Source organism: bacterium Unc6 (genome assembly GCA_013626165.1).
Taxonomy (GTDB): Bacteria; Omnitrophota; Gorgyraeia; order Velesiimonadales; family Velesiimonadaceae; genus Velesiimonas; species Velesiimonas alkalicola.
This window is the reverse complement of the sequence record NDHX01000010.1, coordinates 1-50,015: the sequence shown is the minus strand read 5'-3', so window position 1 is coordinate 50,015 and position 50,015 is coordinate 1. Positions and strand designations below refer to the sequence as shown.

Here is a 50,015-nt window from a genome sequence, read left to right as displayed (position 1 = left end):
GTAATCACAATCGAAAACCCCCACACCAAAATTATTTTCATAATGTAAAGAGATTTTTAGGGAGTTTAATTTCAAATGCCCGCGCACCCCAGTAGTACAGCAAATCTGACTACGGGGCAGGCGGGAGGGATGGGGCAAGGGCATTTACCTTTTTTCTTTTCTAAAAATCGGCGGCTCGCCCGCGAAGCGGGCAAATGCGGGCGGGCAAAAAGGAAGGGGGTCTGAGTGTCATCCCCACCAGGAATTTTTGCCTGTGAGTCGTTGGCAAAATTGCGAAACAATTTTGCGTCAGTCGGCGTCTGGATTTTACTCAAAGAAAATTCTGACATCGTCCGCTGTTTTTCTGCATTTCACTCAATATCTTTTATCTTTTTTTCCTACCTACTACCTACTATCTCCTATTTTCTTGGTGGAGCTGAGGGGATTCGAACCCACTGACCCGCTTACGCTTCACAGGGGTTTCACCCCTTTGAATTACCCCTTGAACAATGGGGAAAGCCTTCTTTCCCCGAACCCCTTTCTGTGTCAGGGGGATACTCCAATACAATCTATTTTCTGCATTTCACTCAATATCTTTTATCTTTTTTTCCTACCTACTACCTACTATCTCCTATTTTCTTGGTGGAGCTGAGGGGATTCGAACCCCTGACCCACAGACTGCCAGCCTGTTGCTCTCCCTCACTGAGCTACAGCCCCTTTTTTAAGGCAACAGAATACAGACAACTGGTAACCGGTAACTGGAAAACCAGTCTCCGGAGCACCAGAGCACCAGTTGCCTGTCACCATTTTTTCCAGTACCTCCTACCTACTATTTACTACATACTTACTATCTTCTATCTACTATCTTTTTCAGGTAGCCTTCAATAAAAATATCTATATCTCCGTCAAGGACAGATTGTGTGTTGCCCACCTCAATATCTGTTCTATGGTCTTTTACTAATGTATATGGTTGAAGTATGTAAGAACGAATCTGGCTTCCCCATTCTATTTTTTGTTTTACGCCGTGAAGTTTTATCATCTTTTCTTCTTTCTTTTTTCTCTCTATTTCGTAAATTCTTGCCTTTAAAACTTTCATTGCACTTGCCTTGTTTTTTAATTGGGAACGTTCATTTTGGCATTGCACTATAATATTGGTTGGTATATGTGTGATACGAACAGCAGAGTCTGTTGTATTTACTCCCTGACCGCCGGGGCCGCTTGCCCTGTAGACATCTATTTTTAAGTCCGCTTCTTTTATTTCAACAGGGACATCATCTTCTATCTGAGGGATAACATCCACAGAGGCAAACGATGTGTGCCTTCTTTTATTTGAATCAAAAGGAGATATGCGAACAAGTCTATGGACACCGTTTTCGGATCTTAAATTCCCATATGCATATTCACCTGTTATAAGTATGGTTGCACTTTTTATGCCCGCTGATTCTCCTGTAAGATAGTCAAGAATCTGAGATTTGTATTGTTTGTTCTCAGCCCATCTTTTATACATACGCAATAGCATTGATACCCAATCACAGGACTCTGTTCCTCCGGCCCCTGAATGTATTGTAAGAAAGGCGTTTGAGTGGTCGTGTTCTGCGGTGAAAAGTGAGATTGTTTCAATCTTTTTTATTTTTTCTGAAATACTTTGTAGTTCTTTTCGGATCTGTTCTATTTCAGAAGTTTCGTTTTTTTCAACAATTTCAGAAAATTCTAATATATCAGAAGCCTGTTTTTGGACCTCATCCCAGGGTTGAACCTGTGTTTTTAGTATTTTTAATTCCTGGATGATTTTTGTTGCTGCCTGGCTGTCTTTCCAGAAATCCTGTTTTAAGATCTGTTCTTCTATACTTAATATGCGAGCCTGTTTAGACTCTAAGTCAAAGATACCTCCGGGCTTCTTTTATCTGTTCTAAAATTTTTTTTGCCTCTTTTGTTAATTCATCCATTTTACCTCCTCTTTTTAATTATGTAGTTTTTGTTGAAAAAGTATGGAAACTATTTATTGATGGGTTTTTCAGTAAGAACTATGTGATATATTGTAATACACAAGAGATATTCTGATGTATATATTCTGCTTTGCTTTTTTTAAGTGTTTCAAAATCATTTGAACCCGTAAGCACAGCAATTGTTTTTATACCTGCATTTTTGCCTGTCTCTATATCAATTGTCATATCACCAACATAAAGTGTGTCTTCCTTCGGGACATTGAAATATTTTATGATTTGAAGTAAGAGTTCAGGGGCTGGCTTGTGATTTTGAACATCATCCCCGCATAGCACAAGGTCAATATGCTTGTGTATGGGGAACATTTTAACCAATTTTCTTGAAAAATTTCCTGTTTTATTGCTTGCAACCGCTATTTTTACGCCCAGTTCTTTTAATCTTTTCAATGTTTCTTCCACAAAGGGAAGAACCTTTGTATGTGTGCCAAGTATTTTTGAATATTTTTCCCTGTATATCAAAACAGCATCTTTTATCATTCCCTCGGGGATAAATTTAGAAAGCATATTTTCTAATCCGAGTCCAACATCTTTTTTAACCGCATCAAGTGTCTGTTCAGGTATCTTAATCTTTAATAATGTATAGTTTAGTGCTTTTTGTATTGTTTCGTAATCATCTACAAGTGTCCCATCCAAATCAAATATAACAAGTCTTATCATTTTCTGCTTCCAGGTTTTGTCAGGGGTATGTTTTTTTTACAAAGAGGGCATTCTTCTTGTTTATACACACGGACATTTATTGTAAGAAGTTTAACAAACTTTACACCCAGAGAGTGCCCGAAGTTAGCCACACTTGCACTTCTATCAACTATTGAACCAACACCCGCAATATATGCTTTTTTTTCTTTTATAAGTTCCAATATCTTAAGTACCGAACCACCCGTTGTTATCACATCTTCTACAACAAGGACCCTGTCCAAGGGATTTATTTCAAATCCTCTTCTTAATGTCATCCTGCCGTTTTCTTTTTCTGTAAATATAGACCTGCATTTTATTGCGCGTGCAATTTCATATGCAACTAATATCCCTCCTATTGCAGGCCCTGCTACTACGGTTATGCCGTCGCTTTTAAAATTATCTGCAATTTCTTTACAAAGGATTTCAGAAACATCAGGATACTGCAACAATATCGCACACTGAAGATAGTTTGGACTGTGAAGTCCGCTTGAAAGACTAAAATGTCCTTCTAATAAGGCATTATATTTTTTAAATATATTCAGAACAGTTTCTTTATTCATATCTGTTATTTTATCAGATTTACAGGCTCAAGGCAAGTTTTTGACTTAATTGATATTTCAATATATAATAAACTTGTGGAAAAAGTGGGTGAGATTATAAAAAGACTTGAGAAAGTATATCCCGGCGCAACAACTGCACTTAAGTATTCTAATCCATTTGAGCTTCTTGTAGCAACAATTCTTTCTGCGCAGTGCACGGATGTAAGGGTAAATGATGTTGCAAAGGTGCTTTTTGAAAAATATAGAACAGTTGAAGATTATGCAAATGCAGATATAAAAGAATTTGAAAAAATTATATATTCAACAGGATTTTATAAGAACAAGGCTAAAAATATTATATCTGCTGCAAAAATGGTAAGGGATAAATTTAAAGGGAAAATACCTGATAATATGGAAGAACTTTTACTGTTGCCGGGCGTTGCAAGAAAAACAGCCAATGTTGTTTTGGGGCAGGCTTTTGGAAAAAGCCAGGGTATTATTGTAGATACACATGTGAAAAGAGTTTGTTACAGGTTGGGCTTGACCAATAATAAAGACCCTGAAAAAATAGAAAAAGATTTAATGAATATTGTTCCTAAAGAGAAATGGATAAAGATTTCATATCTAATTATAAACTTAGGAAGAAATGTTTGCGCAGCAAAAAATCCTCAACATAACAAATGTGTTCTGGATGATATGTGTATTAAAAAAGGAGAGAAAATATGAGGGAAAAGGTTGAAGAAGCACTAAAAGAGGTTCGTGAGAATCTTAAAAAAGATGGCGGGGATGTGGAACTTGTAGAGGTTACTCCAGAAGGGGTTGTTAAGGTAAGGCTAAAAGGTGCCTGCGGCTCCTGTCCTATGGCTCATATTACACTTCAAACGAGAATAGAGAAGGTGCTAAAAGAAAAAATTCCTCAAGTAAAGTCTGTTCAGGCAGTACCGTAAAACAGGTGACGGATAAAGGCCGTTATTCGTATACCGTATCCCATCAAAAATATAAAATACGGAATACGGACAACGAAATACGGACTACGGATGACGGAATACGGGTGACTGGTGACGAGGAAAACAGAACAACAAAAACTTTTTTCCCTGTCACCTCGTCGCCTGTATCCTGTTGCCTTTTAAAAAGGGGATGGCATATTGAAACAAAAAACTGATGTGGTAATAATAGGCGCCGGTCCGTCAGGACTTACAGCAGGACTTTATTGCGGAAGGTGGGGAGCAAATGTTCTTATATTAGAAAGACAGTTTCACGGTGGGCAGATTGGCAAGGCATATAGAATAGAAAATTATCCCGGTTTTCCTGAAGGTATAACAGGTTTTGAACTTGCAGAAAAGATGTTTGAGTCTGCAAAAAAGGCCGGTTGTGATATAAGATATGAAGAGGCACAAGAAATAACACAAGGCGAAGAATATGGTGTATGTACACAGGACGGCATTTATGAAACAAAAGCAATTGTTATTGCAACAGGTCTTAAACCTAAACTATTGAATGTCCCTGGAGAAGAGCGGTTTGCAGGCAGAGGGGTTTCTTATTGCGCAACCTGTGATGGCCCTTTTTTTAAGGGAAAAGATGTTGTAGTTATAGGCGGAGGTAATCGGGCACTTACAGATGCATCATATCTTTCCAGTATCAATTGCAGGGTTATGCTTATTCATAGAAGAGAACAATACCGTGCCAGTCCTGATGTTATAAAACAGTTTGAATTGTCCGGTGTAAAAACATTTCTTGGATATATTATTGAACAAATAACAGGTGAACAGAATGTTGAAGAGATTGTTATAAAATCTGCTCATGCGGGCAAGATAATGAGACTGAAAACAGATGCAGTTTTTATACACATAGGCACCGAACCACAGACGAAAAAGTTTTCCTTTCTAAAATTAGATGAAGATGGATATATTATTACAGATAAAAATTTTCAAACCTCTGCCGAAGGTATTTTTGCCTGCGGGGATGTTCGTTCTGGGAGTTTTAAACAGGCAATATCTGCCTGCGGAGAAGGTGCAGAGGCGGGGTGGAATGCTGTATCATATTATAAGGGCCAAAAAATAAAAGAATAACCGATATATGAAAAACATACCCATAATATTTAATACCGATGGATTAAGAGCAGAATATAACAAGTGGCCATTGGATAAACACACAGTGAAAAACATCGGTTTTTTCCTTTCAAGGCTGCTTGATGCAAAAAGTATTGTCTTATGCAGGGATGGAAGATGTTCAGGTCAGTCTATTTTTTCTGATCTGTGTTCAGGTATGACAAAATATGGAACAACAGTTTTAGATGCGGGTCTGCTTCCAACTCCTGCTATGTCTGTGCTTGTTAAAAAGATGAAAGCCGATGCGGGTATAAGTATCTCTGCCTCACATAATCCGTCTGAATACAACGGAATAAAAATATTCAGTTCAGATGGTATAAAGATTGCGTCTAAATATGAAAGAGAAATTGAAAGGCTTTTATTTGAAGATAGAACAGATATAACAACCAGTCCTGTTATTGAGGATGCAGGAAAGATGTGTGAAGATATTTATCTTGATTATTTAGCAGGGGTTGCCCGCTTGCCCAACGGTGGAGTCTCCGATGGTTTGAATGTCCAAGACTTAAAAATATCTGTTGATTGTGCCAATGGTGCTGCTTCTTATATTATAGAAAAATTTTTAAAACAGATAGATGCAAGTGTTATGGTGTATTCAAATGCACCCGACGGCGTAAATATAAATAAAGGGTGCGGTTCAACCTGTCCTGAAAATATATGTAATATTGTGCGAACCGATAAGGCAGATATAGGTGTTGCATTAGACGGCGATGCTGACAGGGCAATTTTTTGTGATGCAAAAGGAAATATTGTGGATGGAGATTTTGTTCTTGCAATGCTTGGGCTTGATATGTTAAAAGAAGGGATTTTATCCTGTAACACTGTTGTTGGAACTGTTATGAGTAATCTTGGATTAGAGATTGCATTAAAGGAAAACGGGGCAAGGCTGATAAGAACGGCTGTCGGGGATAAAAATGTTCTTGATGAGATGTTAAAAGGAAATTATGTTATAGGGGGCGAACAGTCCGGGCACATTATATTTTTAAGGTGCTCAACAGCAGGTGATGGGATTGTTACACTAATACAGGTTCTTAAATTTATGAATAAAACAGGAAAAACATTAGAGGATCTTTCCTCCTGTATGAAAAAATTTCCTCAGATTTTGTTAAATGCACCCGTCAAGAATAAGGTCCCGTTGGATAAGATTGAATTGTATAAGAAAGCGTTAGAAGATGCAAACAGAAGGTTGGGTAAATATGGAAGGATTGTCGTAAGATATTCGGGGACAGAACCTTTGGTAAGGGTTATGGTTGAGGGTGATTCCGATGCGAAGGTAAAAAACGTTGCTCAAAGTCTACTTGATGCCGTTTTGGACGGATTAAATCTAAAAAAAATATGAAAAAAGAACTGATATGGATTATAGATTTTGGCTCACAGTATGTTCAACTTATTGCAAGAAGGGTTCGTGCAGAACATGTATATTGTGAAGTGGTCCCTCATATAGTAAAGATTAAAGATATAAAACAGGCAGGCGTGTCCGGGATTATACTTTCGGGCGGACCTGCAAGTGTTTATGAAAAAAATGCTCCTATGTGTGGTAGGGAGTTATTTGAAATTGGGATTCCTGTTCTTGGTATATGTTATGGTATGCAGGTTATGGCACATCTTTTGGGCGGTCTTGTCCACAAAGCAAAAACAAGGGAATATGGTTATGCGGAATTAGAGATTATGAGCAAAAATGATTTTTTTGTTTCTATTCCAAAAAAAAGTCCTGTTTGGACAAGTCATTGTGATTTTGTGTCAAAGATTCCTCCGGGCTTTGTGGTGTTAGCAACAACCAACAGTACTAAATTTGCAGCAATGGCGAATATAAAAAGAGAACTTTTCGCAGTTCAGTTTCATCCTGAGGTTGTCCACACTGCTTTTGGAACAAGGATGATAGCAAATTTTCTTAAAAGGGTTTGTAAGTGCAAAGGTTTATGGACTATGCGTTCTTTTATAGATGAGTCTGTGAAAAGGATAAAAAGTCAGGCAGGACAGGGGAAGGTTGTCCTTGGCTTAAGCGGTGGAGTGGATTCGTCTGTTGCTGCTGTTCTTATACACCAGGCCATAGGCAACCAACTTAAGTGTATATTTGTTGACAATGGACTTCTCAGGCAGGGTGAGGCTGAAAGAGTGAAAGAAACATTTGGAAGGCATTTTCATATAGACCTTGTGTCTGTTGATGCAAGAAAGAGGTTTCTTAAAAAATTAGAGGGTGTAGCAGACCCTGAAAAAAAAAGAAAGATAATAGGAGCAGAGTTTATAAAAGTGTTTGAGTCTGCGGCAAAAAAAATAAAGTCTGTCCAATTTCTTGCACAGGGAACTCTCTATCCCGATGTCATTGAATCCCGCTCTGTATATGGAGGACCCTCAAGCATAATAAAGAGTCATCACAATGTAGGGGGGCTTCCCAAAAAAATGAAACTAAAACTTATAGAGCCGTTAAGGTTTCTTTTTAAGGATGAGGTTCGTCAGGTTGGGCGAGAATTAAATATATCAGAAGAAATAATATTCAGGCATCCGTTCCCTGGCCCTGGATTTTCTGTTCGTATAATAGGAAGTATTACGGAAGAAAGATTAAGGATTCTTCGTCAGGCAGATGCTGTTGTTGAAGAAGAAATAAGGCTTGCCGGTCTGTACAGATGGTTATGGCAGGCATTTGCTGTTCTTCTTCCTGTAAAAAGTGTTGGAATAATGGGGGACAAAAGAACATACCAGAATGCGGTTGTTATCCGTGCGGTTACCAGCCAGGATGGGATGACAGCAGATTGGGCAAGAATTCCCAGCAAGACGCTTACAAAGATATCAAACAGGATAATAAATGAGATTCAGGGTATAAACAGGGTTGTTTTTGATATAAGTTCAAAACCTCCTTCAACAATTGAGTGGGAATAAGGTGATAAGATTTCAGTTGTAGCATTTTCTGATAAGTAGCGGTGTATATTATTTTAAAAAAACATTAAATATCAAGTCTCCGTTCCTCAGTTTCCATGAGGGCAAATGCTAAAAATAGTGGGCTGCAAGTAGTAAAAAACTGCTAACTGCCTGCTTTAATTTTTTAAATTTTCTATATACTACACCTGAAAAAAAACTGAAAAATAAAAGGAATAAAAAATGTTAGACATCAAATATATCAGAGAAAACATTGAAAAGGTAGAGTGGGTAATAAGAGCACGTTCTGGTTATGCAGTAGATATTGATAAACTTATTTGTTTAGATGAGGAAAGAAGACGGCTTCTAATAGAGGCTGACGCTTTAAAGCATAAAAAGAATACTGCAAGCGAGGAAATTGCACTACTAAAAAAACAGGGGAAGGATACGCATCTGATAATAGAGGAAATGCGTTTTGTTTCAAATAAGATACAACAGATTGATTGTGTCATAAAAGAAAAAGAGGAACAGATTAACAAGATACTTTGGATAATTCCCAATATTTTGCATAATAGTGTTCCGGTTGGTCCTGCTTCTGAAAATAGAATTATACGGCAATGGGGAAAATTCAGGAAATTTAACTTTCAGCCTAAAAATCATATGCAGATAGCAGAAGAACTTGATATACTTGATATGCAGAGGGCGGCAAAAATTACAGGTCATGCGTTTCCACTGTTCAAAGGCGATGGTTCAAAACTTGTAAGAGCACTTATAGGTTTTATGCTTGATACACATACAAAGGAGCATAATTTTAAGGAGGTTTGGCCGCCGCTTCTTGTCAACAGGGCCTCAATGACAGCTACTGGTCAACTTCCAAAATTAGAAGAAGATATGTACAGGCTTAAAGATGATGACCTTTTTCTTATTCCCACAGCAGAGGTTCCACTTACAAATATATATTCAAATGAGGCTATACCCGAGGAAAACCTTCCCCTTTATATAACCGCATATACGCCCTGTTTCAGGAGAGAGGCCGGAACATATGGTAGAGAAACAAAGGGCTTAACAAGGGTTCACCAGTTTGATAAGGTTGAACTTGTGAAGATTGTAAAACCCGAAAACTCATATGATGAACTGGAAACGCTTTTGGGATGTGCAGAAAAGATACTTCAGATGTTAAATATTCCCTACAGGGTTATGTTGTTATCAGCACAGGGGACAAGTTTTGCCGCAAGCAAGTGTTATGATATAGAAGGCTGGGCCCATGTTGCAAATACATATCTAGAGGTTTCTTCCTGTTCAAACTTTGAGGATTTTCAAGCCCGAAGGGCAAATATAAGGTATAAAAATCGTACCACAGGCAAAAGCGGGCTGGTTCATACACTGAACGGTTCCGGTGTTGCTCTTGCAAGAACAATTATCTGCATACTTGAAAATTATCAGCAAAAAAATGGGAGTGTGCAAGTTCCGAATGCTTTGATAAAATACATGGATGGGCAGGATGTCATCAGAAAAAAATAAAAAAGAACCACCAAAAAAACATTCTAAAACAAAAGGTTCGTTTTTTAGCGGGATTATAAAATTTATTATTACAATTTTTCTTATCCCCCTTGTAGTGGCATCAACTCTTTCTTTTTACGATTATATAAGGGATGTCCAAATATCAGGAGATGAACCGTTCTTTTTCCTTTTAGGGTGTCTTGCATATCTTATCTTTCATACCATTATCTATAAACCGACATTTTTGTATGTATTTACACACGAGGTGCTTCATGCAATACCCACCTGGCTTACAGGGGGAAGGGTTAAAAGGTTTAGAATCCTGCCAAAAGGAGGCTCTGTTGAAACCACGAAGTCTAACATCCTGATACTGCTTTTCCCGTATATAATTCCGATTCTTACACTTATTTTTGTACTTGCCTATTATGTTGCTGGAATATTCTGGAAAGAAATTTCTGATCATTTTAATTTTTTTATTTTTGCAATAGGCGCCTCACTTACATTTCATATTGTTAATACATCCGAGGCATTGAAAATAGAACAGCCTGATATTGAACAGGTGGGTTATTTACTTTCAATGCAGATTATATATATTTTTAATCTTTTGCTCATCTCCTGCATATTTAGTCTTATATCCCCTGAATTTTTATTCCTGGATTTTTTAAAGAATTTGTTTGAAAAAGTAAAAGAGATTTACATCTTTTTATATACAAGGCTGTTTTTTGTTTGAATAGGAGGGACAATGGACATTATAACAGAACGGGCTTCAAAAATAAGGCTTCTGATAACAGATGTGGACGGTGTTCTTACAGATGGCAGGATTGTATATGATAATTTCGGAGATGAATTAAAGAATTTTAGCGCACAGGATGGGTTTGGTCTTCTTCTTTTGAAAAAGGCAAATATACCTGTTATCTGGTTCAGTGTAAGGAAAAGTAGAGCAGTTTCAAGGAGAGCAAATGAACTTGCCTGTGTAAAGGTATATAATGTAAAAAAAGATAAAAATTGCTATTTTGATAAAGTGATCAGGAAATGGAAGGTATCAGAACAAGAGATTGCATATATCGGAGATGATATGGATGATATAGGTCCTATCAGGAGGGCCGGTTTATCTGTAAGTGTTAACAGCGCGCAGGAAGAATTAAAAAAACTATCTCATATTGTTACAACATCAAGGGGCGGACAGGGTGCTGTTAGAGAAGTATGTAATATTATTTTAAAGGCACAGAATAAATTTGATCAGACAATGTGGTCACAGATTATATCCAGAAGATGGTTTGGCGTAGGGACATAAATATAGTAGGTAGCAGGTAGGAGTCAAGGGGACAGGTGATGAGGCGATGGATAAAAGCCGTCGTTCGTATATCGTATTTTGTATACTGTAAAAAAACGGACGACGGAATACGGCCTACAGAATACGACCTTCGATGAACAGAGAACGGTCCACAGTAAATGTTAACATAGAGAAATTGAGGAATATATGTACAGAAAAATTATGATTTTTATATTTATTACTACGGTTTGTTCTGGTTGTAAAGTTCAGGAAAAGAAGGTACAAGAAAATGTTCTACCTCCTGTTGAACAGCAGGTTTCAGGATTTCGTGTTTCACACAGATCTGGCAGGGGACAGCAGGGTGTCAGATGGGAACTGGAGGGAAGTTCTGCAAAGTTTATTGCGGGCAATATTGTACTTCTTGATACTATCATTGCAACTGCGTATAGTGAAGAAGGTTTTGTAAAGGTTGTTGCTGATGAGGGAAAAATTGACAGGAATACAAATAATCTTGAATTAAGAAAAAATGTGAAAGCACATACATCCGACGGTGTGAATCTGTATACAGACTCTTTAAACTGGATAGAAGAAAGTAAAACTATAACAACAAAAGATGTTGTATCTGTTGAAAAGGAAAACATTAAGGCAATTGGAAAAGGAGCAATTGCTGAGGTGAGCCTAAAACAGGTACAGTTAAAAGAAGATGTCAAACTTGAAGTAAAATCAGGCGCCCAAGAAGAACAGGGACAGCCTGCACTTCAACCTACCATTATCACCTGCACAGGACCTCTTGATGTGGATTTTCAAAAGTCCATAGCCGTATTTAATGAAAATGTGCATGTGATAGATCACAGAGGAGAGCTTTTTGCTGACACTGTTGAAGTATTTTTTGACCCACAGAATAGGAAAATATTGAAGATAATTGCAAAAGGCAATGTGAGGTTAAAAGAAGGTGAAAATGAACTTTTTGGCGATAAGGGTATTTATGATACAGATACAGGTAAGATTACAATTACAGGTGAAAAACAAAGACCAAAACTAATATTTTATCCAGGGGAATAATTCAGGTCAGCAGAGGATCTGCTACACTGATCAATCGTAGAACATAGCTGACAGGAGACCGGTGACAGGTGACTGGTAGCTGATGACGAATGCCAAATGTTAAAATCTAAATGACAAAAAGTATGACCTGTTGATATCTATTTGATATTTGAACTTTGGAATTTGTCATTTATTTGTCATTTGACATTTGTTATTTGACATTTATTTGTAATTCGCATCTTGGTGTTTGAAATTTTTACAACATATGAGTTTGCTTGAAATTAAAAATCTAATTAAGCAATATAGCGGAAGAAAGGTTGTCAACGGAGTTTCTATAAGCGTGGACAGGGGAGAGATTGTAGGACTTTTAGGACCAAATGGTGCAGGCAAAACAACAATATTTTATATCACGGTCGGAAGTGTCAAAGGGGACTCAGGCAGTGTTATATTTAATAAGGAGGATATAACAAGTTTCTCTGTTTCTCATAGGGCAAGGATTGGACTTGGGTATCTTTCTCAGGAACCATCTATATTTCAGAGACTTACAGTTGAAGAAAATATTATGGCAATACTTGAAACACTTAATATTTCTTTAAAAGAGAGGAAAAAAAAGATGGGGATACTTCTTGAACAATTAAAGATATCTCATCTTGCAAAAAATAAAGCATATACACTTTCAGGAGGAGAAAGAAGAAGGCTTGAGATTACAAGGGCATTATGTCTACAACCATTATGTCTTCTTTTGGATGAACCTTTTAGCGGGGTTGATCCCATTGCGGTTTTTGATGTCCAGCAGATTATAAAACAATTAAAAAACAAAGGGCTTGGCATATTATTGACAGACCATAGTGTAAGAGAAACGCTTACAATCACCGACAGGGCATATATAATTAACAGAGGGGAGATACTTGTTTCAGGAACAGCCGAGGCGCTTATTAACGACACGAAGGCAAGGCAGATTTATTTAGGAGAGCAGTTTAGAATGTGAAAAAAGATGACAGGCGACTGGTGCTCTGGTGCTCTGGTGCTCTGGTGCCATGACATTATAGGGAGGGAGAAAATTGAATGTAAATATTACAGGAAGGCATTTTGTTGTTTCAGATGGCTTACGGCAACATATACAGGCTCGTGTGGAGAAGCTGGAACACCATTTTAACAGAATTGTTGAAGCACATGTGATTCTTTCAGTAGAAAAGTTCAGAACAACAGCTGAGGTTATATTAAGTGGCAGGCATCTTCATATTGTGTGCAAAGAGACCACAGGCCAGATGTATTCATCTATTGATAAGGTGATGCACATAATAGAAAAACGGCTTACAAGATTTAGGGATAAGGTAAGAGAACATAAAGCAAGAAGGTACTCAAAATCAACACAAAAAGGACAAAGACTGTTGAACAAGATAGTGGGCACAGGTCTTCTTATAGAAAAACAATTACCACCGTCAAATCTTATGACCATCAGCGATGCAATAATTCAAATGGAAACAGAGGCCAAAGATATACTTGCGTTTAAAAACAAAGAGGATGGGAAGATTCATATTGTCCATAAAAGAGATGATGGAACATATGGAATGTACGAAGGAAGCGTAAATTAGATATGGTAGTTAATGGAATTTATCTTGAAAGGGGAGGAATATGAGAATTATGGAATTTTTGAATACAAAAGCAATCAATCTTGATTTAAGGTCAAAAGACAAGGAGGGTGTTATAAAGGAACTTGTAGAACTTCTTGTCCGGTCGGGTGATGTTAAGCAGAAGATCGAAGACAAAATTATAAAAATACTTTTAGACAGAGAAGCACTTGGCTCAACAGGTATTGGACAGGGAGTTGCAATCCCACATGGAAAATCTGATTGTGTGGACAGGCTAACCTGTGTCCTCGGAGTCTCTAAAAAAGGTGTGGATTTTGATTCTTTAGATGGCGAACCTTCTTATATCTTTTTTCTTCTTGTCACACCCGAAGAAACACCTGGACCACATCTAAAGGCACTGGCAAGAATATCCCGTTTATTGAAAGATAAATTTATAAGAGATTCTTTACGCAATGCAAAAGATGTTCAGGAAATAATAAAACTTATTCAACAGGAAGATGATAGAAAGTGAAATTACCAAAGTTGTTATATCCCGGTTTAAAGATAAAGCGATGGGGATTTTTATGCCTTGCTGGAATACTTATTGTTATTGCAGGTTCCTGGGCATACTGGTGGGATTTTCTTTTTAAATTTACACCGGGTTGGCAGATTAGAATTCCTATAATTATTTTAGGTTCTTTGATAATAGCGTTTGGTGTAAGGGAGATGGTTCGTTCGGTTGCAGGTGTGTTTATACCCCAGAGAGAAAAGGAACTTTTTGATATTATTTATACAAAAAGACATTTAAGTAAAGGACCGAGGATTGTTGCAATAGGTGGCGGAACCGGACTTCCTGTCTTGCTTTCGGGGTTAAAAGAATATACATCAAACATTACTGCTGTTGTTACAGTTTCGGATGACGGGGGAAGCTCTGGAAGATTGAGAAAAGAATATGGGATTCTTCCTCCCGGAGATATAAGAAATTGTCTTGTTGCCCTTGCAGATACAGAGTCTCTTATGCAAGATCTTTTCCAATTTAGGTTTGAAAAAGGTTCACAATTGGGTGAACATAGTTTTGGGAATATATTTATTACTGCTATGACAAAGATAACAGGTGATTTTGGAGCTGCAATAAAAGAATCAAGTAAAGTACTTGCAGTAAGGGGCAGGGTAATACCGTCAACGCTTGACAGGGCTACACTTGTTGCACACCATATTGACGGAAGTAAAACAGTGGGAGAAGATAATCTTACCGAAAACTCTATTCCGATAAAAGAGGTACAAATTTTACCCTCCGACTGCCAGCCAGCACCTGATGTTCTGGAAGCATTATTACAGGCAGATGCGATAGTGTTTGGTCCGGGTAGTCTATACAGCAGTATCTTACCCAATCTTCTTATAAATTCTATTGTTGATACAATCTGTCAATCATTGGCTTTAAAGATATATGTATGTAATGTTATGACTGAATACAGAGAAACTGCACATTATACCGCATCAGAGCATATAAAGGCAATCATTAAGCATACAAATCCTGATATTATCCAAACAGTTATAGTAAATACGGCACACATTCCGAATATAATATTAGAAAGATATAAGAGCGAGAGGGCAGAAATGGTTATCCCCGATATAGAAAACATAAGAAAGATGGGATACAGGGTTATAGAAGAAGAGGTTATAAATATATCACCGTATTCTGATATACCGTCCCTCGGCAGCATTCGCCATAATCCGGATAAGATTGCACGGATTATAATAAGTCTTATCAAAAAAGATAAAAAATTAAAAGGATCTTATATATGAGAGAAACATATTTTATATTAGGATTTCACTGTCATCAACCAACCGGTAATTTCGGCTGGGTTATAAAAGGGGCCTTTGACAGGGCATACAAACCTCTTATTGATATTATAAAGAGACATCCTTCCGTAAAAGTAGTTTTACATTACAGCGGATGTCTTTTGGATTGGATGGAGGAAAATGAGCCGGATTTTTTAAAAGATATAGGTCTGCTTGTTGATGCAAAACAGATTGAACTAATGGGCGGGGGATATTACGAGCCGATACTGCCTATTATTCCTGAAAAGGACAGGCTCGGGCAGATAAGGATGATGGACAAATGGATAAAAGCCAGGTTTAATGTCGCCCCTAAGGGTTTCTGGCTTGCCGAGAGGGTATGGGAACCTCACTTAACAAATACGCTTCATAATGCGGGCATCGGATACACGGTTGTAGACGATTCGCATTTAAAGATTGTCGGAATAGATCCCGAAAAAAAACCGGGTTATTATATTACGGAAGATGAGGGGAAAATAATTTCGGTATTTCCCGATTCGGAAAAACTTAGATATCTAATCCCGTTTCATCCCGTTGAAGAGGCAATAGAATACATCAGAGAAAGTTCAAAATACGGCAACCTTGTCGTCATAATGGATGACGGTGAGAAGTTCGGTGTTTGGCCCGGGACACACCAGTGGGTGCATCAGAACGGTTGGCTTGAAAAATTTTTCAACGCAATCGAAAAAGAAAACAGCTGGTTAAAGCCTGCGACATTTTCCGAATATCTTGAAGAATTCCCTCCTCAGGGAAGGGTCTACATACCCTGTGCAACATACAACGAGATGCTTAAATGGTCGGGCGGATTTTTTAGGAATTATCTCGTAAAATATGAAGAATCAAACAGGATGCACAAAAGGATGTTATACATAAGCGAAAAAGCAGGTTCCAAAGGTGAGGCGATAAAAAGTTTATATAAGGCACAGTGTAACTGTGCGTACTGGCATGGCATATTCGGGGGGCTTTATCTTTCGCACCTAAGACACGGCATATATGAACAGTTGATAAAGGCGCAATGCGAGATTGATGCCGAAGAACATAAGAGTCAGGATTGGATTGAGGGTTTTAAGTGCGACATAGATAAGGACACAAACGATGAGGTCATACTAAATTCAAAATCCATCTGGCTTCTTATCAAACCTTCTTACGGCGGAAGTATTATTGAACTGGATAATAAGGATAAATGTTTTAATATAGCGAATACGTTGGCAAGATACAAAGAAGACTATCATTCAAAAATACAGGCATTAAAGCAGGATACAATCGGCAAAGAAGACAAAATATCAAGCATACATGAATCGGTGCAGGTAAAAGAACAGGGTCTTGAAAATTATCTTGTGTACGACAATTATCAGCGAGGGATATTCCAGGATCACTTTTTTTATAATACCGCAAAGGCTGAAGATTTTTCGGGCGCCAAGTATAAAGAGGTAGGTGATTTTCTCAAAAACCCTTATAGGGTTCAGTCTATAAATAAAATGAAAAAATCTGTAACGGTCTCGCTTACAAGAGACGGATTGCTAAACCTCGATACATCGAAGGATCCGTCCGCCTTTGGCGTCAAAGACCTCGCCTATATTTTGGGGCGGGAGATCTCGCCTCTGCGAGGCGGACCGTTAGGCAAGTCAGGGACTCCGCCGTTAGGCGAGCAGGTTATTGGCGTATCCATTGATAAAAGCATAACACTATTCCCGCATACAAAAGAGATACGTGCACGGTATTTAATCACAAATAAAGAAACCGCCCGAGGATTATGTTTTGGCACAAGTCTGAACCTTCTGTTAAAAGACCCTGCATTGAACGATATGGGTCAGATGTTGAGCATTGATTCAATAGATATAAAGGATGTGTGGTATAATCAACAGATAAATATATCCGTCCACAGGCGGTGCAGCCTATGGTATTATTCCATACAAACCGTTTCCGGGTCGGAGGCAGGATTTGAAAAGACATATCAGGGGATTTGCATGATGTTTTATTGGGATTTTGAAGTGGAGAAAAACAGCAGGTCTTTATTTGAAATTAAAGTGAAGATTTTATGAAAATACAAAAAAAAATAATCATACAAAATCATCAGGGTCTACATGCAAGGCCTGCAACAATATTTGTTCAGGCTGCAAAGAAATTTAAAAGTAAGATTTTGGTTTCAAATGGCAAAGACGAAGTAGATGGAAAATCTATTATTGGGATCTTGATGCTAGGAGCAGATAGGGGTTCAAAAGTTATTTTGAAGGCTGAAGGAGAAGATGCAGAAGATGCGATCCTTAAGCTTGAGGCTGTACTTATTTCGGATAAAAAAGTAAGTTTACCCCGCTGAAAAGGACGGGGCAAAGGCGGGCTTTCTAACAGAGTAAGAAGGTGTAGAATGGAAAATGTTATGTTTAAAGGTATGCCGGCATCTCCTGGCATTGCGGAGGGTAAGGTTTTTGTTGTCGGGAAAGAAAAAAAAATATCTGTTTTGCCCAAACCCATTTCTGATGCGGATATACATCTTGAAATTGCAAAATTTGAAAATGCACTTCTTAAAACAAGAGAAGAAATAGAAAATATACAGAAACATATTCAGACACAGACCGGAACTGAACATGCTGAGATATTTGAGGCCCATCTTTTGCTTCTTGAAGATAGGATGCTCATTGAAGAGGTTGTTATGCGGTTAAGAAATGAAAAGGTTTGTGTAGAATATATAGTTTCAGATATTATGGAAAAATATGCCAGGGCATTTTCGGAACTTGAAGATGAATATATGAGGGAAAGAATATCTGATATAGAAGATGTCAGTAAAAGGATTTTAAGAAAACTTTTCAATATAGAAAAAAAAACCCTTAAAAATTTAAGTGAGCCAGCCATTATTATAGCACATGATGTTTCTCCGTCTGATATTGCCGTAATGCCAAAAGACAAGGCACTGGGTTTTGCCACAGAAACCGGCTCAAGGACATCACATACTGCCATTATGGCAAGAGGATTGGAGATACCAGCAGTTGTTGGTATTGAGCATATTACGAACGACATACAACAGGATGATTGGGTCATATTAGACGGCAATCGTGGGGTCATATATATCAATCCTGATTCTTTTATAAGAACAAAATATGAAGAAGAAAAAATAAGACTTAAAGAGTTTGAAAAAGAACTTTTTTCTTTACATGATTTATCCTCTAAGACAAAAGATGATTTTAAGATAGTCCTTGCGGGAAATATTGAACTTCCTGAAGAAGTATCATCTGTTTTTACATACGGAGGAGAAGGGATAGGACTTTATAGAACAGAGTTTTTATATTTAAACAGAAAAGATCTTCCCACAGAAGAAGAACACTATGAATCTTATAAGAGAATTGCTGCCGCATTTACGCCTGTCCATATAATAATAAGAACACTTGATTTAGGAGGAGATAAGGTTGCTCCCCAGATGAATATCCCCCCTGAATCAAATCCATACATGGGATGGAGGGCAATAAGATTCTGTTTAGCGGTTCCTGGTATATTTAAGATGCAGTTAAAAGGGATATTAAGAGCATCCTTTTTGGGAAATATTAAAATAATGTATCCTATGGTTTCTGATGTTGAAGAGGTTATCAAAGCAGGCAGACTACTTCAAGATGCAAAAGATGAATTAGATGCAAAAGGTCTACCATATGATAAAGATATAGAGGTCGGAGTGATGATAGAAACCCCCGCTGCTGTGATGACAGCAGACATTATAGCCCCTTATGTAAAATTTTTTAGTATCGGGACAAATGACCTGATACAGTATTCGCTTGCAATTGACAGAGCAAACGAAAAAGTAGCATATCTTTACAAACCAGCACATCCGGGTGTTATCAGGATGATTAAAAATGTTATTGATATAGGACATAAAAATGGTATCTGGGTTGGGATGTGCGGTGAGATGGCAAGCGAGCCGCTGTATAGTATTCTTCTTATAGGTCTTGGTCTTGACCAATTAAGTGTAAGTCCTATTATGATACCTGAAATTAAAAAGATTATTCGTTCTACAACAATACAGGAAGCAAAACAGATAGCAGACACCTGCCTTGGTATGAATGATTCGGAACAGATAGAAAGTTTTTTGAAAGAAAAACTAAAACCAATCATACCGAAGATTGCAACAGATTGGGGTTAATTGCTTGATTAAAAAAGTACTTGACCCTGTTAGAGGTAAACCCCGTTAGAGAACTTTCTCTAAACGGGGTAAAAAACTTCTAAACAGGGCTGGTATGTCGCATATATGTATAACTTATACATTCACTTGACAAACAGAGGAAAAACGGAGCATAATTAATTAGATGTGTAGGAGAGTATTTCTTTCAAGGTGAAATTTTATTTTTGAGGATTAAATGGTGTTTAATTTACAATTCATAAAAAATAAAGGAGCAAATAAAGGTAAGTATCCCACGTCGGCACGTAAGGGGTTTTTGTCGCCCTTGACAAAAGTTTTCCACAGCGTTGGCTATTGTTGCCCACTTTTTATCTTTGGTATAGTAAAATAAACTCCCCAATATGTATAAATTGAAAGACCAATTTTATACAAAACCTCAAGTAGCCGAAAAGTGCTACAAAACCTTTCAAAAGGTTGCCAAGGAAATCGGGGTAAATCTTGATGATTATGTTTTTATTGAACCATCAGCAGGATGCGGTTCTTTCTATCAATTTTTACCGAAAAATCGCAGGATAGGAATTGACATAGACCCTAAAAAACTTTTAGGGATAGAAAACAAAGGAATAATAAAATCCGATTATCTTAAATGGTATCCCGAGAATAGAAATAAAAAGTATGTTGTAATCGGAAATCCACCGTTTGGATTAAGAGGAAACCTTGCCCTCTCTTTTATCAATAAATCTTATCAATACGCAGATATGGTAGCTTTTATTTTACCTCAACTTTTTAATAGTGATGGCAAGGGTGTTGCTGGTAAAAGAGTTATAGGTTATAAATTAGCCCATAACGAATATTTACCATCGGACTCATTTATTTATCCTGATGGCACAGATGTAAAAATAAATACCGTGTTTCAGGTTTGGACTAAAATAAATACTGACAAAATAAAGAAAAAACGACCTGAAACTTGTAATAATTTTATTGAGATATATTCTTTATCAGATGGCGGTTTGCCAGCGAATACAAGAAACAAGGATATGATAGAAAAGTGCGATGTTTATTTGCCATCTACAACTTTTAATGGTATGAAAGCATATAGTTCTTTTTATGAATTACCGAATAAACGGGGATATGGGATAGTTATCAAAAAAAACAAGGAAGAGATAAAAAAAATAATTGAAAATCACAACTGGGAAAAGAAAGCATTTTATTCCACCAATTCTGCTTTAAATCTACGAACAAGTTTGATTAAAGATGTAGTTATAGAAGCAGGTTATTTTGATAAGAATAAAAACAGGTTGTTTATATGAGTATATCAGATATAATTCTTAAAAAAGTAAAAGACATACAAGCAAGAAAACCTCTACAGCAATTTGATTGGAACGATAGTCTATATGAGGATGTGCAATCTTTAATGATTGATGAAAAAGGACAGCTTGGGGAAGAAATAGCGGTTGATATCTTAAGAGATTTTAAATGTATTGTTGATTATAACCCAAGCAAAACAGAAGAAATAAAGGGTTGGGATTTAATTTCTAATAGCTTAAAAATAGAAGTAAAACTTGCGACAATTACGATTGGAACTGGATTATTTCAGCACGAAAATCTACATCCTCAAAGAGATTTTCACGGAGTATTATTTATTGATGTTGCCCCAAAAGAAATATATCTTACTGCTGTATGTAGAAAAGATATTCTTTGGAAAAAATTACATCACAGGAAAGAAAGCGGAGCTTATAAATGTGATTTTTCTATAAAACATATAAAAGATAACAAAATACCAAAGTTTGAAAAATATAAAACGGGATTAGTTAATTCGGTAGAGGATTTTTTCAATATCTATAAATGGTTAGAGGAAAATTGTAAATAAGATATTATATTTTTTAATTTAATAAAAATATGTCAAACGATAAAATAACAATAATTGAAAAAATCGGTAATTTTGTTTCTAATATCCTTTTAGGAGAAACGAAATGGAGGATCCCGAATTAAGATGATTTATACCCTGACCCTTAACCCCAGCCTGGATAAGTCCTTTTACCTTCCTAAAATTCTAAATGACGACATTAACCGTCTGAAGAAGGTTTATGAAGACCCGGGCGGAAAAGGAATCAATGTGGCTAAAGCGGTTAAGGAGTTTGGAGGAGAGGTTCTTGCTCTTGGCCTTATTGGAGGAGAAAACGGAAAGAGATTAAAACATCTACTTTCTGAAAAAGGAATTCCTTTTTCCTTTGTAAGGACTGTGGGGGAGGTTCGTCTTATCTACAATATATTTGAGAAAAAAGGAAGGGTCATCCGTTTAAATGAACCTGGGCCAAGGATTAAAAGTGAAGAGATAAACAGACTTCTTAGAAAGATAACCTCTTTTTCCTATAGAAAGGGTGATTTTTTTATTATCTCCGGAAGTCTACCATTGGGAGTAAAGGAAAATATCTATCAGAAAATTATTAAGAAGCTAAAAGGAAAAGTTAAAATTGCCCTGGATGTTGATGGAAAACCTGGTCAATATGGAGTATCGGAAAAGCCACAGATTCTAAAGCAGAACCTTTATGAATTAGGAAGGCTATTTAAGAAGAAGATAGAGAAGAAAGAAGAGGGTATCTCCCTGGGGCAAAGACTTTTTAATTCCGGTATAGAAAAGGTAATTATCTCTTTGGGGAAAGAAGGCGCAATAGGTCTGAATAAAGAAGGTTCTTTCTGGATAAGACCACCCCGTATACTGGAAAAGAGTAGTGTAGGAAGCGGGGATTTCCTTTTAGGAGGTCTTGTCTGTAGTCTTTCCCGGGGAGAGGATTTTCTCTCCTCTTTACGCTGGGGAGTAGCTGCTGGCACTGCCTCAATAAGATATCCGGGCACCCAATTAGCCCCTTATGATGAAATTCGTAAGTTCTATCCTTCCATTAAAGTAATACCCCTTTAAGTCAAAAGTCAAAACGCAAAAGGTAAAACTGACCCGTAGAGTTACCCTGAGTAATCAAGAAGATTTGTATTTTCTACTTTTGATTGTTTTAGGAGTTGTTTTTCAGCATCTCTTATGGCTTGCCATGTGGAGGATAAGGATTGCGGGATGATCCTTATACTTGCAAGTGTTGACATAAAATTTGTATCTCCTTCCCACCTTGGAACAATATGGATATGTATATGTCCCGGCACTCCTGCACCTGCCTGCTTACCTATATTAATACCTATATTAAAACCCTGACAGTTCAGTGCTTTTTTTATAATGGTTTCATATCTTACCATTGCCTGCATAATCTCAATCTTTTCTTCTTTTTTAAGTCTGCTTAAAGTGTCTATATGACGGTTTGGTGCAATTATTATGTGGCCGTTTGTGTAGGGAAATTTGTTTAAAACCCCTGTTGTATATTTTCCTTTCCATATAATATAAGAGGTTTTAAATTTAATGTTTTTCTTTAAAAGATTACACAGGAAACATCCTTTTTCTTTATTGGTATTTTTTATGTATTTTATTCTCCATGGTGCCCAGATGTTTTTCATTTTTCTCTTTCAATCTTTTTCCTTGCCTCTTCAAATATTGGCTCTGCAAATTCGGTGCCCCATGTTCTTTCTTCCCATGTTCTTGTTTTAACAGTAGTTAAGAACTTTTCAAAGTCTTTAAAATATGAGCCATATATGTGAAAACTGTCACTTATATCAACATATCTTCCCACAGATACACTTTCACAGATATTTTCTTGTATTCTTTTTGCAATAGTTTTTTGCAGGTCTGTGAGTGCAAATATATTCATAAATGCCGCTTTATATGCATCCCTTGACCTCCAGTGTGTGTTCATATTTAATATCCAGCTGTTTTTATATCTTGAAAGTCTGCACCATACTCTCTGCAAGCAGGGTGGGTCGTCTGTTTTTGGATCAAGTCCCGCTATCCATGTAATTGCCTGTGCCCTTCTTGAATAGGGGACCTTTGAAATTTTATCAACTATATAAGAAATCTGGTCCAGTGTAGATTTTTCATTAGGATACGAAAACAGCCTCTGATGGTATGTATATGTCCATTTCCCTTCCTCGGGGCAGATCCAGTGGTCGTGGATGCCATAGACAACCTCTTGACGATAAATCTCAAGGTCCTCAAGTCCTGCTGGGAATGCCCTGTGTATGCGTGGTTCTGACATAGGCTCATCAATAACCATTATCATTGTTGCATCTCTGCTTTCAGGGTCCTCTGGCTTGTCATACTCTGTTTTTATTTTTAATCCTTTTTTCCAGGTTAACAAAACTGCCTTTTCCCAAGTCTCAGGCAATGTTTTGCCTTTTACATTTAGTACAGGTATATCGTTCATATCATCCTTCTTTTTATCCCTTTTCCATTATCTGTCGTTTATATTTCGTATATCGTTAAAAAATATAAAATACAGAATACAGACTACGGGCGACGGAATACAATACGCGGCTTTTATAATCTAATAATTTTTCCTCTGACTTTGTTTTTATTAACCTCAAGTATTCCATAAGAATTATAGATAGAGTATATTTTATCTGTCGGGCTTCCAGGATTAAAAAGCAGAACCCCGTTTATTATCCGATTATAAGGGTTGTGTGAATGACCGAATACGATTACCTGTACGCAGTCTTTTTCAAATTCCTTCATAACCTTTTCGGGTAGCTCCTGTGGATGTCCGTTGCCGTGTATAAGTCCTATTTTTATTTCTTCAACCTTTATTATTTTTTTTGAAGAAAACATATTTATAATTTCAGATGAATCCATATTGCCATGGACTGCTTCAAGATGGGGAAGTGATTTGAATAAATTTAAAACATAAACATCTACAAAATCACCTGCCATCAGTATCATATCCACAAGATATAATGCATCTACAAGCTTTTTGGGCAAGGTTTGTTGACCCTTATGTATGTGTATATCGGAAAGAACCCCTATTTTCATATTATTGGCATTATATTCTGACACCTCAGTGCAAGATTTATCCATTCAATTTCTCTTATATTTATCCTGCTTTCTTTTGCAACGATTCTTGCATTAAGCCCTATACTGTTTAATGCTAACCATTCTATTCTGCATTTTTTGGGTTTTACCGGCAGCCATTTTAGAAATGTTTCTATGTCTTTCTCCTCTACAAATTTATTTGATACAGGGAAAAACCAATCTTTTTTATTATTTTTTCCTGTGATACAGGATATAGATTCGTTTAGATAATCTATAGACAGAGATTCTAATTTCGGTATTTCTATATATTCATCTTCAAAACCTATTTTTTCTCCATTAAAACAACAGATTGCAGATTTTAATATGTCTTCTGGTTTTCTTGAACAATTTTTAAAGAAATCTTCCCTGACCTTTTCAATATAACAATGAGCATCTTTATAGAACTTTCCAGGATAAATAAAGGGTGAATTTTGTTCAGGTACAAATATCTGCGATAGCCATACACCGAACAGCGGGACAGATATTGTATAGAAATTTCCAAACCTGTTTATCCAGCCAATATCCTCAAGCATCTTAATATTTTTTGCCCATCCATTTTTTGTGCATTTTGATAGTTCTATAATATCTGATATTTTAGAAGTGCCATTGCAGATAATGTTAAGTATATTAAAACCAACTGTATCAAGTTCTCTTCCTTCTGTTTCTGTTTTTCTTTTGAAGATTTGATACACAGAGGAAGAGGCAGAGGAGAGGCTCTCAGAGATTGTATCACAGTTTATCAGAGGAAGACCAGAAAGTGTTTTAAGATATAACGGGTATCCGAGTGTAAGATATATCAGAAATTTTTTAATATCTTCACCTGTATTCTTAAAATAAGTATCTATATAGTGCATTGATTCTGAAACAGAAAATGGTTGCAGATGAAGAATTTCAAAATTACCGAACAATAGTGAAAATTTTTTTGAGAGTATGTGTTTTGCAGTTTTCTGCCTTGAACTTGTAAGAAAAATCATTGTGTCTTTCTCAACCATTATGGTCTTACTGAGCCTTTCAAACAAACGGTGGATGTTGAATCTTTCAAGCAAGTCAAAATCTTCAATTATAAATAATGTTTTTTTACCTGTTATTTTAGAAAGGATTGATGAGACCTGTAATATTTTTTCAAATGCTTTGGTGTTTTCACCACTTTTTGATAATGATACTGCACTTTCCAGCAGGTTATTGGTCTGTTTTATATCTGATAGATAAAAGTTTTTTGTCCTTAAACATATACTGCTAAACAAGTCTGTTTCTCGGACATCTATTATAAAAATATTAAATATTTGTTTATTGGCATCGGAAAGAAGGTTTTCTATCAATGTCGTTTTCCCGATTCCCGTATCTGATATTATTGCTATATTCTGTCTATATCCTTCTTGAAAACCATTCAATCTTTTAATAAGGTTATTTGATACTTCAGTTCTACCGACAAAAACATTGGCCATAATTACCAGTTAAACTCCACTTCGTTTCGCTAACTGATTACACAGATTTTAACTAACGATTACACAGATTAGGGATTAAGGTTGTTTATGTTTTAATCTGTGTAATCTAATCTTCTAATCTGTGTAATCAAGTACAGGTACAGGATTAAAATTCCCATACATTCAGTTATTGTAAAAACAATAAAGGGTCTACGGGGGCGTGCCCTTTCCTTATCTGAAAGTGAAGGTGGGGTATACCTTTTCTTCCAGTATTTCCTACGGTTGATATGAGCTGTCCCTGTTTAACATAATCATTCAATTTCACATATATTTCTCTGTTAGAGCCATACAGTGTTCTATAGCCATCACTGTGTTCAATAATTATTACTTTTCCAAGTCCTTTAAAATTTGTTTCATAAAATACAACCCTTCCTTCTCTGGAAGCAACAACTCTGCTTCCCTCAGGTGCTTTAATATCTATGCCCCTGTTTTTAATCCCACCTGGCATTGATTCTCCGAAAAAATTTACTACCCGCCCTCTTACAGGCCAGATATATGATTGGGTTAAGGGTATAAACAGTTTTTGTCCTATCTCTAATTTTCCTGGATCCGGGAGATGATTTCTGTCAATTATATCTTGCATTTTAATATTGTGTGCTCTTGATATTGAAAATAATGTATCACCTTTCTTAACGGTATAATAAAAACCATCACGGGTTTTAGGAAGAGTATAGACCTGTCTAGGAGGGGGAGTATAGACTCGTCTTGCGGGTATGCAACCGGAAAGCAAAAGGGAAACAGTTAGCAAATAATTTGCTGTACATTTTATTTTTTTGTATAAAGGTTTCATTATTTTTTTGACCTTATCATTGTTAACAACATTTTAAGGCTTGTAATTGCTTTCAAAGAATAAAAACTGCCGGCTGGCATAATTATTATCTGTCCTGATTTTAGATTATGTTGTTTCTCGGATATTTTAATCTCAACTTTACCGTCAATAACCTGCATCAGTGCATCATAAGGAGCGGTATGCTCACTTAATCCCTGTTCTTTATCAAATGCAAAAAGCGTAACATTTCCTGTTTTCTTGTTAATAACTGTTCTACCTACAACCAATTTTAAGACCATTCGGTCTTTATATACTTACTTGTATACTATCATAAAAAATTAATTTTTTAAACCTTTTTTTGTTTTTTAAGTCACCTCGGCCCGGTTCGTCTTCTTAAGCCTTCCTTTTACCAGAAGTATACCACATGTGGGGATGTCTTACACATTCCCACAATCTACGATTTTTTCTCATTGACAGGAAAAAGGTACAGGATTATAATAAACTTTTAATGATAATACATTATAATAATATTTTATTTGTGTGCACAGGTAATACCTGTAGAAGCATTATGGCAGAAGGACTTTTAAAAAAGATACTTCTAGAAAATGCATCTGAAAAACCTTATTTTACAAATATAAAGGTTTTATCTTCCGGAATATATGCAACAGATGGAACACCTCCGACAGATGAGGCAATAAAAGTAATGCAGCAGATAGGTATAGATATTTCCAATCACAGGTCAAGGAGATTGACAAAGCAGATGGTTCTATCAGCAGATATTATACTTGTTATGGAGGTCAAACACATTGAAGCAGTTTGTTCAATTTCACAGAATGCACTAAATAAAACCTGGCTTTTAAGACAGTCTGATAAAAAAGAAAACAGTCTTGAAATTCCTGATCCGCTTAGGAAGCCGTTAGAGGTCTATGAAGAGTGCAGGTTAATGATAGAAAGTGCTTTAAGAAAATTAATTAAAAAATTATGAAAATAGCAATGGGTTCAGACCACGGCGGTTATAATCTAAAAAGTGAGATTTTTGTGTATCTTAAAAGGGTTCATATTGTAAAAGATTTCGGAACATTTTCAGAACGACCTTGCGATTATCCGAAAGTTGCATACAGGGTTGCAAAGAGTGTCCGTTCAGGAAAATATAAAAGAGGAATTCTTGTATGCACTTCCGGCATAGGAATGACAATTGTTGCAAACAAGGTAAAAGGAATAAGAGCGGCGCTGTGTAATTCAAAAACTTGTGCCCGTTTATCAAGACAGCATAACGATGCAAATATCCTTGTGCTTTCGGGTAAATTTACGAGTTTAAAAAAAGCAAAAGAGATTGTTGATGAATGGCTTAGTGCGGATTTTCTTGGAGGAAAAGTACCAAGATATACAGAAAGAATTGAACAGATAAAAGAAATAGAGGAAAAAGAAAAGTGAAACAAATTTTAAAACCATTGAAAGATATTGATAAAAGTATATACAATGCAATAGAAGATGAAATTAAAAGGCAGAATGAACAGGTTAATCTTATTGCATCGGAAAACTATGCAAGCAGTGCCGTTCTTGATGCGGCTGGTTCTGTGCTCACAAATAAATATGCAGAAGGGTATCCCCATCTTCGCTGGTACAAAGGCTGTCAGAATGTTGATAGGATTGAAAGTATTGCAATAGAAAGGGCATGTACACTTTTTGGTGCCGAGTATGCAAATGTTCAACCACACTGCGGTTCGTCTGCCAATATGGCAGTTTATTTTTCAATGCTTAAAACGGGCGACACTATTCTTGGAATGGATATTGTAAGTGGAGGTCACCTCTCACATGGGCACGCACTTAATTTTTCAAAAAGATTTTTTAATTTTATAGGTTATGGCGTTGACAAAAATACCGAACATATTGATTATGATAATATTCTTGAAATTGCAAAAAAACAAAAACCAAAGATGATAGTTGCGGGTGCATCGGCATACTCAAGGATTATTGATTTTAAAAAATTTAGAAAAATATGTGACGCCGTAGGTGCATATCTTCTTGTTGATATGGCACACATTGCAGGGCTTGTCAGTGCAGGACTACACATAAGTCCTGTTAAGTATGCAGAATTTATAACATCTACCACACATAAGACATTAAGAGGTCCAAGGGGGGGATTTATATTATGCAGGAAAGAGTTTGGCAAGAGGATTGACCAGGAGGTATTTCCCGGCATACAGGGAGGACCTCTTATGCATATAATTGCAGCAAAAGCGGTTTGTTTCAAAGAGGCTATGCAGCCTGCATTTAAACAGTATCAGCAAAAGGTGATAGAAAATGCAAGGCAGATTGCCAACAGTTTAAGCCGAAAGGGTTATAGAATTGTATCCGGCGGCACAGATAACCATATGTTGCTTGTAGACCTTTCAGATAAAAATATTACGGGGAAAGATGCCGCAAATGCACTTGATGAGTGTTTTATCATTGTCAATAAAAACCAGATACCATATGATAAGAGACCTCCTGCACTTACAAGCGGGATAAGGATAGGTACTCCTTCTATTACAACAATGGGTATGGGCACAGAAGAGGCAAACATAATTTCAGAGATGATAGATAAGGTTTTGAAGAATATTGGTGATGAAAAAATAAAAAAAAAGATAAGAACAGAAGTAAAACATCTTACCTCAAAGTTTCTTTTATTATGAAATACAAAAGGCCCTGTTGGGATAGTTATTTTATGAGTGTAGCATCCATAGTAAGTAGCCGTTCAACCTGTTTAAGAAGGAAGGTTGGGGCAGTTATTGTGAAGGACAAGAGGATGCTTGCAACCGGTTATAACGGTGCTCCATCGGGCATCAGACATTGTGAGGTTGTTGGCTGCCTCAGAGAAAAATTAAAAATATCCTCCGGAGAAAGACATGAACTGTGCAGAGGCCTTCATGCGGAAATGAATGCAATAATACAGGCATCGCTGTATGGTGTGCCCATTGCGGGGGCAGTTCTTTATTCTACGAATCATCCCTGTGTTATGTGTGCAAAAATGATTATCAATGCAGGTATAAAAAAAGTTGTGATACTTGGAGACTATCCCGATAAATTTGCCAGAAGTTTACTTAAAGAAGCAGATATAAAAGTAGTGAAAGGAGAAAAACAGAATGGAATGGAAAAATTGGGAGGCAAAAAATTATAGTATATATATCTGGAATGATTTTATCAGGTTTGCATTTGATTTAAGAGAGGGGATATGGGGATGTGCGATAGAGAAAAAAAAAGAAAATGGTATTTTTGCTTGCCAGTCCGGATTAAGGATATATAAAGACAATTCTCCAAAAGATTTTTTGACATCCCTTGAATACAGAAGAGGTTGGATACAGCCGGAAGATATTACAGACTCAATGGGGAAATGTATAAGCCTTAATATACTTCATGAAGGCAACAGCCTTCCTTCCTTTATATTTCAGGTTACAGTATATGAAAGTCTGCCATTTGTTTTTATAAAATTAAAATCCTCAGTTGAAGGGAGTTTTGATTTCCTGCCGTTGTGTTTTTCTTGTAAAAAATTTGAAGGTCCGATATTTGGGAAGGGAAAACTCTTTGTATTTAGTGATTCCAAAGTTGTTTCTTTATCAGAAATTGATAAGAAAGAAATCTCCTTATCTGATATAGTTGCAATTTCGGATGCAGACTCAAATGTGGGAAGTGTTATAGGTTGGACAGGCATCGGAACCGGAACAGATAAAATTTTAATGCAAAAAATAGATAAAAATGTAAATATTGAGTCTGTATCAAGACCAATGGAAAATGATAAAAAACACAGTCAGACAGTATTTGTGGGGGTGTTTGAAAATATTTTGCAGGGAATGGAAATGTATGCAAATTTTATATCAAAGAGAAAATTACACCTGAAAAGGATTATACCTGTTGGTTGGTCGGGCAGGGATTTGCCGGTTGAGAATATAAATGAAGATAATATTATCCAGTATGCCAAAAAGATAAGGCAGGTAATTCCCATTATGTATGTGCAGGTAGACCACTGGTGGAAAAAACAGACAGGGGACTGGGAACCGAACCAGGAAAGGTTTCCGCAAGGGATGAAACACCTAACAGATACACTAAAGGCAGAGGGATTCATTCCCTGTCTCTGGTTTTCTCCTTTCTGTGTTTCAAAAAGCACAAGCACTGCACAAGAACATCCTGAGTGGCTTTTGAAAGATGAGAATCAGAACAATATTGAAAAAGATGGTATCTTTGTTCTTGATATCACAAATCCTGATGTAAAGGAATGGATAAAAAAACTTATTGAGAAAATAACAAATGAATGGGGATTTGACTCTTTAAGGCTTGACCTTCTTGATTATGAGGCAATTGAAGCAAAGAGGTTTGATAATGGTATTTTGCCTGTTATTTCATATCTTGAAGGAATGTCTTTTATAAGAAGTCTGGCGCCGCAACAACTGTATATTGCTGCTTGCGGTATTTTAAAAGGTCCAAGTATTGTATTTGAAAAAAATATTTTTGACAGTGCGATCATCGGTCATCCTTTAAGGTTCAAATGGAATGAAATAAAAGAACAGTTAAAACAGAATATATTGAATTGGTATCTTCATCAAAGAGTATGGATAAATGAGGCGAGCTTTTTAAAAACTAATAATGTAGACTTAAATGAAAATGAAATAAAATTTTTGGTAACCGTTTCAGGTATGTTAAGCAACAGTATATTTATTGCAGATACAGAGACTGATAAATTAAATCTTATAAAAGGACTTTTCCCCATACTTGGTATTTGTGCAAGACCCCTTGATATGTTTGAAGGACATATGCCTTCCTTGCTTGACATCTTTCTTTCAGCAGGATGGGAAGATTATCATGTTGTTGCTGCTTTGAACTGGGATGATGAACCGAAACAGATACAGATTGATTTTTCAAAGATTGGTTTAAAAGAAAATTCTTTTTATATGGTGTTTGAGTACTGGGACGGAAGATTTCTTGGAACCCATAGTAATAGTATAAGCCTTTTATTAGAACCGCATTGTTCTAAAATTCTCAGTATAAGGCCATCCCTTGATGTTCCTCAATTTATTGGAACAACAAGACATATCCTGCAAGGCTTTGTTGATGTTGAGGCGATAGAGACAAAAGAAGATTCTATTAGTATAAAACTTACAGGTGAGGCAGATATAGAGGGGAAGATATATGTTTTTGTTCCCTCCTGTTATGTTATAAAAAATTCTCAACCCTTTGGCGGACAGACAGATAATGTAGAAATTAACCCTGTAGAAAATGGGAATATTGTGTGCTGGAAATTACCTCAAGAGGTTAAAGAGATAAGATTGGAATTTGAAAAGGTGAAAAACACAGGTAAGACAGAATCAACTATTTAGGAAAAAGTATCCCCGTTGCACCTGTCTTAACACGAATATAATCATGGGATGGAAAATTCAAAAATCCCCAAGACAAGCCTGATCAGATGTAAAGAAGATAGCAGGCTCGGCCTGACGGGGGGTATTTACAGACACTTCTTTACAAGAGGGGAATTACTTGTAGCCATATGCAGAAAATTTCTGGTGCGACTCAGCTGAGGAATACCAAAAAGGCAATTTGTCAAATAAACTACTCACTTAAAGATAAAGAACTTCGCTCTCAAATATGGAATAAATTATAAAATACTTTTAGATAATAAGGGAGAGGTGTTCAGGCTTTATAATATTATTGGTGTGCCTGGTGTGGTAATATTAGATAGAGAAGGCTTTATTCAATTTATAGGGTCTGAATTACCTAAAGATTACAAAGAAATTTTTAAAAAATTATCAATGTAGCATAAAAAACATTCCTTGAAAATTCTCCCTGCTTTCTATATGAGGCGGGCGTGCCCGCACCACACCCGCTCCGAAGCGGGTTGTTTCTCAAGCGCTGTTCGCGAGAGGCTCGGCATGCTGCGCTTGCCGAGTTTTTTATTTGTTGGTTGCGGCATAGCGGACGAGCCCGTATAAAAACTTTTATTTCTTGAGTGTCAACAGAACTTGAAGCGAGGACGCTACGGCTGCCGCCGCCAAGCCGAGCCGAATACGCCTGGCATTGTCACGAAGCGAGCGACCAAGCAAGCCGAGCGACAGCGAGGCGAACAGTGCAAGCGAGATACGGAAGCGCCCCAAGGGCGCGGGGCATTATTTCATTGACGGGGAATTATTATTGTAGTAATCTTTAAGTGAGTAGTTTATTTGACAAATTGCCTTTTGGGGTCAACCCTACACTATGGTGCCGGGAGGGGGAACTTGAACCATCGCTATCGCTCTTTAAGGGAAAACCAAGTTTTTCCCTTAATGTTCCTTTTCCTATTTTGAAGGGGGGAAAAATACTTTTTCCCCCACCCCCTTTTTAGGGTTCAAGTCTTTGCCGTTTTACTTTATGATACAGTCTGCCATTTGCAATATGCTATTTTCCAAACTGGTGCCGGGAGGGGGACTTGAACCCCCACAGCTTTCGCCACAAGACCCTCATTCTTGCGTGTCTGCCAAATTCCACCATCCCGGCGCTCGGTAGGACATGCGACCACTGCTTTGGGACAAAAGAGGTATGAGTTTCAAAATGGGAAAATTATTTTATTATAAGATAATTTTTTTGTATAGATACAAATGTATTTGAACAAAGATTGAGTTTTGGTCCGCCGTTATAGATAAGGAATATAATCCTTTCCATATCCTCAAAATTTAGTGTTAATTGAAATTTTTCCTTAAAAATTATGCGGATTATTCTCCCTAATATTGCAGGGTTTATCTTCCTTAATTTTTTTAAGTCCATCCTTAGTGTTGGTATTTTAACCCCTTGGGGTGAAATTCTTCTAAGGAGTTTTTTTGCAACTGTATCAATAAAATTATTTTCATTTCTTGCAATGCAAGATAAATAAAAGATATTTTTTTTTATATCTGTTTTAACCTGTTTTTCTATAAATGGTAGAATTATATTTCTGACCTTGTTTCTTAAAAAATTACTTTCTAAATTTGTTTTATCAATCCTGTATTCATACTTGTTTGAGGTAAGAAAATCTATTACCTGTTTTCTTTTTATTTCAATTAAAGGTCTTACAATCCTGATGCCGGATTCCTGTCTTACAGGAGGTATTCCTGCAAGCCCAGAAATACCTGTTCCTCTTATTAGCCGTAAGAACACAGTTTCTACCTGGTCATCAAATGTATGTCCTGTTGCTACAGTATTACAGTTTTGTTTTTTTGCAGTTTTTAAAAAGAAATTGTATCTTTTTTCTCTTAATGTATCCTCGGAATATTTTAATGTCTTTGTTTTATTTTTTCTGACTAAACAATTTATATTATATAATCTACATATATTTTTTACAAATACTTCATCTTTTTCAGACTCTTTCCCTCTTAATTTATGGTTGTAGTGGCAGGTTTTTATTTTGTATCCCAAATCTTTCAAGATGTAAAACATAGCAACAGAATCAGGACCTCCTGATACACAAACAAGAACATTATCTTTATCTTTTATCATTCTGTATTTCAGGATGGTTTTTTTTACATTTTCAAAGAAGGATTTATTTAAGTTTTGCATTTATCTTGAATGAAGTGGCGGCGAGCCGACTCGAACGGCCGACATAGCGGGTATGAGCCGCCTGCTCTACCACCTGAGCTACGCCGCCATAATACAGGGTAAAGTCTGTGAGCATAACCAGTTTTGTTCTGACGTTGTTTTAAGTAAGCGGCTTTGCGACACTCTCAAAATGTCTTTTTATCTCGTAACAGAATATTGCACAGGCCACGGCAACATTAAAAGAAAGAGAAGTCTGCATCGGAAGAGTTAGTCTTAAATCTATTTCTTTAAATAAACCTTTGTGTATTCCCTTACCCTCTGAACCTACTACCAAACATACAGGGAACGGTATCTTTGTATCATACAGATTTCTTCCGTTTTCAACAACACCTCCTGCAATCCAGTAACCCATATCCTTCGCCTTTTTTAAGGACTGTGAAAGATTTGTTACCCTGGATATTGGAACATAATTTTCGCCGCCTGATGCTATATTTAATACAGTTTCATTTATATTACAGGCTCTATGTTTTGGTATAACAAGACCAAATCCCCCAAACCCTGCACAGGTTCTTATAATGCTCCCAAGGTTATTCGGATCGGTAATTCCATCCAAGAAAATAATAGAGAGATTTTTACTTAAAATGTCCTCAAAATCCGTGTACTTGAATTCGTCTGCAACCGCAATAACACCTTGAAAACGTTCTGTTTTTTTTATACTTAAAAGATGCTCTTTTTCTACATATAAAACCTGAATCTTATTATATTTTATCAAATCTAAAATTTCTGTGTTATGAAGGTTTTTGCATAAGAATATTTTTCTTATACTTTCAGGATTTTTCTTTAATCTTTCAAGAATAGAATTTTTGCCAAACAAATACATCTTTTTTCTTGTCTCGCCTTGTCCGCCCGTGGCAAGATTTCGCTCTATGAGATGGCTCGCCAGTGTTTGTCGTCTGTCAATTAGTTGCCTTGTGTTTTTTCTTCTTCAACCCAGAATTCAACATCTATGGGCCTGTCTTTTGACTTCTTCTGTTTAAAAGAATAAAAATTTATCTTAAATTTATCGTTTGATTTAATTAAGATATTCAAAAGGAAACTTATAAAACTATAACATATTGAACCTAAAAATGCACTTAAAAGGTTTGCGATTGTAAAGCCGGGAACGAACTCTGATACAAGCCAGAACATAACGGTATTTATAAAAAATAAAAAAAGACCGAATGTCCAAAGTGTCAATGGAATGGTTATACCGATAATGAGAGGCTTTAAAAATGTATTTATAAATCCGAATACAATTGCAGCAATAATTGTAGATTTCCAATTTTCAGATTTTATACCAGGAACAATGTATATAACTGCACTGAATGAAACTATATGTATAAGAAGTTTTAAGATATAGCTCATATCAATATTGAAGATCTACCAACACTATCTTCTGCAAGTAGAAGATTTGGATTTACAAGTTTTTTCACACCAGTCATTGTTGTAAACATTATATTGCATAAAGGAAGAACACATTTTTTTAAGAAAATTTTTTACCTGTTTTATTGTGTTATTATTTATTGCATTTTTTAACTCAGCAACATTCGAGATATCTTTCCCCGTTTTATTTACCATAGGCCCTTAACTTTGCAATAAGTTCCTTTCCCTGCCTTGTGGGTTCTGCTTTTGATTCTATAAGTATTTCTTTTGCGGACAAAGGTTTTTTATAAAGAAATTCATTTGCATTTTTGTTTTCCGTAATCACACACCCTTCTAACTTTAATCCTACGAAAAGCCCCCTTGCCCTTGAATATGCAAGTATGCCGCTCTTAAACTGTATATCGGTTCCGACTTGTGCATTTCTTCCCAGAGGTCCTGCTGTTGCTGCTGCTCCTGCACCGAGTATAACCTTTCCCCTTAAAAATCTGTCAAGACTTTCATTCCCCATAATAACAAGTATAATGTCCGTTGCCTTTCCTCCTATCTGCCAGCCAAAACTTCCTCCTACGATATTAAATACAGCAGGACTGCTCCACTTGTTTTCATTTTTTGCAAGTAGCACACCCTGTCCGAATTTCCCCCCTATAACAAATCCTCCGCTTACTGTTCCAGGAAATATTGCAATTGCCCTGCATTTTTCTATTAAATAAATAGGGATTGCATTATCAGGCATATTATTCATATCATCAAGAACATCTACTGATTTTTTAATAAGATTTTCCCATCTTTCTTTGCCTCCTGCATACACAAGATCCGCCCACAGTGCAAGTGCCAATAATAGAATAACAAGTTTTTTCATTTTACCCTCCTGTATTCATTGTTTAATGTTTCTATAAAGACATCTGTTATCTCGGCGTCAAATTGTGTTCCCTTACATCCTTTTAGTTCTTCTATCGCCGATTCTTTTGATATTGCGGGTTTATATACCCTGCCTGATATCATTGCATCATAGGCATCTGCAATGGATAGTATTCTTGCCTCAATCAATATTTTAGTTCCTTTAACACCGGTAGGATATCCTTGACCATTAAACCATTCATGATGATGCCTTATTATTTTTCTTACATTTGACAGGAAAGGAATGTCTTTTAGTATTCTTTCGGATTCTATTACATGCTTTTTAACGCAAGCATATTCTTCGTCTGTAAGTTTAAGAGGAAAAGGTTTGTTTAATATTGCATCCGGGATGGCAACCTTTCCTATATCATGTAAAAGCCCTGCAAATTGTAGGTCTGCCACTTTTTCTTTGCTAAGTTTCAGCCGTGCGGCCATTTCAATAGAATAGGTTACTACACTATCTGAATGTCCTTTTACATATTTATCCCTTGCTTCAATTATGGAGCATAATGTTTTTATAGTGCCCAAGTATCCTGACTTTGCCTCTGTATAAAAATGTGTTTTTTCAATTGCAATGAGCACAAGATTTACATATGTAATAATACCCTCAAGGTCATTTTCTGTAAATTCTGAGCCGTCATATTTGTTTGTGAAATTAAGAACTCCGATGGTGGGCCTTGATTTAAGTGAGATATTTAATGCATAAGATGTCTTGTATCTGATATTTAACGGCACCACAATAAAAGAACCAGGTTTATTAAGTATTTCAAATCTTTTGCTTGCGGATGCTTTTTCTATTGATTTTACAAGTACAGGCTTTCCTGTTTTCCATACATATCCGGATACACCTTCTCCAGGTTTTCTTATCTGTCCAATAACCTTTGGGTTTATACTTTCTTTTACAATAAGTGCGTAGTGTTTATCTATTTCTTCTGCAAGCATAAGAGATACATCTTTGCAGTGCAGCAGTTCTGCTCCTTTCTTGACAACCAACTTATATATGGCTTCCATATCATCTGTACTGCTTATCTCTCTGGCAATCTCAGTTATATGGAGTAGTTCTTTGTTTTTCTTTTCCCACTGTAAGGCCATTCCGCAGTAATGCGCAAGAGTTTGTGCAGTATTTAAATCCTTTTTTGTCCAATGCTTGCCCTGCTTCTTATCATTTATATTAAGAACAGCAACGGTCCTACCTTTTTCTATTATGGGAATTAGAATTGAACTTTGATGTTTTTTTAAATCTGTTTTTTTAACTATTGTCGGATATTTTTTAAAGACTTCATCTATATTGTTTATAAGAATCGGCTTTTGTGTTTTTGCCACAACACCGGCGAGCCTTTTACATATGGGTATACTGCTAATAGTATGCCGAGGTATATTGTGTGCTGGGTCCATTGAACAGGAAACCCTTACCTTAAGACATCCGGTTTTGTCGTCCATTATCATAAGAAAACCTCTTTGAGCACCAAGGCCATCAAGAGTCCTTCTTATTGTTTCTGTTATTTGTTCTGTTTTGGTCTGAATAGAATTTCTCATAAGCAGAAAATATTCTACTGAAAAAATAATTCATAGTCAAGTTATTTTTTAAAAGGACCTGATTTGTTTTCTTGCATTTCTTCAGACTATAAAGTAGAATTATAGTATGCAGTATGAAGAGATTTTAAGAACATTTGAGCAATATGTGATGGGAACATATGCAAGGCACCTTGCTGTTTTTGTAAGAGGACGCGGATGCGAACTTATTGATTTAAAAGGTAATAAATACCTTGATTTTTTCCCCGGTTGGGCCGTAAGCGGTATTGGACACTGCCATCCGATGGTTGTTTCTGCTGTAAAAGATCAGGTAAGAAAAATTATACACATTTCCAATAACTATTACTCTGTCCAACAGGGAAAACTTGCAAAAAAAATAATAGAAAAAAGTTTTCCAGGAAGGGTATTTTTTTGTAACAGTGGTGCAGAGGCAAATGAGGGGGCAATAAAAATTTCAAGAGCATTTGGCAATCCAGACAGGTATCAGATAATTTCAATGCAGAACTCTTTTCATGGAAGGACACTTGCAACACTTACAATGACGGGACAGGAAAAATATAAAAAATGTTTTGAACCCCTGCCCGAAGGATTTAAAACTGTTCCGTTCAATGATATTTTTGCAGTCCAAAATGCCATAACGGATAAAACAGTGGGAATAATAGTTGAACCCATACAGGGTGAGGGCGGAATAAATGTTGCACAGAAAGAATACCTGAACCAGATAAGACAGATATGCGATAAAAAGAATATACTTCTTATATTTGATGAGGTTCAGACCGGCATGGGAAGAACCGGAAAAATGTTTGCATATCAACACTACGAAATAAAGCCGGATATAATGACACTTGCAAAAACACTTGGCGGAGGACTTCCAATAGGTGCGGTTGTTGCATCAAAAAAGGTATGTGATGTTTTAAGTCCCGGGATGCATGCCTCAACCTTTGGAGGTAGTCCTCTGGTATGTGCGGCTTCTCTTGCTGTATTTAAGGCAATAGAGAAAGAACACCTTCTTTCAAATGTTTTAAAAATGTCAGAGTATATCTTTGAAAAGGTTGGCCTGTTAAAGATAAAACATCAAATAATAAAAGAAGTCAGGGGTATTGGCTTAATAATTGGAATTGAACTTAAATGTCAGGGTAAAACAATTGTTGAAAAGTGTTTTGAAAAAAAACTTCTTATAAATTGCACGCAAGGAAATGTTCTTCGTCTTATGCCTGCGCTTGTTGTAACCAAAAAACAGATTGATCAAGGAATTGGGATTCTTGATGAGGTTTTTTCCAGCATATAGGGACTGTGAGCACTCACCACACAAGGTTGCGCACCAGATCCTGAGTGGGTCACACAGCAGACTCTTCAAAAGAGTCTTGCTTTTTATATTTTATCTTGTTCTTTTTCAGGGTTTTTTATATTCTGAATATAAACAGCTTACTATTTTGCATACAAATGATATACACGGCCATATACTGCCGATGAAGGATATAAAAACAGGAGAATATTCAGGTGGGCTTGCGGCAATATACGGATATATAAAAAATGTAGAAAAACAACTCAGGGGTATACCACTTTTGGTCTTTGACAGCGGGGACTTTCTTGAAGGAAGCCCAGAGGATAAGAAAACAAAAGGAGAGACAATGATAAGGCTTTTAAGCAGTGCCGGTTATGATGCAGTGGCAATCGGTAATCATGATTTTGCATATTCAGAACGCAGGCTTTCATTTTTAGAGAGAATTGCAAGTTTTCCATTTCTTTCCTGTAATATATTTTTACGAAGGTTTGAAGTGCAACCTGATTATATTAAGCCTTATAAAGACTTTGATGTCCGGGGTCTGAGGATAAGGGTTGTCGGTATTTCTCATCCTGGAACTGCATTTATGAATGACCCTGCAAATGTTAAAGGTATAAAGTTTGTCAATCCGGAACCGATATTAAAAGATATTCTTAAGGAAAAGGGAAAACAGTTTGATATCTGTATTGTACTTTCGCATTTAGGTTCCAAAGGTGATATAGCCCTTGCAAATAGATTTGATAATATAGATGTTATATTAGGAGGACATGACCACAAAATTTTTGAAGAGCCGTTAAAGGTAGGCCGTCTTCCCACACTTATATGTCAGGCAGGAGCATATGGACAAAGAATAGGAAGGCTTGATATACAGATTGACACGGACCTAAACAGAATCATTAGTTATAAGTATAGTCTTGTTGAACTTAAACCAGAATTATATCCTCCAGATAAAGATATTTTGTCAGAGGCCGAATCTTTCAGGGCAAAAAATTATGATACTGTTATAGGAAAATCTGATGTTCACTTGTGGAGAAAGCGTGGAGTAGAACATCCCGCTGGTAATTTTGTTGCAGATGCCATAAGACAAATATCCGGTTCAGATATATCAATTATCTCAAGCAGCACAGTAAGGTATGGACTGCCGAGTGGTGAGATTACTTTAAGGGATATGTTCTACATATTCCCGTTTGAAGATAGTATAGTATCTGTCCAGATGGATGAGGACAGATTAAAACAGATTTTGGAAAAATCTCTTGATAGGGCAGATATATCGCTCCTGATAAGCGGAATAAGTGTAAGATGGGATATTTCTAAAAAGCGGGGCCATAGAGTCCTAAATATTTCTTTGCCCGAATTGCCTGAGGGAAAGGACCTATACAGGGTTGCGCTTAGCAATTTTTTCTACCGTCGTTTATACCGTCGTTCTAAGCCACCGCCTGAGGTTCTTATAAGGGATGCGATTGTTGAATATGTTAGAGTGGTTATTGATCATCTATACCGTCGTTTTAAATTTTCACATCGTCAGTTTTTCATTTCAATGACTGCAAATATCGTTGCAGATCATTTATACCGTCGTTCTAAGCCACCACCTGAGATTCTTATAAGGGATGCAATTGTTGAATATGTTAAAGGAGTTGGTAAGATTCAATCTGTCCAAACAGGAAGATGGGATATTGTTATTAGTAAAGTGAACATAAACAATGCAAGTATTAAAAAGTTGATGGGTCTACCCGGTATTGGCAAAACACTTGCAGGCAGAATAATTGAATACAGAGAGAAACAGGGAAAATTTAACCGTATAGAAGATATAACCAATGTTAAAGGTATAGGAAAGATTAGATTTGAAAAGATACAATCACAGATAACTGTTCAGTAGGCACAAAAAAAGGGGGTAGGGTTGAAAAAAGACTTTTTAAGTTTGAAGGATATGGATAAGGAAAATATAGAGAAAATTTTTGTAATTGCAGAAAAACTTAAAACAAACAGGTTTATGTACAAGAATATTCTTGAAGATAAATCGGTGGTTCTTATATTTCAAAAACCATCTACAAGAACCCGTATTTCATTTGCTATCGGTATAAAAGAACTTGGAGGATTTCCTGTCTATCTTGGTCCTGAAGAAGTGGGTATAGGGCAAAGAGAGGAGGTAAAAGACATTGCGAGGGTCGTTTCAAGATACGCACACTGTATTGTAGCGAGGGTTTTTTCTCATAATGATATTGAACAGATGGCTGAATATTCAAGTGTTCCTGTTGTAAATGCACTAAGCGACAGGGAACATCCCTGTCAGGCACTCGGGGATATATTTACTATGTTAAGGTTAAGAAGAAAGTTAAAAGGGCTTAGTTTAGGATGGATAGGAGACGGAAATAATGTTCTTCATTCTCTTCTTTATGGCTGTGCATATATGGGTATAAATATAGTATGCGCCACCCCTTGTGGGTATGAACCGATGAGTGATATTGTGAAAGATGTTAAAAAGATTGCCACCAAACATAAGTCAAGGATTGTCCTTACAAATAACCCAAAAGAAGCTGCACTGATGTCAGACTTTTTATATACTGATGTATGGACAAGTATGGGAATGGAAAAACAGGTTGAGGCAAGAAAAAAAGCATTCAAGGATTTTCAAGTTAATGCACAAATCTTAAAACTTGCAAGACCAACCTGCAGGGTTATGCACTGTCTTCCAGCGCACAGAGAGGAAGAAATAACAGATTGGGTTATAGAGGGGCGTCAGTCTGTGGTGTTTGAACAGGCAGAAAATAGACTCCATGTCCAGAAGGCTATACTTGCCATATTGATGGCAAAGACCAGATAACCTGTCAAATAAAAAAGGAAAATTATGGAGAAGATTAAAAAAATTGTTCTTGCATATTCGGGTGGGCTTGATACATCTGTGATATTAAAGTGGTTAAAAGAGAAATATAATGCAGAAATTATAGCCTTTTGCGCCGATGTAGGGCAGGAAGAAGAATTAAAGGGGTTGAAAGAAAAGGCAATAAAAACAGGTGCAGACAGGTGTTATATATTAGACCTTGTTGAAGAGTTCGCAGGAGATTTTATATTTCCTATGATAAGAGCCGGTGCTATATATGAAAATCAGTATTATTTAGGAACATCTATTGCAAGGCCTTTGATTGCAAAAAAACAGATTGAAATTGCAAAAGCCGAAAAAGCAGATGCCGTAGCACATGGTGCTACAGGGAAAGGAAATGACCAGTGCAGATTTGAATTTACATATTATGCCTTAAAACCCGATATAAAGATTATCGCCCCCTGGAGAGAATGGGAATTCAGGGGAAGAAAAGACCTTATAGGATATGCCAAAACACATAACATTGCCGTTCCTGTAACGAAACAAAAACCATATTCAACGGATAGGAACCTTCTTCATATATCATATGAAAGCGGTATTCTTGAAGATCCCTGGAATGAGCCTCCTGAAGATATATTCATACTTTCAGTATCACCGCAAGATGCCCCTGATAGATTTGAACATATTACACTTGATTTTGAGGACGGCAATTGTATTGCCTTAAATAATAAAAAAATATCACCAGCAAACATAATAAAAAATTTAAACAAAATTGGTGGGAAAAATGGCATTGGTAGAACAGACACAATAGAAAATAGATTTGTGGGTATGAAAAGCAGAGGCGTATATGAAACCCCTGGTGGTGCAATACTTCATTTTGCACACAGGCAGATAGAAACCCTTACACAAGACAGGGAGATTATGCACTTGAAAGATAGCCTGATACCAAAGTACTCAGAACTTATATACTACGGGTTTTGGTTCAGTCCCGAAAGGATTGCTCTACAGTCCTTTATTGATTGCACACAAAAAAATGTGACTGGAACTGTTCGGCTAAAACTTTATAAAGGAAATATTATCTTAGCAGGAAGAAAATCAGTTTTTTCGTTATACAATCCCAGGATTGCTACTATGGAATCTGACAAGGGCGCATACAACCAAAAAGATGCAGAAGGATTTATAAACTTAAATGCAATAAGGCTAAAAGCATGGGCAAGGGTGAGAACAATAGCAGATAACCTGCCTGATGACGCCTGAGAGGTGGAGCCTTCAGAGGCGAAGTTTTTGTTGGGCCTGATCAAGGATTGGTGGCAAGAATTCAAACAATTCGGCAGAAGATTATCGATCGTGCATACTACCTTTCAATTCACGTGATATGTAGGTTTAAGAAGAATGCCGACGTCATTATTATCACAGTATACACGTTAACTTGAGGATCTATGATTTGCGAGTTTTGCGGTGGTGGCACCGAAAAAAAGAAGGTTAAACGCCAGCATTGGCTGCGTGGCCATCTTTATATCGTTGAGAACGTAGAGGCGGAAGTATGCATTGAATGCGGTGAGCGTTATTTTCATGCCACCATTCTTGATGCCATTGACCACTACCTGTCTACGGAGCATCACGTGAAAGATCGGCTTAGTGTCGAAGTAGTGAGCATGATTTAGCCTATCTGGTTCAACAAGGCATTGCACCGGAGTGTTTCTATCGTTGCGCCCGGTAAGCTAATTTGATATGTAGTAGGTAGGGGGAAAAATCTTAAAGATGTCAGACAAAAAAGCAGAAACAAGAGAAGGCTAAAATAGAGGAGGAAAAATGTTTGATAAGATAAAACAGGCAATGGAGATGCAAAAAAAAGCAAGAGAGATACAGAAAGAACTTGCAAGTTCAAGAACAGAAGCAGTCCGTCTTGATGGGAAGATAAAGGTTGTCATAAGCGCTGATTATAAGGTTCAAGATGTGACAATAGATCGATCTGTTCTTTCACAAGATAACAAGCACATTTTAGAGCAGGCAATAAAAGAATGTTTTCAAGAAGCCTTGAAAAAAGTACAGGATATAGCAATGGCAAAAATAAAAAAAATCACAGGCGACGTTGATATAGGTTCATTATTAAGGTAAAAATGATATATCCGGAAAGGAAAGAGTTCTTAAAACTTTCAAGACAGGGAAATCTTATACCTGTTTATAGAGAGATTGTTGCAGACCTTGAAACCCCTGTATCTGCATTCTTAAAAATTGACAGATCCCGGTTTAGTTATCTTCTTGAGTCTGTTGAGGGTGCAGAGAAGATTGCAAGATATTCGTTCATCGGAACACAACCCTCACTTATGGCATATTCTTATAAAGATACAGTTATATTTGAAAAAAGAGGCAAAAAAACGCAGGTTAAAACTGCCGACCCTTTGAAAACAATTATAAGTTTAATGTCTGTCTATAAGTTTGTTTCTTCTGGCACACTCCCTCGTTTTTGCGGCGGACTTGTAGGATATATAGGGTATGATATGGTAAGAACCTTTGAAAAATTACCAGAAAAAAATCAGGACACACTGAATCTGCCGGACTGTGTCTTTATGTTAACAGATACCATCCTTATATTTGACCATATAGACCACAAAATAAAGATAGTCTGCCTTGCATATACAGATAAAAACCCTGATGAGACCTATAATAATGCCATAAAAAAAATAGATATAATAATACAAAGATTAAGAAAACCCCTGTATCTTAAAACTACACATTCAATAAAAATTACAAATGCCAAAGTGAAGGCAAATTTTACAAAAAAGAGTTTTGAGAAACAGGTAAGAAAAGCAAAGGCTTATATAAATGCAGGAGATGCAATTCAGATTGTTCTTTCACAGAGGTTTGAGACGCCTGTCAAATGCCCGCCTTTTGATATTTACAGAGCGCTTCGTTCGGTTAATCCTTCTCCGTATATGTATTATATAAAAATGCCGCAGGTAAATATTGTTGGTGCTTCCCCTGAGGTTTTTGTAAGATGTGAAAACAAAATTGTAGAGGTAAGGCCCATTGCTGGAACAAGACCGCGCGGGCTGAGCGAGGCAAAAGATAAAAGACTTGAAAAAGAACTGCTGAATGACCCGAAAGAATGTGCCGAACATATTATGCTTGTTGATTTAGGGAGAAATGATATTGGAAGAATATGCAGGTATGGTTCGGTAAAAACACTTGAGTTTATGGTTATTGAAAAATATTCACATGTTATGCATATTGTAAGTGATTGTAAAGGGGAACTTTTAAAAGGCAAAACACTTATAGATGTGGTAAAGGCTACATTTCCCGCAGGGACTGTAAGTGGTGCTCCCAAAATAAGGGCAATGGAAATTATTGAAGAACTTGAAAATGTCCGACGCGGCCTTTATGCGGGTTGCATAGGTTATTTTAGTTTTTCGGGAAATCTTGATACCTGTATTGCAATAAGAACAGCAATAATAAAGAATAACAGGGCTTATGTGCAGGCAGGCGCCGGTATTGTTGCAGACTCTGTTCCTTCAAAAGAATACTATGAAACAGTGAATAAGGCAGAGGCAATGTTAAAGGCAATAAAAATTGCAAACGAAGGGTTAGAATAATAATATGCTTATAATGATAGACAACTATGATTCATTTACATACAACCTTGTCCAGTATTTCGGTGAATTAGGACAAAAACTGAAGGTGTTTAGAAACGATGTGATAACCGTAAAAAATATTGCATTATTAAAGCCAGCCGGCATTGTAATATCTTCCGGTCCTTGCACCCCGAAACAGTCAGGAATTTCCTGTGATGCAATAAGAGAATTGGGCAAGAACATACCCATACTCGGTGTATGTTTGGGACATCAGTGTATAGGAGAGGTCTTTGGAGGAGAAGTTGTAAGAGCAAAAAAACCTGTGCATGGAAAAACATCAAAAATTTATCACGATGGAAAGGATTTATTTAAAAAAATAGAAAACCCATTTGAGGCAACAAGATACCATTCACTTATTGTAAAAAGAGAAACACTGCCTTCTGTTTTAACGATAACTGCATGGACAAAAGAAGGGGAAATAATGGGATTGAAACACAAGGAATTCCCGATATGGGGTGTCCAGTTTCATCCTGAGTCCATACTTACAAAGGTTGGGAAAAGTGTGTTAAAGAATTTTTTGAAATTAAACAAGTAAGGTATGAAATTTTATAATAAAAATATCAAAAGCGACACAAGTACCTGGCTTCTTCTTATAGTATTTGCTGCACTTGTGTTTGCGCTGTATCTTATTACAAAGTGGGGTGCGCTAAAAACCGACCCTCTTTCACAGGCTCTGGAGGGAAAAATTACGGGGCAGTATGCCGAAGAATACAATAAAGAAAGAATGAAGATGTTGCAGCCGACGGATAAAGAAAAGATAAAACAGGCAAAGGTAGGATTAAGGGACGGATATTTCTGGATAAAACTCGGAACAGATATGCAAAAAAAAGCACAGCAACATAAAAAAAGGGGAATAAAAAGTTCGTTCTGGGATAACTATTATAATGATATTGAAGACAGAGGCAAGAGGTATGAAAAAAAAGGCGGCAGATGGTGAAAAACGCCGAAAAAACTTTAAAAGAACTCAGATAAGAGATTGTTGAAAAACCCCAACAATCTCTGATTACGCAGATTAAAACTGATTACACAGATTAAACTCCGACGACAAAATCGGTGTAATCTTTCAAAAATCTGTGTAATCAATAAAACGCAAGTATTTAATGCGTTTTATATAAAAGGATTTATTATGATAAAAGAGGGCATACAAAAACTCGTAGAATTTGAAAACCTTACACAAGAGCAAGTATATCAGATATTTAATGAGATTATGAAAGCAGAAGCAACCCCTTCTCAGATTGCATCTTTTATAACAGCATTAAGAATGAAGGGCGAAACAGTTGATGAGATTACAGGGGCTGCGCTTTCTATGCGTTCGTGTTCATATAAGGTTCAGACACCTGTCAATGACATAATACTTGATACCTGCGGAACAGGAGGGGGAAAAACAAGCACATTTAACATATCTACTGCTGTTGCATTTGTTGCCGCAGGATGCGGTATATATGTTGCAAAACATGGCAACAGGGCAGTAACAAGCAGAAGCGGTAGTGCAGATGTGCTTGAGGCGCTTGGTGTGAACATACAGATGCCGATTGAAAGGTCAGCCGAATGTCTAAAAAAGGTTGGTATGTGTTTTATGTTTGCACCGCTTTATCATCCTGCTATGAAGTATGCGATGCCTCCCAGAAAAGAGATAGGAATAAGAACAATATTCAATGCGCTTGGTCCTCTTTCAAATCCTGCAAATGCGAATGCCCAGCTTTTAGGTGTTTATGAGCAGAAACTTACCCCCGTTATGGCGGGTGTTTTAAAAAATCTTAAATCCAAAAGAGCATATGTGGTATATGGAACAGATGATGGTGTTGATGAGGTTTCTATTACAGGAAGAACACAGATTTCCGAATTAAAAGAAAACTCTGTTAACACATATACCATAACACCTGAACAGATTGGAATTAAAAGGTGCGCTATAAAAGATATAGAAGGTGCAGATGCAAGAACCTGTGCAGAAATAATAAAAGCAATACTATCAGGTGAAAAAGGAGCCAAAACAGATGTCGTAATTGCAAACAGTATATTTGCAATCCTCTCTGCCGGGAAAGCACAAGACATAGAGGATGCAAAAAGACTCGCTCAGGAATCCATATCTTCGGGGAAGGCTTACGGGAAATTAAATAAACTTATAGAGTTCAGCAATATTTAGTTATACGCCATTGGTCGCTTGAAAAAGGAAGAAAAGTTTAATAAGATGTTATTGGGAAAATTAAATATTAAAATGAGGAAAAAACATGATTAAGAGCACTGAACCGAAAAAACAAACTACCATGTTTGGCACTCATGAGCTTCCATCTTACGAAGAGATAATGGATGCTTATGCTAAAGAATTTGCAAGCTATGTTGTCCCCAAGGGTGATACAATTTTTGGCTTTTGGATGCAGACCTTAGCCGATTTGGAATTTTTAGATTTGGAATTACAGGGTTTAACGGAAGAATATACTATTGACCCAGTAAATAGAGTGGTTACTTTCAAAGGCGATGATGATTTTATAAGATTAAGAATTGCCCATCTTGAAAAAGTAAAAGGAAAAACAACCCTTTATACCGAATTAGTGGATAAATTCGGCGATACTAATGCTTATGCGTTTCATAATCTTTATCCCTACAAAGGTAAATTTTATCCTCGGGTAGTGAGGACTTTAATCAATGTTTTCAAGTTAAAGCAGAATTCACTTCTCTTAGACCCTTTCAATGGCTCTGGAACTGCTACACACGAGGCTTCTCTTATGGGAATTAAAAGTGTAGGCATAGATGTTACTCCGATGGGAATCGTTTTATCTGAGTTGAAAAATGATTTACTTTTTATTGATGAACAGAAATTGAATTTTGTACCAGAGGAACTACAAGATATTTTACAGGCAATAGAAAATAGAAGATGGGAACATTCCGACCCTTTAATTCATAAGTTAATGTTGGCAGTATATTTTGATACGGTTGACGCCTTTGTAAGGACTTCGAGATATAACAGGAAAGGGAAGGTAGGTCTCTTTATTGAAAAATTGAATTACCTAAGAGACTGCTATAAAAAGACTATGGAGATTAAAGAGAAATACGGACTTAAATTTAAATCCGCCAAAATCATAGAAGGGGATATACTTGAACTTAAAAACATCGGTGAAATGGAAGAAAAGTTTGATGCTTGCATTACAAGTCCGCCTTATTATTTTTCTATAGATTATGTGGGGAAAGATAAGATTGCTTATGATTATTTAGGTGCGGATATGAAAAAGATTGAATCAAAATATTTGGGAATGAAAAATAGTGGATACCCTAAAAATAATTATAACGGATTGCCTCCAAGGGTTGCTATGTATTATGAGGACTTAAAAGAATCCATAAAAAATATCTTTTGGGCATTAAAACCCGGTGGTAAATTGGCAATCATAATTGGAGATAGTACCGTTAATGGCAAAAAAATCCCGACAACTGTGACAACTAAAAAGTTTTGTGAAGAAGCGGGTTTTAAATTTGAAAAGTTAATATTCAATCCTCTCTTGGGTGCTCGCAATAGGGCAATAAGAGGAGAAAGTGTAATAATTTGTGAAAAGGGGAAATAAATATGATTACAAAAAGAAATCTTCTTTGTGTCAAGGTGAAAGAAAAATTAGACCTTGGCCGGATATTACTTTATGAACCATATAAAAATATACTGGTAAACTTTAAGGAGTTATGTATTGATGTTAATGCTAAGGATTTTGACCCTGTAGCTAAAGTTTACGATGGGCTATTGAGTGTCCCTTCTGAAATTAGAGAATATTATGAGGCTTTATTAGGTGTTACTTCGTATTATCATCACAGCCAAGGAGGTAGGGGGAAGTATATTGAAAAGAAAATAGCCTCGTCTTTTGAAACTTGCTCTCTTGACATAGAACTTAGTAAATTTCCATTTTGGTTGGAATATCCATCTCTTCATAAAAAGAAAGGAATCTTTACTCAACAAGGTCTGTCATCAGAGGAAAAGAAAATTTTAAGAACAATTGAATGGGATTGGTTGGGTAATAGGGATGTAAGTACTGATGTAGGAAGCATTATACAAGATGAAAAAACGATGGTGTTGGTTGAACTTAAAAATAGAGTAGATACTGGGGGAACGGCTGGAAGGCGAGAAATCTGGACTTCTGAAAAGTTTGGAATTTTTGTAGAGTATTTTAAGTCCAATAAAAAATTGTTTAGAAAAAGTCACAAAGAATTTTCTTTGGCAGAATTGCTTGAGAGTTTTGGTATTGAAAACTTTGAAATAT

General features: G+C 36.6%; 52 protein-coding genes and 3 tRNA genes. 37 read left to right on the top strand and 18 right to left on the bottom strand.

Features of this window, described 5'->3' with window-relative positions:
• Window positions 1–619: 619 nt before the first annotated feature.
• From B9J78_05460 to B9J78_05445, 4 genes are all read right to left on the bottom strand, one after another.
• Window positions 620–696, bottom strand: a tRNA-Ala gene (locus tag B9J78_05460).
• Between the two features lie 130 nt (window positions 697–826).
• The gene (locus tag B9J78_05455; protein ID MBA2124364.1) at window positions 827–1,864 is read right to left on the bottom strand and encodes a peptide chain release factor 2; all 1,038 of its coding nucleotides are present in this window, start codon (window positions 1,862–1,864) and stop codon (window positions 827–829) included.
• Window positions 1,865–2,003: 139 nt separating this feature from the next.
• Complete coding sequence (locus B9J78_05450; GenBank protein ID MBA2124363.1) at window positions 2,004–2,639, bottom strand: hypothetical protein; 636 nt, start codon at window positions 2,637–2,639, stop codon at window positions 2,004–2,006.
• On the bottom strand, window positions 2,636–3,217 hold the full coding sequence (locus tag B9J78_05445; protein ID MBA2124362.1) for an orotate phosphoribosyltransferase: 582 nt from the start codon (window positions 3,215–3,217) through the stop codon (window positions 2,636–2,638). The genes B9J78_05450 and B9J78_05445 overlap by 4 nt, the downstream gene beginning before the upstream one ends.
• A 60-nt stretch (window positions 3,218–3,277) precedes the next feature.
• On the opposite strand from B9J78_05445, the gene B9J78_05440 reads away from it, so the two are divergent.
• The 19 genes from B9J78_05440 (at window position 3,278) to B9J78_05350 (ending at window position 22,400) form a co-directional block, all read left to right on the top strand.
• Window positions 3,278–3,922: an endonuclease III gene (locus B9J78_05440; protein ID MBA2124361.1), complete on the top strand. Its 645-nt coding sequence runs from the start codon at window positions 3,278–3,280 to the stop codon at window positions 3,920–3,922.
• Window positions 3,919–4,143, top strand: a complete 225-nt coding sequence (locus B9J78_05435; GenBank protein ID MBA2124360.1) for a hypothetical protein — start codon at window positions 3,919–3,921, stop codon at window positions 4,141–4,143. The genes B9J78_05440 and B9J78_05435 overlap by 4 nt, the downstream gene beginning before the upstream one ends.
• 195 nt (window positions 4,144–4,338) lie before the next feature.
• Window positions 4,339–5,265, top strand: a complete 927-nt coding sequence (locus tag B9J78_05430) for a hypothetical protein (GenBank protein MBA2124359.1) — start codon at window positions 4,339–4,341, stop codon at window positions 5,263–5,265.
• A 7-nt stretch (window positions 5,266–5,272) separates the two neighbouring features.
• Complete coding sequence (locus tag B9J78_05425; protein MBA2124358.1) at window positions 5,273–6,640, top strand: phosphoglucosamine mutase; 1,368 nt, start codon at window positions 5,273–5,275, stop codon at window positions 6,638–6,640.
• The gene (locus tag B9J78_05420) at window positions 6,637–8,178 is read left to right on the top strand and encodes a GMP synthase (glutamine-hydrolyzing) (protein ID MBA2124357.1); all 1,542 of its coding nucleotides are present in this window, start codon (window positions 6,637–6,639) and stop codon (window positions 8,176–8,178) included. Before B9J78_05425 ends, B9J78_05420 begins: the two co-directional genes overlap by 4 nt.
• 219 nt (window positions 8,179–8,397) lie before the next feature.
• The gene (locus B9J78_05415) at window positions 8,398–9,675 is read left to right on the top strand and encodes a serine--tRNA ligase (GenBank protein ID MBA2124356.1); all 1,278 of its coding nucleotides are present in this window, start codon (window positions 8,398–8,400) and stop codon (window positions 9,673–9,675) included.
• On the top strand, window positions 9,647–10,384 hold the full coding sequence (locus B9J78_05410; GenBank protein MBA2124355.1) for a hypothetical protein: 738 nt from the start codon (window positions 9,647–9,649) through the stop codon (window positions 10,382–10,384). Before B9J78_05415 ends, B9J78_05410 begins: the two co-directional genes overlap by 29 nt.
• A 12-nt stretch (window positions 10,385–10,396) precedes the next feature.
• Entirely contained in the window at window positions 10,397–10,948 is a 552-nt protein-coding gene (locus B9J78_05405) for a hypothetical protein (protein ID MBA2124354.1), read from the top strand.
• A gap of 186 nt (window positions 10,949–11,134) precedes the next feature.
• Entirely contained in the window at window positions 11,135–11,989 is an 855-nt protein-coding gene (locus tag B9J78_05400; protein MBA2124353.1) for an LPS export ABC transporter periplasmic protein LptC, read from the top strand.
• Between the two features lie 244 nt (window positions 11,990–12,233).
• On the top strand, window positions 12,234–12,956 hold the full coding sequence (locus B9J78_05395; GenBank protein MBA2124352.1) for an LPS export ABC transporter ATP-binding protein: 723 nt from the start codon (window positions 12,234–12,236) through the stop codon (window positions 12,954–12,956).
• Between the two features lie 73 nt (window positions 12,957–13,029).
• Window positions 13,030–13,563, top strand: a complete 534-nt coding sequence (locus B9J78_05390; protein ID MBA2124351.1) for a ribosomal subunit interface protein — start codon at window positions 13,030–13,032, stop codon at window positions 13,561–13,563.
• A 40-nt stretch (window positions 13,564–13,603) separates the two neighbouring features.
• Entirely contained in the window at window positions 13,604–14,071 is a 468-nt protein-coding gene (locus B9J78_05385) for a hypothetical protein (protein MBA2124350.1), read from the top strand.
• Window positions 14,068–15,345 (top strand): hypothetical protein, encoded by a 1,278-nt coding sequence (locus B9J78_05380; GenBank protein ID MBA2124349.1) that lies wholly within the window; start codon window positions 14,068–14,070, stop codon window positions 15,343–15,345. Before B9J78_05385 ends, B9J78_05380 begins: the two co-directional genes overlap by 4 nt.
• Window positions 15,342–17,420 (top strand): hypothetical protein, encoded by a 2,079-nt coding sequence (locus B9J78_05375; GenBank protein ID MBA2124348.1) that lies wholly within the window; start codon window positions 15,342–15,344, stop codon window positions 17,418–17,420. The genes B9J78_05380 and B9J78_05375 overlap by 4 nt, the downstream gene beginning before the upstream one ends.
• Window positions 17,417–17,695, top strand: coding sequence for a hypothetical protein (locus B9J78_05370; GenBank protein MBA2124347.1), 279 nt, complete (start codon window positions 17,417–17,419; stop codon window positions 17,693–17,695). The genes B9J78_05375 and B9J78_05370 overlap by 4 nt, the downstream gene beginning before the upstream one ends.
• Before the next feature lie 48 nt (window positions 17,696–17,743).
• The gene (locus tag B9J78_05365; GenBank protein MBA2124346.1) at window positions 17,744–19,504 is read left to right on the top strand and encodes a phosphoenolpyruvate--protein phosphotransferase; all 1,761 of its coding nucleotides are present in this window, start codon (window positions 17,744–17,746) and stop codon (window positions 19,502–19,504) included.
• Between the two features lie 377 nt (window positions 19,505–19,881).
• Entirely contained in the window at window positions 19,882–20,790 is a 909-nt protein-coding gene (locus tag B9J78_05360; protein ID MBA2124345.1) for a hypothetical protein, read from the top strand.
• Window positions 20,787–21,350, top strand: coding sequence for a hypothetical protein (locus B9J78_05355; protein ID MBA2124344.1), 564 nt, complete (start codon window positions 20,787–20,789; stop codon window positions 21,348–21,350). Before B9J78_05360 ends, B9J78_05355 begins: the two co-directional genes overlap by 4 nt.
• A gap of 123 nt (window positions 21,351–21,473) precedes the next feature.
• Entirely contained in the window at window positions 21,474–22,400 is a 927-nt protein-coding gene (locus B9J78_05350; protein ID MBA2124343.1) for a hypothetical protein, read from the top strand.
• 41 nt (window positions 22,401–22,441) lie between these two features.
• Here the strand turns inward: B9J78_05350 and B9J78_05345 are convergent, their stop codons facing one another.
• The 6 genes from B9J78_05345 to B9J78_05320 form a co-directional block, all read right to left on the bottom strand.
• Entirely contained in the window at window positions 22,442–22,978 is a 537-nt protein-coding gene (locus B9J78_05345) for a hypothetical protein (protein MBA2124342.1), read from the bottom strand.
• On the bottom strand, window positions 22,975–23,781 hold the full coding sequence (locus B9J78_05340) for a hypothetical protein (GenBank protein ID MBA2124341.1): 807 nt from the start codon (window positions 23,779–23,781) through the stop codon (window positions 22,975–22,977). Before B9J78_05340 ends, B9J78_05345 begins: the two co-directional genes overlap by 4 nt.
• Window positions 23,782–23,894: 113 nt before the next feature.
• Window positions 23,895–24,428 carry a hypothetical protein gene (locus B9J78_05335; protein MBA2124340.1) on the bottom strand — a complete coding sequence of 178 codons (534 nt, stop codon included), beginning with the start codon at window positions 24,426–24,428 and terminating at the stop codon, window positions 23,895–23,897.
• Window positions 24,380–25,867, bottom strand: coding sequence for a hypothetical protein (locus B9J78_05330; GenBank protein MBA2124339.1), 1,488 nt, complete (start codon window positions 25,865–25,867; stop codon window positions 24,380–24,382). Before B9J78_05330 ends, B9J78_05335 begins: the two co-directional genes overlap by 49 nt.
• A 166-nt stretch (window positions 25,868–26,033) precedes the next feature.
• Window positions 26,034–26,696 carry a hypothetical protein gene (locus tag B9J78_05325; GenBank protein ID MBA2124338.1) on the bottom strand — a complete coding sequence of 221 codons (663 nt, stop codon included), beginning with the start codon at window positions 26,694–26,696 and terminating at the stop codon, window positions 26,034–26,036.
• The gene (locus B9J78_05320; protein ID MBA2124337.1) at window positions 26,696–26,974 is read right to left on the bottom strand and encodes a cupin; all 279 of its coding nucleotides are present in this window, start codon (window positions 26,972–26,974) and stop codon (window positions 26,696–26,698) included. The genes B9J78_05325 and B9J78_05320 overlap by 1 nt, the downstream gene beginning before the upstream one ends.
• Before the next feature lie 125 nt (window positions 26,975–27,099).
• Between B9J78_05320 and B9J78_05315 the strand changes: the two genes are divergently transcribed.
• From B9J78_05315 to B9J78_05290, 6 genes are all read left to right on the top strand, one after another.
• The gene (locus B9J78_05315) at window positions 27,100–27,660 is read left to right on the top strand and encodes a hypothetical protein (protein ID MBA2124336.1); all 561 of its coding nucleotides are present in this window, start codon (window positions 27,100–27,102) and stop codon (window positions 27,658–27,660) included.
• Window positions 27,657–28,109, top strand: coding sequence for a ribose 5-phosphate isomerase B (locus B9J78_05310; GenBank protein MBA2124335.1), 453 nt, complete (start codon window positions 27,657–27,659; stop codon window positions 28,107–28,109). The genes B9J78_05315 and B9J78_05310 overlap by 4 nt, the downstream gene beginning before the upstream one ends.
• Window positions 28,110–28,114: 5 nt before the next feature.
• Window positions 28,115–29,350 (top strand): serine hydroxymethyltransferase, encoded by a 1,236-nt coding sequence (locus B9J78_05305; GenBank protein MBA2124334.1) that lies wholly within the window; start codon window positions 28,115–28,117, stop codon window positions 29,348–29,350.
• A complete protein-coding gene (locus B9J78_05300; GenBank protein ID MBA2124333.1) occupies window positions 29,347–29,835 on the top strand; it encodes a cytidine deaminase in 489 nt (162 codons plus the stop codon). Before B9J78_05305 ends, B9J78_05300 begins: the two co-directional genes overlap by 4 nt.
• The gene (locus tag B9J78_05295) at window positions 29,801–32,026 is read left to right on the top strand and encodes a hypothetical protein (GenBank protein MBA2124332.1); all 2,226 of its coding nucleotides are present in this window, start codon (window positions 29,801–29,803) and stop codon (window positions 32,024–32,026) included. Before B9J78_05300 ends, B9J78_05295 begins: the two co-directional genes overlap by 35 nt.
• Window positions 32,027–32,269: 243 nt before the next feature.
• Window positions 32,270–32,461: a hypothetical protein gene (locus B9J78_05290; protein MBA2124331.1), complete on the top strand. Its 192-nt coding sequence runs from the start codon at window positions 32,270–32,272 to the stop codon at window positions 32,459–32,461.
• A 629-nt stretch (window positions 32,462–33,090) separates the two neighbouring features.
• Here the strand turns inward: B9J78_05290 and B9J78_05285 are convergent.
• From B9J78_05285 to B9J78_05250, 8 genes are all read right to left on the bottom strand, one after another.
• Window positions 33,091–33,176: transfer RNA gene (locus tag B9J78_05285), tRNA-Leu, on the bottom strand.
• A gap of 63 nt (window positions 33,177–33,239) precedes the next feature.
• Complete coding sequence (locus tag B9J78_05280) at window positions 33,240–34,211, bottom strand: tRNA lysidine(34) synthetase TilS (protein MBA2124330.1); 972 nt, start codon at window positions 34,209–34,211, stop codon at window positions 33,240–33,242.
• 15 nt (window positions 34,212–34,226) lie between these two features.
• Window positions 34,227–34,299: transfer RNA gene (locus B9J78_05275), tRNA-Met, on the bottom strand.
• Window positions 34,300–34,350: 51 nt separating this feature from the next.
• Window positions 34,351–35,070 (bottom strand): 23S rRNA (guanosine(2251)-2'-O)-methyltransferase RlmB, encoded by a 720-nt coding sequence (locus tag B9J78_05270; protein ID MBA2124329.1) that lies wholly within the window; start codon window positions 35,068–35,070, stop codon window positions 34,351–34,353.
• A gap of 80 nt (window positions 35,071–35,150) precedes the next feature.
• Entirely contained in the window at window positions 35,151–35,594 is a 444-nt protein-coding gene (locus B9J78_05265) for a hypothetical protein (GenBank protein MBA2124328.1), read from the bottom strand.
• A gap of 24 nt (window positions 35,595–35,618) precedes the next feature.
• Entirely contained in the window at window positions 35,619–35,807 is a 189-nt protein-coding gene (locus B9J78_05260; protein MBA2124327.1) for a hypothetical protein, read from the bottom strand.
• Window positions 35,797–36,471 carry a hypothetical protein gene (locus tag B9J78_05255; GenBank protein MBA2124326.1) on the bottom strand — a complete coding sequence of 225 codons (675 nt, stop codon included), beginning with the start codon at window positions 36,469–36,471 and terminating at the stop codon, window positions 35,797–35,799. Before B9J78_05255 ends, B9J78_05260 begins: the two co-directional genes overlap by 11 nt.
• A complete protein-coding gene (locus B9J78_05250; GenBank protein MBA2124325.1) occupies window positions 36,468–38,045 on the bottom strand; it encodes a hypothetical protein in 1,578 nt (525 codons plus the stop codon). Before B9J78_05250 ends, B9J78_05255 begins: the two co-directional genes overlap by 4 nt.
• 106 nt (window positions 38,046–38,151) lie before the next feature.
• Between B9J78_05250 and B9J78_05245 the strand changes: the two genes are divergently transcribed.
• The 12 genes from B9J78_05245 to B9J78_05190 all read left to right on the top strand — a co-directional run.
• Window positions 38,152–39,330, top strand: a complete 1,179-nt coding sequence (locus B9J78_05245; GenBank protein ID MBA2124324.1) for an aspartate aminotransferase family protein — start codon at window positions 38,152–38,154, stop codon at window positions 39,328–39,330.
• On the top strand, window positions 39,308–41,203 hold the full coding sequence (locus B9J78_05240; protein ID MBA2124323.1) for a hypothetical protein: 1,896 nt from the start codon (window positions 39,308–39,310) through the stop codon (window positions 41,201–41,203). Before B9J78_05245 ends, B9J78_05240 begins: the two co-directional genes overlap by 23 nt.
• A gap of 21 nt (window positions 41,204–41,224) precedes the next feature.
• On the top strand, window positions 41,225–42,148 hold the full coding sequence (locus B9J78_05235) for an ornithine carbamoyltransferase (GenBank protein ID MBA2124322.1): 924 nt from the start codon (window positions 41,225–41,227) through the stop codon (window positions 42,146–42,148).
• 24 nt (window positions 42,149–42,172) lie between these two features.
• The gene (locus B9J78_05230; protein MBA2124321.1) at window positions 42,173–43,402 is read left to right on the top strand and encodes an argininosuccinate synthase; all 1,230 of its coding nucleotides are present in this window, start codon (window positions 42,173–42,175) and stop codon (window positions 43,400–43,402) included.
• Window positions 43,403–43,584: 182 nt separating this feature from the next.
• The gene (locus B9J78_05225; GenBank protein MBA2124320.1) at window positions 43,585–43,809 is read left to right on the top strand and encodes a hypothetical protein; all 225 of its coding nucleotides are present in this window, start codon (window positions 43,585–43,587) and stop codon (window positions 43,807–43,809) included.
• A 148-nt stretch (window positions 43,810–43,957) separates the two neighbouring features.
• Window positions 43,958–44,263 carry a hypothetical protein gene (locus B9J78_05220; GenBank protein ID MBA2124319.1) on the top strand — a complete coding sequence of 102 codons (306 nt, stop codon included), beginning with the start codon at window positions 43,958–43,960 and terminating at the stop codon, window positions 44,261–44,263.
• Between the two features lie 2 nt (window positions 44,264–44,265).
• Entirely contained in the window at window positions 44,266–45,738 is a 1,473-nt protein-coding gene (locus B9J78_05215; protein ID MBA2124318.1) for an anthranilate synthase component I, read from the top strand.
• Window positions 45,739–45,742: 4 nt separating this feature from the next.
• Window positions 45,743–46,312: an anthranilate/aminodeoxychorismate synthase component II gene (locus tag B9J78_05210; protein ID MBA2124317.1), complete on the top strand. Its 570-nt coding sequence runs from the start codon at window positions 45,743–45,745 to the stop codon at window positions 46,310–46,312.
• 3 nt (window positions 46,313–46,315) lie between these two features.
• Window positions 46,316–46,714: a hypothetical protein gene (locus B9J78_05205; GenBank protein MBA2124316.1), complete on the top strand. Its 399-nt coding sequence runs from the start codon at window positions 46,316–46,318 to the stop codon at window positions 46,712–46,714.
• A gap of 189 nt (window positions 46,715–46,903) precedes the next feature.
• Window positions 46,904–47,920, top strand: coding sequence for an anthranilate phosphoribosyltransferase (locus B9J78_05200; protein ID MBA2124315.1), 1,017 nt, complete (start codon window positions 46,904–46,906; stop codon window positions 47,918–47,920).
• Between the two features lie 85 nt (window positions 47,921–48,005).
• Entirely contained in the window at window positions 48,006–49,331 is a 1,326-nt protein-coding gene (locus B9J78_05195) for a hypothetical protein (GenBank protein MBA2124314.1), read from the top strand.
• Window positions 49,332–49,333: 2 nt separating this feature from the next.
• Window positions 49,334–50,015, top strand: a 682-nt coding sequence (locus B9J78_05190; protein ID MBA2124313.1) for a hypothetical protein, incomplete at its 3' end; no start/stop codon positions are given.

Excerpts from the sequence above, each read along its gene's own strand:
- B9J78_05350 (MBA2124343.1), top strand. The coding sequence starts at position 21,474 with ATGATTTATACCCTGACCCTTAACCCCAGCCTGGATAAGTCCTTTTAC.
- B9J78_05425 (MBA2124358.1), top strand. The coding sequence starts at position 5,273 with ATGAAAAACATACCCATAATATTTAATACCGATGGATTAAGAGCAGAA.
- B9J78_05330 (MBA2124339.1), bottom strand. The coding sequence starts at position 25,867 with ATGGCCAATGTTTTTGTCGGTAGAACTGAAGTATCAAATAACCTTATT.
- B9J78_05410 (MBA2124355.1), top strand. The coding sequence starts at position 9,647 with ATGGGCAGGATGTCATCAGAAAAAAATAAAAAAGAACCACCAAAAAAA.
- B9J78_05370 (MBA2124347.1), top strand. The coding sequence starts at position 17,417 with ATGAAAATACAAAAAAAAATAATCATACAAAATCATCAGGGTCTACAT.
- B9J78_05415 (MBA2124356.1), top strand. The coding sequence starts at position 8,398 with ATGTTAGACATCAAATATATCAGAGAAAACATTGAAAAGGTAGAGTGG.
- B9J78_05385 (MBA2124350.1), top strand. The coding sequence starts at position 13,604 with ATGAGAATTATGGAATTTTTGAATACAAAAGCAATCAATCTTGATTTA.
- B9J78_05280 (MBA2124330.1), bottom strand. The coding sequence starts at position 34,211 with ATGCAAAACTTAAATAAATCCTTCTTTGAAAATGTAAAAAAAACCATC.
- B9J78_05200 (MBA2124315.1), top strand. The coding sequence starts at position 46,904 with ATGATAAAAGAGGGCATACAAAAACTCGTAGAATTTGAAAACCTTACA.
- B9J78_05300 (MBA2124333.1), top strand. The coding sequence starts at position 29,347 with ATGAAATACAAAAGGCCCTGTTGGGATAGTTATTTTATGAGTGTAGCA.
- B9J78_05355 (MBA2124344.1), top strand. The coding sequence starts at position 20,787 with ATGAGTATATCAGATATAATTCTTAAAAAAGTAAAAGACATACAAGCA.
- B9J78_05360 (MBA2124345.1), top strand. The coding sequence starts at position 19,882 with ATGTATAAATTGAAAGACCAATTTTATACAAAACCTCAAGTAGCCGAA.
- B9J78_05220 (MBA2124319.1), top strand. The coding sequence starts at position 43,958 with ATGTTTGATAAGATAAAACAGGCAATGGAGATGCAAAAAAAAGCAAGA.
- B9J78_05270 (MBA2124329.1), bottom strand. The coding sequence starts at position 35,070 with ATGTATTTGTTTGGCAAAAATTCTATTCTTGAAAGATTAAAGAAAAAT.
- B9J78_05395 (MBA2124352.1), top strand. The coding sequence starts at position 12,234 with ATGAGTTTGCTTGAAATTAAAAATCTAATTAAGCAATATAGCGGAAGA.
- B9J78_05195 (MBA2124314.1), top strand. The coding sequence starts at position 48,006 with ATGATTAAGAGCACTGAACCGAAAAAACAAACTACCATGTTTGGCACT.
- B9J78_05320 (MBA2124337.1), bottom strand. The coding sequence starts at position 26,974 with ATGGTCTTAAAATTGGTTGTAGGTAGAACAGTTATTAACAAGAAAACA.
- B9J78_05210 (MBA2124317.1), top strand. The coding sequence starts at position 45,743 with ATGCTTATAATGATAGACAACTATGATTCATTTACATACAACCTTGTC.
- B9J78_05225 (MBA2124320.1), top strand. The coding sequence starts at position 43,585 with ATGATTTGCGAGTTTTGCGGTGGTGGCACCGAAAAAAAGAAGGTTAAA.
- B9J78_05405 (MBA2124354.1), top strand. The coding sequence starts at position 10,397 with ATGGACATTATAACAGAACGGGCTTCAAAAATAAGGCTTCTGATAACA.
- B9J78_05265 (MBA2124328.1), bottom strand. The coding sequence starts at position 35,594 with ATGAGCTATATCTTAAAACTTCTTATACATATAGTTTCATTCAGTGCA.
- B9J78_05445 (MBA2124362.1), bottom strand. The coding sequence starts at position 3,217 with ATGAATAAAGAAACTGTTCTGAATATATTTAAAAAATATAATGCCTTA.
- B9J78_05240 (MBA2124323.1), top strand. The coding sequence starts at position 39,308 with ATGAGGTTTTTTCCAGCATATAGGGACTGTGAGCACTCACCACACAAG.
- B9J78_05345 (MBA2124342.1), bottom strand. The coding sequence starts at position 22,978 with ATGAAAAACATCTGGGCACCATGGAGAATAAAATACATAAAAAATACC.
- B9J78_05375 (MBA2124348.1), top strand. The coding sequence starts at position 15,342 with ATGAGAGAAACATATTTTATATTAGGATTTCACTGTCATCAACCAACC.
- B9J78_05450 (MBA2124363.1), bottom strand. The coding sequence starts at position 2,639 with ATGATAAGACTTGTTATATTTGATTTGGATGGGACACTTGTAGATGAT.
- B9J78_05335 (MBA2124340.1), bottom strand. The coding sequence starts at position 24,428 with ATGGATAAATCTTGCACTGAGGTGTCAGAATATAATGCCAATAATATG.
- B9J78_05230 (MBA2124321.1), top strand. The coding sequence starts at position 42,173 with ATGGAGAAGATTAAAAAAATTGTTCTTGCATATTCGGGTGGGCTTGAT.
- B9J78_05435 (MBA2124360.1), top strand. The coding sequence starts at position 3,919 with ATGAGGGAAAAGGTTGAAGAAGCACTAAAAGAGGTTCGTGAGAATCTT.
- B9J78_05245 (MBA2124324.1), top strand. The coding sequence starts at position 38,152 with ATGCAGTATGAAGAGATTTTAAGAACATTTGAGCAATATGTGATGGGA.
- B9J78_05215 (MBA2124318.1), top strand. The coding sequence starts at position 44,266 with ATGATATATCCGGAAAGGAAAGAGTTCTTAAAACTTTCAAGACAGGGA.
- B9J78_05325 (MBA2124338.1), bottom strand. The coding sequence starts at position 26,696 with ATGAAACCTTTATACAAAAAAATAAAATGTACAGCAAATTATTTGCTA.
- B9J78_05260 (MBA2124327.1), bottom strand. The coding sequence starts at position 35,807 with ATGGTAAATAAAACGGGGAAAGATATCTCGAATGTTGCTGAGTTAAAA.
- B9J78_05255 (MBA2124326.1), bottom strand. The coding sequence starts at position 36,471 with ATGAAAAAACTTGTTATTCTATTATTGGCACTTGCACTGTGGGCGGAT.
- B9J78_05250 (MBA2124325.1), bottom strand. The coding sequence starts at position 38,045 with ATGAGAAATTCTATTCAGACCAAAACAGAACAAATAACAGAAACAATA.
- B9J78_05205 (MBA2124316.1), top strand. The coding sequence starts at position 46,316 with ATGAAATTTTATAATAAAAATATCAAAAGCGACACAAGTACCTGGCTT.
- B9J78_05340 (MBA2124341.1), bottom strand. The coding sequence starts at position 23,781 with ATGAACGATATACCTGTACTAAATGTAAAAGGCAAAACATTGCCTGAG.
- B9J78_05365 (MBA2124346.1), top strand. The coding sequence starts at position 17,744 with ATGGAAAATGTTATGTTTAAAGGTATGCCGGCATCTCCTGGCATTGCG.
- B9J78_05400 (MBA2124353.1), top strand. The coding sequence starts at position 11,135 with ATGTACAGAAAAATTATGATTTTTATATTTATTACTACGGTTTGTTCT.
- B9J78_05310 (MBA2124335.1), top strand. The coding sequence starts at position 27,657 with ATGAAAATAGCAATGGGTTCAGACCACGGCGGTTATAATCTAAAAAGT.
- B9J78_05315 (MBA2124336.1), top strand. The coding sequence starts at position 27,100 with ATGTGGGGATGTCTTACACATTCCCACAATCTACGATTTTTTCTCATT.
- B9J78_05420 (MBA2124357.1), top strand. The coding sequence starts at position 6,637 with ATGAAAAAAGAACTGATATGGATTATAGATTTTGGCTCACAGTATGTT.
- B9J78_05295 (MBA2124332.1), top strand. The coding sequence starts at position 29,801 with ATGGAATGGAAAAATTGGGAGGCAAAAAATTATAGTATATATATCTGG.